Here is a 57,671-nt window from a genome sequence, read left to right as displayed (position 1 = left end):
CTACTCAGATAATCCTCTAATGTAGAGCAAGTCTCTAAGTTGGCCAAATAACCGATTGATGAGAGTTCTGTTCTTCTATTAAAGCCTTCAAAGTTTAGAGTATCGATAAACTTGGGAGAACTCAGGCCTATCTTAATGTCATCTACTGTGTCACTTTTTACCAGTTCTTGACAAATTTCGTTGGTCAATTGTTGTTCATAGTTTTTGTGGAGCAAAAATGAATTATGTTCGATCCAAGTTTGGTCTTCCTTGATATTGCCGCTTTTATGTAAAAAATACTGATTGAAGCGTAACCCCAGAAATATTTTTTTGGTTTTTGTACCAAATAGCGCTAAACCGAGAGTTTCCTGGCCTTGAGAAACTTCAATGCATAAACAGTTTTTAGTGGTTAAATTTTTTTGAGCTAGCCACTGTTTTATCCAAAACCAAGCAACAAAAGCTGAAGTATTCGTCTTGTTCTGCAAAGCTAACCATTTGTGGGTTAGTTCCTCCACGTGACTATCGTTCACATAATATGAGCGAGTCTGAAAATGTAAAGAAGGCATGGGATCCGTTTCCATTTGCGACAAGTTAATCCAAGGTAGATACAAAGTTTTAATCTAATAAGGCTAACCGAATACCACTTTAAATCACATAGTAAAATCTCTAATTTGTAAAAATAGCATGGATATTAGAGAGTTAAAGCCATGTTATTTTGATTTTCTGGGCAAACTCAAGTTACATGATTCAACAAAAAAGTGGTGTTTTTCACGGCCCAACGGGTAGTATATGAACAAGTTAATAATTCAATTTGGATAGAATAATGACAAAACTTCACTTCGCGGTCATTTTTAGCGTATTTTTAATAGTTACAGGTTGTACAAAAAAAACGTCTGAAGAACATATCGCACTAGCAGAAACAAAAATTCAAGAAAACGACATTCCTACAGCCATCATAGAATTGAAAAATGCAATTAGTGCTAACCCACAAGACCCTAAATCACGTTTTATGTTGGGGAGCTTGTATGCTCAACGTGGTAGTAGTGCCGCAGCTGAAAAAGAACTGTTACGGGCTTCTGAATTGGGTTACGAGCCTAACGAAGTGTTACCAATTTTGGCAAATGTTTACAGTTTGCAGTTCAAAAATGCAGAAATTATCCAGTTGGTGGAAGAATCTAGAAACCTTTCACCAGAAGTTACTACTTCGCTATTGTTATACAAAGCTTTAGCACATTTTCAGCTAGATGAGCCCTACAAAGCTAGAAAGGCTGTGGAGGATGCCAACGAAATATCTTCAGACTCTTTATACAGTAAATTAGGTAATGCTTATGTTGATTTCAGTAACCAACAAATCGACACCTCTTTAGAAAAAATAAACGAAATATTAAAAGAGCAGCCTGATTTCGCAGATGCGCATTTGTTGAAAGGGCAATTAACTTCTGTTTCAAAAGATACCAAAACATCAGTGGAAAGTTTTGAGAAATACAAAGAGTTACTTCCTCAAACCTATCAATCTAGAGTGTTTCTAGCTAACGCATATATAAAAAACAAGCAGTTTGAAGAGGCAGAAAAAGAAATTGATGTTTTATTGAAAGTTAATCCAGAACAACCGTTTATTAATCAACTTAAGGGAGTGGTGCGATTTCAGGCACAAGATTTTAATAGTGCTAAGCAGTTTGCTGAAAAGGCTATTCAAAATGGTTCAGATGACTTACCAAACAAAATCATTGCCGGAATTAGTGCATTTAGACTGGGGTCAAACGAACAAGCCTATAAGCATATGAATTCAATCAAGGATAAATTGCCTCCTCGTCATCCAATTTTAAAAATATTGGTCGTGTTGGAATTGAAATTGGGGATAGCGAATGAATTAGGATCCACAATAACTAGTCTAGATGGGTTAACCGAGGATGATGTGATTTTGTTGTCAGCAACTAGCGCCCAGTTAATAGATGATGGACAAAGTACACAACGAAAAGCAATTCTAGAAAAAGTTGATGCAATAAAATTTAGCGACCCCTTAAGGATTGCCCAAAAAGGCATGTTGCGTTTGTCTCTGGATGATATCGATGGATTATCAGACTTAGAGCAGGCACTAGCATTAGACCCTGACCAAGACACTGCAAATACTGCATTAGCCAGAGCCTATATCGATAACGAGCTTTATGATAAAGCTATTGAGTTAAGCAAAAATTGGATCGAAAAAAAACCAGATCAAGTCTTTGGATATATTTTGGCTGCAGTTAGTTACTCAAAGCTCAATAAGACGAATCAAGCGGAAAATATGTATAATGAAGCCCTTATTCTTGATCCTAATAATATTTCTGCAAATACATATTATTCTGACAAAGCAGTGGCTGAAGGCGATAAGAAAAGTGCCGTTGGATTCCTGAATAAGGTTATCCGTTCAAAGCCAGATCATATAGATACATTAAGAAAGTATTTTGTTTTGCAAAGAGATTTGGGTAACTCAGAAGACGGATTAAGACTAATAGAAAGGGCTTATGATAATGATCCAAAAAAATTACAGCTTAGCCTTTTGTTCGCGCAAGCTCTTTTCACCCAGAGTCAATATACCAAGAGTATTTCAATTTTAGAGCAAATAACTACCGGCGAAACAACGCCAGATAAGTATTGGGTGGTTCTTAGTAACGCTTATTATCTAAATGGTCAAATTGATAAAGCCGTTAATGTTGCGGAAAACTGGGTTTTGAAACAACCTAATAATATGAATGCATATTTCCGTTTAATTACTTTACAAGAGGTAAGTAAAAACTACTCTCAGGCTTTGACTGTGGCGAAGACGGCGCAAAGCAAATTCCCAACTCAAGAACAATTTGGCATGTTTGTTACATACTTTAATCTGGTTACAGGAAGCGTAGAAGCCGCATCTTTAAGTTTCAATAACTTGTCTGAAGAAACCAAGAGAAGCGTTTATGGCCAGGGATTATTGGGACAAATATTGATAGAAAAAGGCGACGCAGTTTCTGCTTTGCCTAAATTAAAAGCGTTTTACGAGCAAAGTTCGACTCAAACTAATGCGTCATTGGTTGCCAAAGCATTTAAGGAGTTAAATCAATTTTCAGAGGCAATTACATTTTTGAAAGGACATCAGTTAAAAGTGGGTAAGTCAGTTGTAAGTGACATTCAATTAGCCGAATTAGCTATTAGTTCAAATAATTATGCACTGGCTAGCAAATACTATGAGTCGGTACTCCAAATTGAGCCTGACAATACCAGAGCCCTCAATAATTTGGCTTACATTCTAATTGAAGAAGGTAATCATGAAGCGGCTTTAGAGTATGCTAGACGTGCAGCTGAGTTGAGTCCTGAGTATCCTGCAATTCTAGATACATATGCGACTACGTTGCAAAAAACAGGGAAGTTTAATGAGTCAGTTAAAGTTTTTGAAAAAGTTTACAAATTAGATAAATCAAATATAGATGTAGCGCTTCGTTATGCAGAGGCTTTGATTGCAATAAAAGAAATGAGTTCAGCACAAAAGGTTTTAGAACAGGTCGAAGAAAAACAAGACATGTCTTTCTCAAATAAGGCAGAAATTAGACGTTTGAAAGGCAAAATATAATGTAGGTATCCGTTCACTACGGCCTTTTAATGTGCATTCTATAATAAAGTTGTGCTGTCAAATTGAATCGCTAAAACTGTAAATTTCAGATTAGTCATTTAAAGTGTCGGATTACTTTACATGTATAACCTAGGTCTTTCTTTCAACTTAATCTAAGTGGTTGATAAGTTTAGTTGTTTATTTTTTGGTCTGAATGATGCATTACTTCTTGCGATGACATTTTTATCTTGAAGCAGTAGTAGAAATAGTCAATTTTCGTTTAATAATTATTAAAGGATGGATTGTTATGAATAAATTTAAAGTTTTGTTTAGTGCTTTGTCACTATTCGCAGCTTCAAGTGTTAGCGCCGGTACATTAGTTTTAGATAGCTTTAACTATAATCCTGAGCTTAACATCGAAGCCACACCTGATGCAGGTTTTCAGGTAGCTAATGCAGTTGTAACTTCCGCTGAGACTGGGGCGTTAGCAAGCTATGAGCTAACTTGGCTTACTGGAGCTGGTGTCGATACAGCTAAAGGTAATGTATTCGGATCTGGTTCATTGTCATACGCTGAAGAGCCGCTGTCTGATGGAACATTGGAAATTTCTTATACTTTACCCGGTCTTGGTAGTTCATTAGATTTCAGTGGCTACACTGATTTCTATTTTGATGTTGTGAATATCGATGGAAGCGGCGGTTTTGACGTCATGCTTACTCTAGAAGACTCAGATGGCACAACTATTTCCGCTAGTTACACAGTTGTTTCAACAGGTGTCTTCTTAGCCAGCTTTGCTAGTATGTCGCCTGGCCCTGATTTTGACTTTAGCCAAGTTGTTTCAGCCACTGCTTTTATTGATTCAGACGGACTTGGAGATGATTTTACTTTGGATTCAGTAGGTTTAGTTCCAGAGCCATCTGCACTTGCTATCTTAGGTCTTGGTCTTATCGGTCTAGGTCTACGTCGTAGAAAATTAGTTTAATAGCTTAAACTCAAAGTTTTTGAAGCCCGCTTAAAGCGGGCTTTTTTGTGTTTGTATAGAAAGGATTCATGCACTGCGTCACCATTGTTTTCTCTATTCTGTTTTCATCGAGTTAAATATTAGAAACGTTATAAATCGCTATGATTGAAACGTTAAAGTAGCTAACAAGGCCCTAGGCCCCTGGTTTTTACCTTTAATTCCAGTGTCGATATTTTTTACAAAGTTATATTTTTTATTTATTGAAGAATTATTATGTTATTGATTTTCAAGTGAAATTAATTGTTGGCCCGCTTTGTGCTTTATTGTTGGTAAGGACATTAGCGCTGTTATTAGATAGTAGACAAGTTAAGTATGCTGTAGCTGTGTAGTGTTTAAACTCTAAATATGCTGAAAGGAAGAAAATGATGAAAAATTTAAAAGTATTACTTGGTGCTTTATCAATGCTAACACTTGGCTCTGCAAATGCGGGCACTTTAGTATTAGATAGCTTTAACTATAATCCTGAACTTAATATTCAAGCCACGCCTACTGTTGGCTCTCAAGTGGCTAGTGCAACGGTAACTTCTATAGAAACTGGTGCAACAGCAAATTATACACTTACTTGGCTTGAAGGTTTGGCAATTGATACTGCTAAAGGTAATGTGTTTGGTTCTGGTTCATTGTCGTATGCTGAAGAGCCGTTGTCTGATGGAACTTTAGAAATTGTTTATACTTTACCAGTACCTGGTAGTTCATTAGACTTCAGTGGCTACAGTGATTTCTATTTTGATGTTGTGAATATCGATGGAAGCGGCGGTTTTGATGTCATGCTTACTCTAGAAGATTTAGATGGCACAACTATCTCTGCAACTTATACTATCGCCTCAACAGGTGTTTTCTTAGCCAGCTTTGCTAGTATGTCGCCTGGCCCTGATTTTGACTTTAGCCAAGTTGTTTCAGCCAGTGCTTTTATTGACTCAGACGGACTTGGAGATGATTTTACTTTGGATTCAGTAGGTTTAGTTCCAGAGCCATCTGCACTTGCTATCTTAGGTCTTGGTCTTATCGGTCTAGGTCTACGTCGTAGAAAATTAGTTTAATAGTTTAAACTCAAAACTTTTGAAGCCCGCTTAAAGCGGGCTTTTTTGTGCCTGCTATTAAAAGTCATCTTTTTTTAACTATTTAATGCTTAACGCTTGTTAGTCATCTTGAATCGTTACCCATATTAAAATGCCTAAAAATCTAACGAGTCATAAACTAAGCGTTTCTCGATTGACGTAGCGGGAAGCCACGATGTTGCTATTATGTTGATTAAGTTAATGCTGAAAAGTAGAACTAATTTAAAAAGTTGGAGAAGATATTGATGAACGTAAATCGAACAATTATTCAAATTCGAGTAAGGTTTTAGTTGTATGTCTATTAGTCAAAGCTTCGCTAGAAAGTGGCGTGTTGACCCTCCCTATTCTTAATATCCACTGTATTTCTTGAGACGTACCTAAGTAATTTCTTTGTGCTTGTATCTGTTGTTCTAGCTTGTTCTGCTGCATTTTTGCTGCATTAGCGATATTCAAGGTTTTAAGGGGGATATTAAGCAGTTCAGCACTCATAGTTGAAGGTTGGAATACATATCCACTTTGGGAAAGAGTTAGCAAAACATGCATCATTTGTTTACATGCTATGGTTTTTTGTTCTCTGGATAAATTAGAGTGATAAGTAAAGACAAGAAAGCTTTTACTGGATAACCATAATTTTCTCTGAAGGTATGTCATTAGAAACTTTGCACCACAATATTTAAGTACAGTAAAAAGCCAATCATAGCGCTGTATCGCTTTAATAAGCAAAGCGTCGGATTTTTTTACACCTAAGTTACGCCAAGGCAACCCAGTGGGGCTTTGAGGGTCAAAAGCTACGGCATCCATAATGTCCTTGCCAAGTGGCTTAGAAAGCCAAATGGCGCTATCGCAACCAGCAAAGAAATTTAACGTTTCTTTGGGTGTATTGGTAAATAATTTACAGGTGCTGTAAGTAAGTTGTTGATTTAGAGGAGCGATAGAAATGTCTATTGTTTCTGGGCCTAAGTAGGCTCTTCTGTCGGTGAACCTTTGTTTTAAAGCACTGAATAGTGAAGTGTTGCTTGTTTGATTAGGTTGTTTATTAACAGTCGCCGAGCAAATACTACGTTTATCTTCGTAGGGTGAGAAGTTTTCAAAATCAAATGCTAACTCGCAACTGTAGAAGTATTCGTTAAGTGAAACGTCTAAGTATTCTAATAAACTGCCAAGCGTTAGCAGTATTGTATAATCGTCATATACAAACGTATGTTTGGCTTGCTGGGCAATATAGTCAATATGAAAAGTTTGAGTAGCGACATTAAAGCGATATCTAAAAGGCTGACAATTATCACCACTCATATAGAAGCGTGCAGTATCAATTACTTTAGTCGCTAATTGTTTGTCCATTATTTCTCCGCTAGTCAGACAATACGATCTTTTTGGCAATATGAAATTTGAGTTTTTGCCATAAGCCTCTATTCCCGAATGGACACCAAGTTTTTACCATTTTATTTTTATAGGCGTCAAAATGTATTCCGAACGGCGCGGCGATGACCTTGCCACGATTCAAAAGAATTTTTAACACATAAGTGCCAGCCATACCGGCGCAGAAATCGACAGACATGGGGGTAGAGGGGCCTTTTCTTGCTTTGAAGTCAGCTTTGCTTTCGTCCACTAGATAGGAGCGCTGTAACATGCTGGGAGACAATCCTATTAAAAACTGGATGAATTGTTCATCTTCAGATTTTGCATCTTCAAAGCGAAAATACTCCTCGAAATTCATTTGTCCTGGTTGAAAACAAACAAACGCAACCCCCATTCCAAGCGGTGCGGCAATAACGACTGGGATCCCTTTCTCGTTGCATTTTCTTAAAACAGTTTTTCTCGCTTCTAAAGCAAAAAAATCTAGGCTATCAACATAGATATCAACACCTTCAAGAAATGCGTCAATGTTGTGTTCAAATACCCCTTCCGGAAAAGTTGTAATCTTACTTTCTGGGTTGATGTCTTTTGCCATTTTTTCCATTACAGCGCATTTTTCTTTACCTAAGGTAGACATGAAAGCGCCAGCTTGGCGGTTGAAGTTATGCACTTCAAACTCATCGAAATCAGATATGTTGAAATTAGAAATGCCAAGTCTTGTTAGTGTAAGAAGGTGCACCCCTCCAACACCACCACACCCTGCTATAGCAACTTTTTTATTTCTGAGTAATTGTTGTTCCGCATCTGTTATCCAGCCAATATTTCTAGAGAACGCGTTTTCATAATTGAAATTTGACACTTCTGGTACCTCCTTGCTAAAGCGGGTTAACTATCAAAAAAAGACTGCCTTATTTTTTTGAAGAGTGGTTTAGGGACTTTCTAATGTCTTTTAACATTACTTGAAAACCTGGGGTTAAATTTTCCATCAACAACGAGGGGTTTATATAATAAGGGGCTCTTTTCCCATGATAATCAACGGCAGGGCCAATTTGTTCAAATTGAATACCTATAAAGCTCATACTTCTGGCTAATCTAGGTTCCATCATTACAAAAGTATGTTTAATGTTGTTTTCAATCACTATGGACGCAGCAGATAGATATAAACCAACGGCAATAAATGGGAAGCAACGTAATTCATTTTCTGAATAAACCTGCTGATTAATGACACCAGTTGCAGCACCTTTAAAATTATCTGTTTGTCGTTTTCTAAAATCTCTTGGGACGGCTAATCGGGAAATTTCACAAATTTCATGCGGAGCAAAGTCCTGAGGGTTGATTTTCTCTTTTGAAATCGATTCAGAGCAATATTTCTGAAGTGGAATTGAGTGTTGGTTCGTTTCAGGTCTAACTACTCTAACCGTACCAGAAAAGCGAGATGTTGGAATATGTTGAATTAAACAATGAGTAGAATAGTCGTCAAAGTCGTCTATTTCTAACCCATCTCGGCCAGTGTCTAAAAAATGTAGTTCGTCACAGTACACATCATTTCTTATTCGATACGATTCGTTAGATAGTTCTGGTGTGTCTGCTATTATAGGATGCAAATACGTGGAAAAATGACGAGCAACTGTTTTGACTTCGCGATTTACTGCAAAATCCATCACTTTTTTTACTAGTGGACCAATAATGGGTTTATTCGCATATTTTTTTAATTTTTTCACGTTTTTTGACTCGTAATCATGTTTTCCTCAACCGCTATCACCTGGGAAGTACTTTTTAGCCTCTTAGGGATAAACTCTAGTGCAGTTTTATATCCTATTTCATACAAAGCTTCTTTCTCTTGAAGTGTCATATTAAAATCAACAGGTGAAAGCTTTCCGGTATTCACGATTATAGTATTTTTCCAATATTTATCATGTACATACTCTCTAGACATAGCCGTCATAAAGGTTCTGATAAGCATCATCACATATTGCACTATAGGTAACCAACTTTTTTTAAACGGTTTATCTGTAACTTGGTCGCTTTTTAATCTAAAGCAAATGACAGGGGTTCCGTTACCTGCCCAATCGTTAAATATAGCGTCTTCTGAAAGGATCGCCCCATCTACTAATATATGATCCTTATAAGGTTTGAAGCTAAAAAAAATGGGAATTGACATAGAGAATCGTACTGCTTTGGAAATCTTTAAATCTGGGGAGTTTTCCTTGTTAAATACTATTGGCCCGCCACCGTTTACGTCAGTAGCTAAAATATGCAAATTTTTAGATATATCTTTGAACGTTTTACCTTCTAATTTTTTGTCCATCCACTGTTCGAATATGTCTCCCGAACTAAGCCCTCCTTGCAGTAGAAGAGTGAGCAAACTGAATCCGCGAAATTGTTTGAAATTGGTTTCTATCGCTAGAGTTTTTATGTCACTAAGCGGCATCCCAGTGCAATACAATGCTGAAATTATTGAGCCACCCGAAACTCCAACTATGTGTTGAAAGTCGATATTAAGCGTATTTATTGCGTCCAATATTCCAATATGGGCAGATAATTTGGTACCACCGCCAGAAAAGATTGGAACTATTTCACTCACTGAATACTTCCCCTTATGTAAACCCTTCACCATAAATAGAGTTGGGTAACTGTTTTTATTTATTGCTCTTTATCGGATATATCTTTGATAAATCAAGCCTAAATATTCATGAATTGCTCTTTCACTTCTGTATAGACTAGCAGCATTAGGCAAACCAACAACTGGCATTACATTTATCCTACTAAAATGCTCGACTGGAATAGGCAGTACTTGAATATGCTTTTCCTCGAAGTAAAAAACAGCTCTGGGCAAATGACTAGCCGAAGTGACAAGGGAAATATGCCTTCCATTGAGTATGCTTGCTAATGCATCCACTTCAGTTTCTGTATTGACCCCTTTGGGAATAATATGAATGTCTGTGCTGTCTACCCCCATTTGCTCAAAAAAATATTTGTTATGGCTGGCCTGTGAATTTTTGTCATTACTGCCCAATATATCTCCAGCTAGAAAAATAGGCATTGGGTGTTCACGATACATCAGAGCCGCTTGTAAATTCCGTTGCATTGAACAGTTAGGCCAACGTGATACAAAGGGGAGCTGGTCATCTTCAAAATAGTTACATGCTAAAACTACAATTGCCTGGGTTTGGCGCCATTGCTGAGATTCAATAGGAACAACAGGGTACTTTTCTTCAAGATTTTTTATTAACAATACGCTTGGATACGTCATGGAACATATCACTAGCCACAGAAGTGATAAGACAGAAAGGAAGCTGAAAAATGTGGGGGTGAATCTGGTACGGCTTAGTATTTTGAAAATAACAAAAAGTGTTAAAGAATGAACTAAAGGAGAGCTGAAAGTAGAAGCAATCGACGCCAACATCAATGTCAGTACCTATGTTAGAAAATCGTATTTAAGTGCTGTAAGTCACATGCACCAGAATTTATAGTAGCCTATTTGCTATAAAATGAGTGATACCAAGTAACAAATTGACGAATTCCAGTAGCCAATTCGGTTTTAGGAGCGTATCCCGTATCCTTAGTTAACGCTGATACATCTGCGTAAGTATCCGGTACATCTCCTGGTTGCATGGGTAACATTTGTTTGATTGCCTTTTTTCCTAGCGCATCCTCTAGGGTTTCAATAAATTTAAGCAGATTAACTGGGTTATGCGCGCCTATATTATAAATTTTCCACGGCGCTTTGCTGGTACTCGGATCAGGATTTTTTCCATCCCAATCTTTATTGCCTGCAGCTATGTTATCTAGTGAAAGAATTACGCCACTGACAATATCATCAATATAAGTAAAATCTCTATGATGGTTTCCATAGTTGAACACTTCGATGGGTTTGCCATTTAGGATCGATTCTGTAAATTTAAATAACGCCATGTCTGGACGCCCCCAAGGGCCATAAACAGTAAAAAACCTAAGGCCGGTTGTGGGTAGTTGATAAAGGTGGCTATAGGTATGAGCCATTAATTCATTAGCTTTCTTACTCGCAGCATAAAGCGATACCGGGTGATCAACGTTGTCGGTGACAGTAAAGGGGGTGGTTTCATTTGACCCGTAAACAGAGCTCGACGAGGCATAAACGAGGTGTTTTATTTTATTGTGTCGGCAGCCTTCGAGTATGTTCATAAAGCCCACTAAGTTACTATCAACGTAGGCATGTGGATTTTCTATGGAATAACGCACCCCCGCCTGTGCCGCTAGGTGCACTACTTTGTCAAAAGCAGATTCTGTAAACAGTTTTTCAGTTAATTGCCTATCAGCCACATCCATTTTAATAAATGTAAAGTTATCTGACAGTGCATGCTCAGCAATGGCATTTAAACGCCCCTCTTTCAGTTTTACGTCGTAATAGTCATTGATATTGTCTATGCCGATTACGGTATCACCACGTTCTAGTAATTTTTTTGTTACATGAAAACCAATAAAGCCTGCTGCACCAGTTACTAATACCTTCATAATACAAACCTTATATGATCATTATTCAAATTTAATTGGAAGAGGAGTTCGATATTTGTGATTATAACCGGATACGTAATAATAAAAATATTTAATATCTATGTTTATCAATAAGTTTTACTCGTTATGTACGCTGTTTGTAGGGATATTCACTTATATTTCCGAAGCAAATTGTCACTCAATTGTAGACGTAGTTGCCAAAGTAAAACCTTCAGTAGTGGGAGTTGGGCTTTATGATGCAATGGGAGCACAAACTCATCAACTTCGCGGCAGTGGTTTCGTTTTTGGTGACGGCAGTTTAGTCGCCACCAATTATCATGTTATTTCTAAAGCACTGGATCCTCAAAAAGTGCAGTACCATATCGTTTTTTCGGGCACAGGGCGAAAGCCCCAAATACATAAGGCTCAGATTATTGCTAAAGATCGCGAACATGATTTGGCCATCCTTAAACTTCAGACAACGTTAACTCCAGTCGAATTAGCGGCGCCAAACTATGTAAACGACGGTACAGAAGTTCTTTTAACCGGCTTTCCAATTGGAGCGGTACTTGGTCTTTATCCCGCGACACACAGGGGCATTGTAGCCGCCACTACTCCGGATGTGATACCTACTGCACATTCGAGCCGGTTATCTATAAAAATGTTAGATAGGCTTGATAAAAAGTTCATGATTTACCAGCTAGATATCACTGCTTATCCAGGTAATAGTGGTAGTCCTTTATATGCAGCCGAAAGTGGAGAGGTTGTTGGTATTTTGAACAAGGTTTTTGTGAAAGAATCAAAAGAAAGTGTGCTAGAGAAACCATCAGGAATTAGTTATGCGATACCGGTTAAATATCTATTAGAACTTGCTAAACTCAAAGGCATCACTGTAAAATAGTATTATATAAAATTTAGTGTCACTATTTTTTACAAAATCTGTTTTATTTATATTATTTATTGTTAAATTTCAGTTAGTTAGATTCTGGCTTGAAATTTGCTTTCGTTATTTTATTCTTGAGTCCCGTGAATTCGACGGGGACTTTAAAATTTAGGGCTTTTTAGGGGATACAGATGGACAATAACGAAGAGATGCAATCCGAACACGGAAGTCATGAAAAATCAAATTCTCGCAGAACGATTTTAAAGCGCGCATCTGCAGGGGTCGTTTTAACGTCATTGCCTGCTCAATCTGTGTGGGGAGCTGTATGTACTTTGTCAGGTGCGCAATCAGGAAACATGTCAGGTATTGAGCGCCACAAAGACTGTGATAAACCTATATTATCTGGGGGACGTTCTCCAGGAAGTTGGAAAGTTTTGGCAGCAGGTCAGCTTGAAAATCCAGATAAATTGCGTTCGATATTTATTAATTCTCCTCAATCCAAGGAACAGGGTGACTACAGTAGTCATGATAAATTAATTCGTAATTGTTATATAAACAAGATTAAGGAAGTCGCTGAGTTTAATAGCATGGTTCGCCCAGAAAACGTTAATGATCTCATAACAAGTGATTTTAAAAATGATTTGTATAGCGCACTAGGTTTAGGGGTGGGATACAAGCCTGGAGGTCTTGACTATAATATGGCTGCGGTATGGCTAAACGTTTATTTTGGATTGTACAACAATTCCGCATATCAACGTGGAGATGCCGATTCTGCTTCTGCGGTTGTTGAACAGTTTCTTTCATATCTTATGATTCAGCATAATGCCGGTTTAGGTGGCACAATAACCGACGATGATTATGGCTTTACCGACGGTAGTACAGATTTTACGATCTCTGAATGTGATTATTTACCAGAACCGGATCCGACAGTGCCAGTAGAGGAACCTGATTGTAAAAAATACAAGAATGGTCCGAAGAAAGGGCAATGTAAGAATTGATTGACTCTCTTCAGAAGCTCGCAAAAAGTCAGTGAACAAGTATCGCTTACATCCCAAGGCCTCAAATGCGGTCATGGATGATGAAAGCGGTATCGCTTTATATAGCGAATGCAGTGGTCGTTCAGCTTTCTTAAAAAATCAACATCAAAAACTAGCCATTGAGATGGTATCAAATAAATTACCCGACACCTTTTCAAGCATTGATATGCAAAGCTGGTTAAATATTGACAATGAGGAACTACTTAAATTAGAAAATTGGTTAGTTGAAAATAGATTCATAGTCAAACACTCATAATAGGAAATGCCATTGGTTGTTAATACTGGATTATATGCCTTCAACGTGACCTGTGCGCATCGACAAATCACCCCAACAGTTAACTCTATATACGGAGATGCAACACCTCCTAATACTCCGGCGGATTTTGAAATCAAAGTCGCTTCGCCTTCTTTTACAAGACGTTTTTTCCGGCCTCAAGTCTCTTTTTATTGTGATCAGCACAGCCCTTTTAAACCATTACCTTTAGCACAAGCTTATGCATTACTAGAATGGGGAATGAATTGGTGTATTGCCACACATGACCATACGCGATTGTTGGTTCATGCTGCGGTGTTGGTCAAGAATAATCAAGCTATAATCTTTCCTGCGGCACCTGGCTCTGGTAAAAGTACACTTACGGCGTATCTGGCTATGTCTGGCTGGAATTTGTATTCTGATGAAATGGCCATTATCGATTTGGAATCTGGTTTTGTCTCTCCTTTATATCGCCCAGTTTGTTTAAAAAACAACTCCATTGATTTGGTAAAACAATGGTTTCCTGAATCCGTTTTCACATCTACTTGGAAAGATACCCACAAAGGAGATGTTGCCCACTTAAAAGCTTCAAGTTGGAAACAGTACATCCAATGTAAACCAACAGAGATCGTGGCAGTGATATTTCCTAAATTTGTAGCGAATAGTGACCTCAAAATTTATTCGTTGGATCAACTGCAAGCGTTTGAAACTCTGAGTAAAAATGCATTTAATTATGGTGTTCTTGGTAATTTAGGGTTCAAAATGGTGGATAAAATTATCAAACGGGCAGCATTATTTGAGATTGAATTTGGTGAGCTGTGTGATGTACAAGCCTTTTTGTCAGAAGACATTATTAGATGAGTATATTTAGCAACCAACAACTTGCCAGTTTCTTGATAGCGCCAGAGGGTGCAGTTGACCTTCCCCTTGAGCTCTGGGCCAAGTTAATATTAATTTTCCGTGAAAGTAAGTTGCTTGCGAGCTTTTACCATGTCTCAATAGCCAAGGAGTGCTTTGAACTTTATCCTGAATATGCTCAAAAGCATTTATTTGCTGCTTCTATACATGCTTCAAGACAGAAAGCTCAAGTTCTGTTTGAAAGTGAAAGTTTGCGGGTTTTACTTGCTAAAATAGATGTAAACCCCATTTTTCTAAAAGGTGCCAATTATATTTTGCGCAATAGTTTGAATAGCGAAGGACGAATTGTGTCAGATATTGATATATTGGTTAAAAAGGATGAAATAGAAAATGTAGAGTCGGCTCTCAAATCTGCACTTTGGCAGTCCGAAAAACTTTCAGATTATGATGAAAAATACTACCGGAATTGGGCTCACGAAATCCCACCTTTATTTCATGTGCTACGTGAAACTGTACTTGACGTACACCACAATTTTTATTTGCCGATTAGTGGCCGTTCACCCAATGTAATCCTTTTTTCTTCGACTGTTGAAACTGTTGCAGGAGGCTGCCTCGTGTTAGGGAAGGCAGAAACCGTATTACACAGTATTATTCATCTATTTATGAACGAAGACTTCACAAATGCTTTTAGAGATCTATTTGATATTCATTTACTTGTTAACGAATACGAAAGTAGTGAATTTTGGCGAAGCCTTGAAATTTTGGCAAGCAAAACGCAATTTGAGAAAGAATTGTATTATTGTTTAGTTTTACTTATGAATATATTTGGAACACAAGAGCCATCAATTTTCCCTAAATTAAGATCCCGATATAAGTCGTTGTATAGCGATTTTTTCATAAATAAGATTTTGTTTAATGGAATAATGCCACGGCACAGCTTACTTAATAATTACAAAAATAGTACTTCTCGATTTCTTATTTTTATTCGCGGTCACTGGCTTAAGATGCCCATCCATATTTTAATTAGCCACTTAGCCATCAAATCTTATAAGGGCACTTTGGAGTTTCTCTTCGGAAAGTACTTTTTAGATGAGAAGTAAATAACCTTAGTTTGGAACTTAATGTGTTGCTTCATTTACCTTACCTATAATAAAAACAATAGGTTAGTTTGTTCTTGTTTATTTCGCCGCTCATTGATTGTAACCTGTGATGACAGTATCGTGTTTATGAAGATGGGCATGTTGCCCCTTGGTCATGACAAACTGCCGCGCAATAAAAGTGGAGCTTGGTTGTATGGTTTATATTTCATTTGGGGCAAGTTGATAGCTTTAATGCTGTAGCCTCTCAACGTGGTAACGTGATTGTTTCGAGGCTGCATTAACAGTGTATATTAGAGCATATCTTTTAGCTTTGCTCGCATAGCATGCAACAAGGGTTCAGTATAACCACTAGGTTGCTCTTTTCCTTGAAATATCAGTTCATACGCTGCCTGGTAGGCGATTGAGTTTTCTGCATCAGGCGTCATAGCTACATATTCACTATCGCCGGCATTTTGTTTGTCGACTAATTTGGCCATGGTTTGCATTGATTTCTCTACTTGCTCTTTTGATATCACTTCATGCATTAACCAGTTAGCGATATGTTGACTCGATATTCTTAACGTGGCTCTGTCTTCCATTAAACCGACGTTATTAATGTCGGGTACTTTCGAACAGCCAATTCCCTGATTTATCCACCTTACAACGTAACCTAGAATGCCCTGTACGTTATTGTCTAACTCTCGTTGTATTTGCTCAGGTGATAATGCTTCATCGTTGAGTAGCGGGATATCTAACATTTTCTCAAGTAAATTATCCTCATGGATAGCCATCTTTGATCTGATGTCGAAGACACTTTCTTGGTGGTAGTGCAGGGCGTGTAAAGTCGCTGCTGTAGGTGAGGGCACCCATGCGGTATTTGCGCCAGAACGTACGTGGGCTATTTTCGTCTGCATCATGTCAGCCATATTGTCTGGTATGGGCCACATGCCTTTACCTATTTGTGCCTTACCCGACAAACCAGCGTTGATTCCAGTCACCACATTGGATTGTTCATAAGCGTTCAACCACGGTCTGGTTTTGATTGTAGCTTTGGTGGCGAATGCCCCGAGGTGCATTGATGTATGTATTTCGTCTCCGGTGCGGTCTAGGAAACCTGTATTGATGAATACCACTCTATCTTTTGCTGCTTTTATACAGGCTTTTAGGTTCAAACTAGTGCGTCGTTCTTCATCCATTAAACCTATTTTAAGGCTACGTTCGGGTAAATCTAGAACCGCTTCCATTTTGGTAAATAGTAAACTGGCATAGGCAACTTCTTCAGGGCCATGCATTTTAGGCTTAACAATATAAATACTACCAGCTTGGCTATTTTTGAAAGCGCCGTTATCAAGCAAGTCATGTTTAGCGATTAAGCTGGTGATCAGGGCATCCATAATGCCTTCGTAAATAGGTTTGTCATCAAACAGAATGGCATCGGTTGTCATTAAGTGCCCAACGTTGCGGATAAACATCAAACTTCTTCCTGATAGGCTAAAGGATTCTCCGGTTGATGATTGATAGTGTCTGTCTTGATTTAAGGTTCGTGTGATTGCTTTGTTGCCATTGCTGATGATGGCAGCTAAATCACCTTTTATTAAACCTAACCAGTTTTTATAGACTAAGGTTTTGTCGTCTGCGTCGACTGCAGCAACAGAGTCTTCACAATCCATAATAGTAGTCAGCGCTGACTCTAAAAATATATCTTTGATGTTCGCGGTGTCTTGTTGGCCAATCACACTGTGCTGGTCAAATTGAATTTCAACGTGGATATTATTATGCTTAATGAGAATGCAAATAGGCTGTTCGAGAGAGCCCTGAAATCCAACAAATTGCTGCGGGGTTTTTAAGCCAACTTTTGTATTGTTAGCTAAAGTGACGGTCAGTGCTCCTTCATTAATAGCGTAGTCTTTACTGTTGCTATGACTGCCCATTTCTAGTGGCGCAATGATGTCTAACCATTTTCGAGCGTAGTCTATGACTTTTTGGCCTCTAGTCGCATCATAGCCTTTTCCAGTAGCGCGGTGTGATTGCTCAATAATATCAGAGCCATAAACAGCGTCGTATAGACTGCCCCATCTAGCATTGGCTGCATTTAAGGCGAATCTCGCATTGTTTATAGGCACAACTAACTGTGGGCCTGCCATGGCGGCAATCTCAGGATCTACATTTTGAGTGTTGATTTCAAAGTCTTGTGGCGTTGCTTGCAAATAGCCAATTTCAGTCAAAAAGGTTTGGTATTCGTTAACATCGAGAGCATGTCTTGAACGGCAATATTCATCTATTTGTTGTTGTAGATGTTCTCTCTTTTGCAACAAACCTTGATTAATTGACAGCAGCTCTGGCAGCGCGTCTGCAAATTTATCCCAAAGCTCTTCTGCTGACACCTGTACCCCAGGTAAAACATCTTGGGTAATAAACTGTTCGAGTTGTTTGGCAACCTTTAATCTGCCCTTTTGGATGTACTGAACTTGCATAAATCGCTCTCTGGTAATTCTTAATGAACCGATTTTACTCTTTCAGTATTATATCTATTAATTTATGTTGATTATTTCTTTCATTCATTAAAAAAATGAGGGGTTAGGTGGTCAATTCTGTTCCGACTTCTGTAATTAGTCGTCTTAACCAAATATGACCAGCATCATGTTGAAGTAGGGCGCTCCACGCCATTTTTAGGGCAATAGGTGGAATATCAAAGGGAGGTACTACTATTTCGAGCCCAGGATCGTCACTATACATATACGCTGCTTTGGTGGGTAAGGTCGCAATTAAATTTTGTGCCTTAGCCAATTGTAAAGCTACATGGTAGTGACGAGTAAACACCCTAATATCTCGCTTTTTACCAATTTTGGTTAACTCTGCATCTACCCAACCTAGTTTTTGAACTTCATTGGGGTCGATACCAACGCCTACACCAAAACCGGTTTTACTGACCCAAATATGCTTGTGGTCCAGATACTGCTCTAAATTAAAGTTTTTTACTATTGGATTGCTACTATTCACAACGCAAGAAAATGTGTCGTACCACACGACCTTTTGATGAAACGACAAAGGTAATTCTTCAAAACGGTTGATGGCCATATCGACTTTACCTTGTTCAACATCGTGGAAGGTCACGTCACTAGGGGTAATCAAATCAAGAGTAATATTTGGTGCCTGCTTATTTAATCTTCCTATTACTTCTAATAATAAGGTTGATTCTGCGTAATCACTGGCCATGATCCTAAAGGTACGTTCACTTTCAAGGGGATTAAAATCTATATCGGGTTGAATAGTTGTTTCAAGTTTTGATAGTACATCTCGAATAATAGGTTTTAACTCTAAAGCCCTTTTAGTAGGCGTCATTCCGTCACTGGTGCGCACTAACAGTGGGTCTTTAAACAAGTCTCGCAATCTTCTTAGACCATTACTCATAGCAGGTTGCGTAATACTCAATTGGTTTGCGGCTTTTGTTACGCTGCCTTCTCTTAGCAATACATCTAAATAAACCAACAGGTTTAAATCCACTTTGGCAATATTCATGTTTATTATCTCGAACTAAAACTCAATATATATTTAGAATGTTATCAGTATTTTAAATCTTTTCCATAACTTAAATAATACATATAAAACAGTTGGTTATTGAAAATTCTGGGAGGGAAGTTAATTGAGTTTTATTGATTGGTTAAAATTATCATTAGTTTCTTGAATGATGACGATAGCTCACAGCGCATTGCTGAAAGCTATCGATTTAAGTTTACTTACTTGCTATTAGGCAGCATCAAACTGATTCATAGTATTGTCTTCACCTGACGCTTTAAGTGCTTGATCCCCTGAGAAGTATTCTTTATGGTCATCTCCCATATTAGATCCCGCCATAGCTTGATGTTTAACACAGGCAAGGCCTTCTCTGATTTCTTTACGTTGTACACCCTTAACGTAAGCCAACATTCCTTCATCACCAAAATAGCCTTTAGCAAGGTTATCTGTTGATAAAGCCGCTGTATGGTAGGTTGGTAAAGTAATAAGGTGATGGAAAATTCCAGCTTCTCGGGCAGCATCGGCTTGGAAAGTCTTGATTTTTTCATCTGCTTCAAGGGCTAATTCAGAGTCATCATATTTTACTGACATTAGGTCATCTCTAACATAATTGCTGGTGTCTTTACCGGCTTCTGACCACGCATCAAATATTTGCTGACGGAAGTTTAGGGTCCAGTTGAAAGAAGGCGAATTGTTGTACACCAATTTAGCATTAGGGATCTCATTTCTAATTGCTCGCACCATGTCACCGATTTGCCCAACATGGGGTTTTTCTGTTTCTATCCACAAGAGATCCGCACCGTTTTGTAAAGAGGTGACACAGTCAAGTACCACGCGGTCGAAACCAGTGTTTTCTTTAAATTTATACAAACCGTTAGGTAAACGCACAGGTTTAACTAACTTACCATTTTGTTTAAGCACAGAATCGCCGTCTGCGAGCTCTTCAATTGAGGTTACATCGCTAGTATCAAGAAAGGCATTGTATTGCGCGGCTAAATCACCAGCGTTTTGTGAGACAGGAATTTTTTGAGTCAGACCGGCACCAAGAGAGTCGGTACGAGCGACTATCACTCCGTCATCCACACCTAATTCTAAAAAGGCGTAACGCACAGCGTTAATTTTGGCTAAAAAGTCTTCATGTGGCACTGTCACTTTACCATCTTGGTGTCCGCACTGTTTCGCATCAGATACTTGGTTTTCTATTTGAATACAGCAAGCTCCTGCTTCAATCAATTTTTTTGCTAGCAAATAAGTAGCTTCTTCGTTCCCAAATCCAGCATCAATGTCAGCAATAATAGGCACTACATGAGTTTCATAATTATCAATTGAAGCTTGGATTTCTTTAGTATCTCGTCCTTGCTGTTTGGCTTCATCTAATTCTCTAAATAGATCACCAAGCTCACGAGCGTCTGCTTGACGTAAGAAGGTGTAAAGCTCTTCTATCAATGCTGCAACTGTCGTTTTTTCATGCATAGATTGGTCAGGAAGCGGGCCAAACTCAGAACGTAGAGCTGCTACCATCCACCCAGATAAGTACAAGTAACTTTTATCTGTTGTGCCTTGATGTTTTTTAACTGACAACATTTTTTGTTGACCAATGAATCCATGCCAACAACCTAATGATTGGGTATATTGGCTTGCGTCTGCATCATATTCTTGCATGTCTTTACGCATGATTGCTGCGGTGTATTTTGCAATATCTAATCCCGTTTTAAAGCGATTTTGTGCTTTCATGCGGGCAGCATAATCTGGATCGATTGCATTCCAAGTACCAGATTTAGTAGATTTTAGTTCTGCAATCTGTTTAACATCGTTTTGATATTGTGACATTTGAATATTCCTATAACAGTAAGGGAAAAAATAAAACAACCGATAACATGTAGTGGGTTGCTGTTGTTAATCATCCTATATAGGAATTTTTCATATTAATAATCTATATAAAGTATTTTCATCATCACTATGGTGAATGTAGGTCTTAGTAACTAAAGTCTTTATTAGGTAATACTTTTTTCAAGTGTCTACTATTGATATTGTGAGTAGGTGTACTATTAACTGTTTTTTATATTGAATAATTCATTCAGAGAGCTTGCATGTCAGAGTTAATGTCTTCAGTTGATCAGCGTACTAAATTAGTCGGTGAAAATAGACTTGAGTTACTAATGTTCAAAATGGGTACTAGGCACACATTTGCTTTGAATGTATTCAAGATAAAAGAAGTCATAACGATACCTTTCATGAATCAAATTCCTGGTTCTCACCCCAACCTTAAAGGAGTGACTAACTATAGGGGGGCATCCATACCCGTAATTGATCTCCGAGCTGCGATTAAAATGCGCGCTAAAGAGGGGGAGTATGAAGCGGTCAATGTGATCATCACAGAATACAATAGAAGTGTGCAAGGATTCTTAATTGGAGAAGTGATACGTATAATCAACACTTCATGGAGTGATATTCAACCTCCTCCTTCTTCTGCTGGTAAAAATAACTATTTAACTGCTATTACACAAATTGACATTAACGGTGCTATCGAACTTGTTGAAATCATCGATGTAGAAAAAGTGCTGTCGGAAATTGTTGAATACGACACTAGCATTTCTGAAGAAGTGTTAGACAAAGAAGTCGCGGTGCATCTTAAAGGCAAAAAGGTATTAATAGTCGACGATTCGTCAACAGCTCGTTGGCAAATACGAGAAACCCTCAGTCAGTTAGGTCTAGAGATCATAGAACAAAATGATGGGTTAAAGGCCCTCAACCTTCTACGTGGTTGGGCTGATGAAGGCAAAATAGTAACCGATGAAATCTTGATGATGTTTACCGATGCAGAGATGCCGGAAATGGATGGATATCGCTTAACCTCGGAAGTTAGACAAGACCCTCGCATGAGTGATTTATTTATTGCACTAAATACTTCGTTAAGTGGTAGCTTTAACGATGCTATGGTTGAAAAAGTAGGTTGTAATCGGTTTATTTCTAAGTTCCAACCAGACTTGTTAGTCGATGTTGTACAACAGAGAATGCGAGAGTTATTAGACTCTGAAAGTTGATTTTACCCTAATAAAATGGGTTACCTTCACTTTTTGGTAATATATATAATCTACACTTCATTTCCTCTTAATATCTAATATTTAATTCCGCAGAATTATATTTTACTTTTTCATCAATGGAGACCAGATGAAGCAAATAACGATCCTCCTATTAGCCGTGTTATCACACTCTGTAGTCGCTGCTAATACTCCTAAGAATATTATCATGATTGTTGGTGATGGCATGGGCCCAGCGTACACTACCGCCTATCGTATGTATGCTGACGATCCTAGCACTCCTGAAGTAGAACAAACTGTTTTTGACAGGTTGTTGGTTGGTATGTCGAGTACTCATCCTCACAAGGATTCTGGTTTTGTAACAGACTCTGCGGCAGGCGCAACAGCGTTGTCAGCGGGAGTGAAAACTTATAACGGAGCGATTGGTGTTGATGTGAATAAAAAGCCCGTTCAAACGGTTTTAGAATTTGCCAAAATGAAAGGGCTCAAAACCGGTATTGCGGTGACTTCACAGATTAATCACGCCACCCCCGCTAGTTTTGGTGCACACAATGCAAGCCGTCAAAATTATGATCAAATAGCCGACAGTTATTTTGATGAAAGAGCCAACGGGCAATTTGTGTTTGACGTGATGTTAGGAGGTGGTTGGAAGTATTTTATTCGCGAAGATCGCAACTTGGTTGAACAATTTAAGTCAGCTGGATATCAATATATCGATAAAATATCGCAACTAAATTCGTTATCAACAGGTAAGCCTTTGTTAGGATTGTTTGCGGATTCAGGTATGACTTGGGCATTAGACAGTGTGAACAAAATGCGACTACCAGTTCTAACCAAGGCTGCTATCCAACAGCTAGAAAATGATCAAGGGTACTTTTTACTTATAGAAGCAAGTCAAATCGACTGGGCAGGTCACAGTAATGATATAGGCTCAGCTATGGCTGAAATGCATGATCTTGCGGTGACATTGGAATGGTTGGAATATTACATTGCCGGTAACCCTGACACACTGATGGTACTTACAGCCGATCACAGTACCGGAGGGCTCACTATTGGAGCCAACGGTAATTATAGTTGGAAACCTGAGTGGATAAAAAATCTAAAGGCATCACCTACTGAAATAGCTAAACAGTTAGTGTCAGAAAAAAATAAAGGTTTAGTCGCTTCTGATTTATTAGGATTTGCTCTCACACAAGAAGAAGTAAACAGCTTAAACCTTATTGAGTCAAATGAGCCAAAACCTTTTTACAAGACCATTTGTAAAATTTTAGACGAGCGTTCAGACACTGGTTGGACTACTTCTGGTCACACTGGAGTGGATGTACAGATATTTGCTAAGGGAAAGGCCAGCGAACGTTTTAACGGTCATTTGGACAATACTCAAATCGGACAAATTCTGTTTGAGTTGCTGGGCAAGAAATAAAGGTTATTTTAGTCAGGTAAGTTTAGTTAACAATATTAGCTGGTATCTATAAGTGCCAGCTAATATCCTGTTACTTTAGTCAACCTAATTCTCAGCGTGTGAACCTAAAATCATCGTTCCTGCTTCGAGATACAAGCTCGTAACAAGTCGTCTAAATGTCTGCTAAAAAGTGTTCCAAATCTTCGCCAGTTAACTTTTTGATTTGCGAAAAAATGTACCACAAAGCCGTAATTAACATCAGCATACTCGGGATCACGATCACTGGATAACTCAATGCTGTCATCCTGCCCAACTCTTCGGTGTATTCTGTGGTACCTGGTGGGCTCACCAATATCACCTTCGCTAAAATGTAATTTAATGCTGCTGACAAGAAAAATGACGCGGCGACAATATACGAACTAATCGCCATTTTTTTCTCAAATTCGTTACTCTTTCCAGAGTTTTCTAGTGATTGATTGAGATTGTCCCAATTAATTATCTGTTCACTTAAAACAAATACTTTCAACAAAGGTTTACTGGTTTTCTGAGTAAACAACACCGCAACACCAATAATGGCTGGGATAGTGGCTTCTTTAATTGCAATGTATTCGGCGGGTAATTCTAATAAGCTGATGCCGCCAGTTAAGAAAACACTGACAATTCCCAATACTGAAAAAGGATTAATTTTAGAAGTTTGTTTAAGATCCCAAATACCAAAACCTATAGGGAAAATTAGTGCTGCAACAATACTCCATGCAGGTCCTAAATATTCTTCACCGCTGAGGTTTGTTAAAATTAGAACAGGAATTATGATGTTGAACGCTAGGTTGCCTAACAGGCCCGATTGTTTTTGTGGTTTTGAATCTGACATTGATTACCCGTTACCGTTGCTGCAAAATTGCTTAAGCGTATTATATTCGTATTAATCTTCTAGGGCGAAGGTTTTGCCCATAATTTTGCACCAGCTAAGCCTACAATAAAACCAAAAAGGTGGGATTCCCAAGAAACAAAAGGAGTTGAGGGGAAAACACCTAGAATCAAACCGCCGTAGAAAAACGCGACTAAAATAGAAATAATCATGAGTTTAAATTTACCGCTTAAAAACCCCGCCAAGACTAGGTAACCAAAATAGCCGTAAATAACACCGCTTGCACCAATATGTGTTGCTGGCCGACCAAATAGCCACACCAACAATCCAGTTATCACAACTATCCACAAGGTTATTTGCATGAAGCGTTTCAATCCATACTGCAGCAATAGAAAACTGAATATGCATAACGGAATAATATTCGAAAAATAGTGCTGTAAACTACCGTGTAAAAACGGGCCTAAAATGATGCCCCTAAGTCCAGGGACATAACGTGGAATATTTCCTAGATGATTAAGCACTCTTCCCGAAAGAAAATTCACTACTTCTATGGCAGTGAACACCAAAATTATCACTAATACTAAGCGAACTTGTTGTTTGGTATTTGAAGCTTTGTTTATTGATTGAATCATCTAAATTAAACTGCGTTTAAAACATTGGAGAATAGTGTGGCCGATATATTCTGCAAAAGTCATGTCAAATTGTCACAAAATAATATGCGGTAAATAACGTGACATATCTTGGGTGATAGGGGATGAATCTTCTCGTAACGAAATTCCAGCGGCTTGATCATCCACTAGCCATGAACCAATTAATGTATGATTATTTCCAAATTGTGGCAGGGGATAATAAGCTTGGTAAATAAAGCCTTCTTCACCATATGGGCCGTCGGCGTGTAATACCGTTTTACCTTTATCAATTACGCTAATATTGGCACCTTCTCGAGAAAAGATAGGTTTTTTCACTAGTTTGGTTTCTTTAGCTTGGTTTAATTCATCTTCAAAATAAGCCGCCAATAAATTCGGATGATTGGGAAATAGTCTCCACAGCATAGGCATTAAGGCTTTATTAGATAAAATCGACTTCCAGATAGGCTCAAGCCAATTCACACAAGCTTTTTCTATCGATTCTCCAAACTCTTCCCTTTGCATAAATTCCCACGGATAAAGCTTAAACAAAGTTTCAATTTTATGGTTTTGCAAATCACTAAAACTGCCACATTCAGCCAGGCCAATATCTTCTATAAATACAAAGTCACTTTGTAACCCTGATTCCTTGGCGCAGTCTTGTAAATACTGCACAGTGCCGCGGTCTTCATCAGTATCTTGGCAACAGGCAAAATGCATCTGGTCAATATCGTAGTGTTTGGCAATAGTGGCTAACCTGTGTACGAGTTTTTCTTGTAGCGAGTTAAACTGATCTGCTTGTTTAGCTATTTTTCCTCCATTGACTTGTTCTTCTAACCATAACCATTGCCAGAATCCTGATTCATACAATGATGTGGGAGTATCAGCATTATTTTCGTATAATTTGGCCGGGCCTTTACCATGATAAGCAAAGTCTAAGCGGGAATAGAGACTGGGGTCTCGCTTATGCCAAGAATCAGCTATTTGTTGCCAAAAAAGTTCTGGAATTTGAAATTTTTCTAGTAATTCCTGAGAGTTCACAACTTTATCTACTACCTCTAAACACATCTGCTGAATTTCTTCAGTGGGTGCTTCTAGGTCGTCTTCAATTTGTTGTAGAGAAAATTGATAATAAGCCGACTCATCCCAATAAGCTTCACCATACATAGTATGAAATTTAAAGCCGAATTCCTCGGCTTTTCTTTTCCAATTGGCACGTTCGGGTATAGAGACTCTTAACATAGATGGCGTGCTATAAAACGTCTAAAACAGGGGTTAACCACCCCAACCACCTTTTTTAGAGCTACTGCCCCAACTTGATTTAGCTCTTACACTACTACCAAAACCGCCTCGACTCATAGTTTTAGTCACTGTAGGTTTAGGTTTTAGGGCTTTTTCATTCACTCGCATATTTCGGGTACGTTGGTCACCAAAATCGTAACCATCAGCGCCTATCCATCTGTTTCGATAGGGTGAGTACCGAGAATACGAAGTGAACATTGGTTGCGAGTAATACCCTCGAGGCGACATAATATTGCTTAGCATGTAGCCCGCCATAAATGGCATGAAAAAAGAGCCTGAATCCCGTTGTACCACTCTACATTGGTTGTTACCGAACTCGGATTCACAATCACTTTGAGTGTTGTATTTGGGGCCAGTTCGCTCAGCTTCTAGTAAAGCTTCTTCGTAGGCGGTTTTGCATTGTTCTGCAAACTCTGGGTTAGCATTAGTACACTCATCTACGTTTGTAAATACAGTGGCTTCTTGTTCGTCTCCACAAGCTGAAAGAAAGATTGCGGCAACGCCTAGTGCTAATGGTTTAACACTAAAACTTTTTCGCATATTGCTCAGATTGATCGACTTTGAACGCTTAATTTTGTGGGATTGCATAGGGCTCTCCTAATAACTCATACAAGCAGCGTTAAGCAGCCCAACAGAAATAGAAACGGCCGCTAAAATTGTCCCTGCAGAGATTTCATTTTTGTCAATTCTATCGGCAATTTTGGGCATAAAGGTAAAACGCAATAATGCAAAAGCTAGGGACTGAGCTATGATTGCCACTACCCCCCAAACAACAAAATCAATCAAAAACTCTGAATTAGCAACAGCTCCGGCTAAGGCAATACTAAAACCTATCATGGCGCCACCAAATCCTATAGCGGCGGCTTGATTTTTGTGGACCTTAACCAATGCCCACTCATCGTGGGGAGTGACAAAGGCGTACACCACTTTAAACACAAATAACAACAAGATTGAAACTACAAAATACAGCGCAAAGTTTCCCAAGCCTGATATTGAATTTAATATTGCGTCCATTATTTTTCCTTTTTTATTAGGTTGTATTTATTTGAGTCAATAATATCAATTAATTGTTAGCCATTAATCGTTATATCTGCTTGTCCAATATTAAAGCCAGTACTGATCACTAAGCACCGGTCAAAATTGTTATTCACTAATTTTTCTTCCGCCGTCACTAATAACGTTTCCGTTTCGTCTCCGTCAAGTTGACGTTCATATAACATCACAAATTGATCGGTTTCGCTGGTATCACCATCTTGTTCGTAGGTCTTTTCTGTCATTGCCACTGGAGGGGATACGTCACCTACTGCATCCCATACTCGCTGGTATTGCGCATCTTCAAGTTGATAGCTGGGTTTGGATATACCCGATGCGATGGTTTGTTTCCATTGCGCCTCTGTACCTATGGTTTTAGTTTCGTAAAAGTACCATAGCTTGACATCTGTAATGTGATTTTCGGTTTCTCCACCATCTAATATTACCTGTAAAAATGCATCGTCATCTGTGTAAAAGCGCAATATTTTGCCGCCGGTATCTAAATTTACTTCACCTACAGCTTGGATCAGGTGTTGGCTCGCGGCTTCTTCAATCATTAACTCAGGTTCAATTAAACGCAGTTTAAGTGGATCGAGTTCAAATGAACCTCCTAAGTACAAACCCATAATTTCGGGTGCTTTAGGTTTTGTGTGGGTTTCTTTCTTACCAAATAATTTACTAAACATTTGCGCGCCTATTTAATTATCTACAAAATCATCCCATTGAAATTTGATTATTCGCTCATCCGCAATATAAAAAATCTTATCACCGGGGGAGAGCATTAAATCTAAATCTGGATTAACTTGAATATTTAACTTGTCGTCTGCTTTGACCATACCTATCAAAGTAGCGCGATATTTACGTTTAAGTGTTTCAAAAATATGTTCAATTTTTAATGGTGGAATATGCGCAGGAATGCTAACCGAGTATTGTGCCTGTCCATGGTTAATATCTAAAAGATCATGATGTAACAAACTTGAACCAGGATCAAACGCCGATTTAGCTAACATCTCTACGGCAACACTTGGAGTACATTCAACATTAGGACAGTGTTTCTGTAATAGTCCTACTAAACTTTCATCGTTGAAATAGGCTACCATTTGTGCACTTGGATTACGCTGGCTGCAGTATAAAGCCGTAGTCATAGTAAGATCATCTTCTGGATTATCCATTAAAACAACACTTGCTTTGTCTACACAAGCCCTATCCATATCTGAGTCGTTACTAAAAGTAGAAACTTTGACAAATTCAATTTGGCCGGGTAATGGATTAATGATATCTGCCCTTACACATAGCACTATTGCTGGATCGTTTTCAAAGGAAGTGCGTTCTCGAATTAACAACTCTAATAATCGTATAGTGCGATGACCATTCCAACCCAGCACAAGAATATGATCTTCAATATTTAAACTTTTCAAACCTCTTGCTCCTTTTTGCCACTGATTCGATACCCAATTCGCAATACGCCCTAAAACAAGGGCAAAAATACTTAGACCTAATGGAATAATGTAAAAGGAAACTAAGTATTTACCGGCAGTTGTGCTAGGAGATAAGTCACCATAGCCAACGGTTGAGCCTGTAACGACTAACCAATAAATAAAATCTACGGAATTTGTTAAGGAATCTTCACCTACCAGACTCAACAAGATCCAACTTGTTAATCCGTAAAAAAGAAGCGCCAGTACAATACTGTACCAGCGCATCTCGGCAAACACTCGACTCAACATCTTGCGTATTCTAATAAACATCAATTGCCTTATTTAACTTAAAAAGCCAATAATCTATTTGCCTAATATTCGGCTTAATTCATCATCTGCAGATGCACTTCCACTTCCACCTGCTATACCAGCTTCTGCTAAACGTTTACTTAAATCGTCACTCGACTCTTCAGTAGCAAGTTCTTCAGCCGCTTGCAATTCAGCATTACGTAAGTTTTGTTTATCTTGGATTCTGGATAATGATTCAGTTGCGGTTTTCATTTTACTGTTAGCACCTAAATGTCTAGATGACACAGCTACCTGAGCTTTTTGAACTGATTCAGTGGCCTTTACCATATCAACTTGTTGCTCTAAACGCTTCAAGTTTGATTTAGCTTGGCTGATATTCGCAGCAAGTTGTTTTTCTGACTGCTTAAACTGATCAAGGTACTTTTGTTCGCCTTCTTGTTCAGCACGTAAATCACCGACTTTTTGCGCACAATCTAGGGCTAACTGACGATCGGTATCCACGGCCTTACGTGCATGAGCTTCGTATTGTTCAATAGAAGCTTGTAAACTATCTACTTTTTGCTGAGCAAGTTTACACTTAGCTAAAATTTGAGTTCTGGCGTGATCAGACTTACGTAACTCGTCTTTAGCTTCACGAATTTCTTGCTCAAGAATACGAATTGCCTGACTATCGGCAACAGATTGTGCTGCTTCAGTTGCGCCGCCTTTTACTGCGGTGATTAATTTTCTCCAAACTGACATATTAACTCTCCTCGGTTACTGCAAGTGATCTTGATAAGCGTCTAAAAATGCTTCTACATTTTGAAACAGAGTAGCTAGTTCAATCATAACGCTCTCAGCTTTTGACTGTGAACTCAACGAACCAAACGCCGTGTAATACTCTTCACCCGCGACTTGCGAAATTCCTACCGTTGTCAATGGGAATAGCATGTGGGTTTTTAAAATTTCTTCGTTCAGTAGCGCGCAATCTTTGACTTCGTTCTTGGCAAACAATAGTGTTTCAACCAAAATCTGTTCACCACTAATGGCTAACCAAGCGTCGATTCCATCGCTATTTGCTACTAATAAACAATTTTCTTCTTTAGTCACAACCAAATCTTGGTTGTTTGATAAAAGGGTCTCAAGTTGGTTAAGATCCCAAGTCATGGCTACTCTCCTGTAAGGCTAATGACTAATGTGTAATTCAAAGATGATAGCCATCAGTGATATTACGTGTCACAGTTTAGTCAGTTTAAAGTTAATATGTCAAATTATATTTTCAACATTTGATATTTATATGTTTTAAATGTAAATTATAATTCACGTTTGGTTATTTGGTAAAAGCTAATATTATGTCCAAAAATAATGATAGAACAACTGACAACACAGTACCATCACTAGCTGCTGATTGGCGACAACTGGTTCAGCGTCTGCTTAAGGCTGAAATGTCGAAACGAGGTACTAAGTATCAAGACCTCAGCGACAGACTATCTAATATAGGCATACATCAAAGCGCAGACAACCTAAGAAATAAAGTCAACAAGGGGATAATGGGGGCAGATTTGTTGTTACAAATCATGTACGTGCTGAATATGCGTAAGATTGAGCGTGATGAAATTATTGAAATATTTACCGATTTAGGTAGCCCTTTGGAATAAATAGATACTCAAAATATCTTTTGAATTTGAAATTAGTTTCATATGACTAGGAATTGAACTGCCAACATAAAGAAGAAAACTATTAACTCTCCTCCAGTTACAGGTGTAAATCGCACCAGCTCGGTCGCTAATTTTAAGTTTTAAGCAAAAAAAAGCCCAGTGCATCTAGTCAATGCACTGGGCGAAGAACAGTTTGGGAGAAAACGTCAATAATCTAACTGTGGGGTAATGATAATTCAGTGGAATTTATGTGCAATATAATTAGGGTATACATACTTGATTGCAGGTATTAAAAAAGATACGTAAAATGCGCTGCAAATAATGTTGAGACTACTATGAAACTATCCGATTTCCATTTCGATCTGCCAGAAAACCTAATCGCCCGTTATCCTACTGAGAAGCGTAGTAGCAGCCGTTTGATGCATCTTAACGGTAACAATGGCGTGGTTTCACATAAAAAATTTGCTGAAATAGTCGACCTAATTGAACAAGGTGATTTGCTTATTTTCAATAATACCCGAGTCATTCCAGCAAGGCTACTAGGCCAAAAAGAGTCTGGTGGAAAAGTCGAAGTGTTAATTGAAAGGGTATTAGATGAACATCGAGTTTTAGCGCATGTGCGAGCTAGCAAATCTCCGAAAGTAGACAGTAAGCTGATTTTAGAAGGCTCCGTAGAAGTAGAAATGGTGGCCCGACAAGGAGCCTTATTTGAGTTGAGATTTTTGAGTGAAGAGCCGGTTTTAAGTTTGCTAGAGCAATATGGTCATATGCCTTTGCCACCTTACATTGATAGACCTGACGAAGACTCAGATAAAGAGCGGTATCAAACTGTTTATAACCGCGTCCCAGGTGCTGTTGCTGCTCCTACCGCTGGATTGCATTTTGATGATGACATTTTGCAGAAACTTAAAGACAAAGGTGTGCAATCGGAATTTGTTACACTGCATGTTGGCGCAGGTACATTTCAACCGGTTCGTGTAGATAATATTCTTGAACACCAAATGCATTCAGAGTACGCAGAAGTTTCACCACAAGTTGTAGAGGCTATTTTGGCCACAAAAGCAGCGGGAAAGCGAGTCATCGCAGTGGGTACTACATCGGTCCGTTCAATCGAATCTGCAGCCCAAGCGTCGTTAAAGGCTTGCACACAATTAAGCCCTTTCTTCTCGGATACGGATATTTTTATTTACCCCGGCTACGAATTCCAATTAGTTGACGCCATGTTAACCAACTTCCATTTATCGGAATCTACTTTGTTAATGTTAGTCAGCGCGTTTTGTGGCAAAGCAAATATCGAAAATGCATATCAACAAGCTATAGAACAACAATATCGATTTTTTAGCTACGGTGATGCAATGTTTTTGGAGAAGCAAAATAGTTAATGTATTTATTCGATTTGGTCGCAACATTTGACGTAAGTTTCAATAAGAATACGTCTGAGGATTAGGTCGAATATAAAAGTATTACGTATTGATAGAATCATAAAACATCGATAACAAAGTTGTGCACTAGTAGATAGGTTCGAGCTCCTCTTAAGCTCCGATATTTTCGGAATGTTAAGGTGTTTTGTGTCAGTTATTTTTACACCTTATCTAGTTTTTCAATTTTGAACTCCAGCCAACTACCTCTAACATTTTGATCATTAAATAGATTTATTTACCGGAATAGAATTTGCGTAATTTTCTTCGCCATTCACAAACGCCAGTGAGAATGGTGTTCGAGTACAGTAATATCAAATTTAACCTTCAGAAAATGCTTTTACTTAGTGTTGTTTTAACTGAGGACTACAAAACCGGAGAACTATGATGTTCAGAAAAAAAGTAGTTTTATCTTTATACAGCAGTTTGTTTTTATTTTTTAGTTATACGCACTCGGCCAGTGGGAACTTGTTAACTGATCCCGACGGACTAAACGTTAGTTTATATAGTGATGGCTTCCTTAGCGATAATGAATTCGGCCCAATAAGTGTCACTATGGGCTATGAACCAGTATCCGATGGCAATATTTTACCTGCTGGAATGAATGATGGTTCTGAAATGGAAGTCAGCTTTTTCGCCAATTCAATTTCGTTTGTGCAGGAAGTGACAACTGGTTTACCTGATCCAATTATCACCTTGGGTTGGACCATGACTATAGATGATATAGATTGGCCAGCCGGGCACGAAATTGTATCGGTAGGCATTATTTCTAGTACCTATTTGACTAATTTCTCGGTAGATTTTACCGCAAATACTTTGATTGTTCGTTACGATGGCGGTGACGCTATTGACACCGGTGATCTATGGCAAGGCGCTATTACTTTTGCTACTGAACAAACAGATGTTGCAGTTCCTCCAATATTGAGTCTAATATTGTTGGGCTGTTTAGGAGTGTGTTCTAGACGAGCTGTTAACTAAGCTTTGCTAGGCCTCTAAACTTGGCGGACTGGCAAGTGTTACCAGTCCGATATTTCTGGAAAATAGTGGGTATGATTTAAAGCTTATAAATCAAACTCGTTAATTGAAGCTTCAAGTTTCAATTGCAAGGACACTAGTCATCGTTCTACAACCATAATTCTTTTTTCTTAAATATGTTATCTAGAACTTTATTTCTTGTGCAGGGAGAGCGAGTCTATTCAAGCTCTCAAATTGTTATTGTTGTCGGGCATTATTCACTAGATGGTGATTGTTTAGCATCAAAATAGTTTCCTACACAAGGGCCCACACTAAAGGCGTACCCTAAAACAGAGTCATCTTTGGTGACCAGTAAAATCAAATTTTCATCTATGGGTAAACTGCGCTGTTCGGGGCGTTTTACACAGGCTGATTTTGGATAGGTTTCAAAATGATAAATAAATCCTGCAATGACATTGTCTAGCCATTTTATCTTGCCGCTTTCATCGACAGGTAGAATAAATTGGTTTCTATTTAATGTGAGTTTGATATTTTTCGATTCAGACTCACTCAATACTATTTTATCGTCAATTTTATGACCCGTTTCGTCTAGTGAATTAGCATCCTCTGATGACTCTTCTTTGATCAGTGCCATAGGCTGATCAAATAATTCGATTTGTTCAGCGTATGGAACTGCAATATAGAAAATCGACATAATGACATAAGGTATCAATACCAGTCGCAATATCATGGTCACAATAACAAATACTCTGTCTTCCCAATGTACCCTAACTTTGATTTTTACCAGACGTAATAACACACCGACGATTAGCCAAAGGTTTCCTGCTACCAAAGCGACAGAAAAAAACATAATGGAGCTCATTAGCAACCAAAACGGCAGCATAATTAAAGTGGCAAAGCCTAAGGTGAAAACAAAAGGGCCAGGTTCGATACCAGTGATAATATTGATTTTAAGTGCTGAAATAGCGAAAGCAAAATTGGCAGTCGCAGCGTACAAAACTAAAACAAGGCCTTTACCTAACATGTGCTCCCAGGTACGAATAAATACGTGCCAAAGCTCTCTAACAAGTCCTATACCGGCTATCGTTCCAACCCACAACAATCCAGTATCTTTTTGGATATCTTCATCTGCATGGATCATTAACATTAAAAATGCGAAAAAGTACATCCATTGCGAAAGTGTTAATTGTGAAAACCTAGAACGCAGAGTAGGGATAATTTGTTTAGGCGAACGCAGCCAAAATTTCTTCGAAAAAAACTGATTGCTCTTCGTTTGTGGTGTTTCTTCAGTGTTGTCGAAGTGCTGTAACTTATTGTTTGACAAATAACTATACCGAATTTGAGAGTGAGTGATGCACCGAATGGCGTTAATATAATCGATTTTTAATCAGTATGTTAGTAGCGAATCAAAACGTACTCATTGCACACAATTCTAAAGGGGGAGGTTGAGCGCTAGGGCTTTCAAAGGGTACTAATTAACGATTAATCAGTAGTGGTTCATTTCAGTTATCAAATCATGCTCAAATTATCGTTGATATGTTTTTAAACCTTAAGCCGATTCGTATATAATCTCGCATCGTTTTTAAGCAGGGCTTGTAAATTTGAGTATAGCGTTTAGTCGCTTTGCATTCTTTTTTGCAATCTAATTTCGCCATCGGACTGTTTTCCGGTAAGCAGAGATAAATAAATGAAATTTGAATTAGATAATACAGATGGCAAGGCGCGCCGAGGCCGTTTGATTTTTGACCGCGGAGTAGTAGAAACTCCAGCGTTTATGCCAGTAGGTACCTACGGTACGGTTAAAGGAATGACACCCGAAGAATTAGATGAAACAGGTGCTCACATCTGTTTAGGCAATACCTTCCATTTAATGTTGCGTCCAGGTACCGAAATCATCAAACAACATGGTGATTTGCATGATTTTATGCATTGGGATAAACCTATTCTGACTGATTCTGGTGGTTTCCAAGTATTCAGTTTGGGTGATTTACGTAAGATAACTGAAGAAGGTGTGACCTTCCGCTCGCCAATAAATGGCGAAAAAATTCTTCTTACACCAGAAAAGTCTATGCAAGTGCAACGTGATTTAGGTTCTGATATCGTGATGATCTTTGACGAATGTACACCTTATCCGGCTACTGAGAGCGAAGCACGGGTTTCTATGGAATTATCACTTCGTTGGGCTAAGCGCAGCAAAGCGGAGCACGGCGACAACCCTTCTGCATTGTTTGGCATTATTCAAGGTGGTATGTACGAAGGATTGCGCGACGTATCTTTGGCAGGACTAGAGGATATTGGATTTGATGGTTATGCCATTGGTGGCTTGTCTGTAGGTGAGCCAAAAGAGGAAATGATCAAAGTACTGGATCATACCACTGACCAGATTCCAGCAGATAAACCTCGTTATCTAATGGGGGTAGGAAAACCAGAAGATATAGTGGAAGCTGTGCGACGTGGCATTGATATGTTTGATTGTGTTATGCCTACTCGAAATGCCCGTAATGGTCACATGTTTGTTACCAATGGGGTGGTTAAAATTCGCAATGCCGTGCATAAAACCGATACCGGTCCATTAGATGAAAAATGTGATTGTTACACTTGTAAAAACTATTCTCGGTCATACTTACATCACTTGGATAAATGTAATGAGATACTAGGTGCACGTTTAAATACTATCCATAACCTGCGTTATTACCAGCGTGTTATGCAAGGTTTGCGGGATGCTATTGCTGCAAATGAACTTGATAAGTTTGTTACTGAATTTTACACACAAAAAGACTTACCAGTGCCTCAGTTACAAGACTAACTGGCACTAATACAATTAAAATTTACAAAAATTAGGGGAAATTATGAGTTTATTTATATCCAATGCGTATGCACAAGATGCAGGCGGAGCTGCTGGTGGTGGGTTTGAAATGTTAATCATGCTGGGCGTGTTTGGTTTGATTTTTTATTTTATGCTTTATCGTCCGCAAGCTAAACGTGTTAAAGATCACAAAAACTTGGTTTCATCGCTAGGCAAAGGTGATGAAGTGTTAACACAAGGCGGCATGGTTGGGAAAATTGTTAAAGTGACCGAAGAAAAAGATTTTATTGAAATTGCTTTAAACGACAGCACTAACATAGTCATTCAAAAATCTGCCGTGTCTGCAGTTTTGCCTAAAGGCACTATGAAGGCCATCTAAACATAGATAGCGATAGGGGCTCAGCGGCCCCTTTTTATTGTAAGATTGGAAGGAAATTCTTGTGTTAAATCAAACTCCGCTATGGAAGTACCTATTGGTGATCGTAGTGATCGGCCTTTGTGCTTTATATGCTTCGCCGAATTTGTATGGTGAAGATCATGCCGTGCAAATATCAGCGGGTAAAAATGCTGTTATCAATGCTGAAGTTGTCGATAAAGTCACAGCTGAATTGGCAACTGCAAATATATCGAGTAAAAGTATAGTCATCGAAAACGACCAAATTCTTGTGCGTTTGAATGATTCTGATAGCCAACTTATGGCTCGCGAAAAAATTGAAAAATCCTTAGGTGATGATTATTTTGTAGCGATGAACTTAGCCCCTGACACACCTGCTTGGTTAGAAGGTTTAGGTGGTACTCCGATGAAGCTTGGTCTTGACTTGCGTGGTGGTGTGCACTTTCTAATGGAAGTGGATATGAAATCGGCTTTATCTAAAAATCTGCAAGATATGGTAGGCGATTTTCGTACTGCATTGCGCCAAGAAGGTATTCGTTATCGCACTGTGAAGCAAGTAGATGACGGGGTAGAAATTTATTTTCGCGACCAAGAAACCCTAGATTCAGCCGAGTTCTTCCTTAAAAATAGAAACCGTGATTTAGTCTTTGTTGAAAGAAACGATTTAGTTATTTTTGCGAGTATGTCGGACCAAAAACTAGCTGAAACTCGTGATTATGCTGTAAAACAAAATATCACCATTATTCGTAACCGTGTGAACCAACTAGGGGTCGCCGAGCCGACAGTACAAAAGCAAGGCCCAGACCGTATTGTGGTGCAATTGCCGGGTATTCAAGATACCGCAAAAGCAAAAGAAATTTTGAACGCAACAGCAACCCTTGAATATCGTGAAGTCGATTTAGATCATGACGTGCGTGACGCGGTAAATGGCCGTGTGCCTGCAGGTTCCGAATTGTTGCCTTATGAAAAAGGTGGTCCGCAACTACTTAAAAAGAAAGTGATAGTAGCGGGTAGCTCCATAATCGATGCCAACAGTGGTGTTGATCAGTATGGCATGCCAAAAGTCTCTATTTCCCTTGATTCTAAAGGTGGAGCTAAGATGCTTAACTTCACTAAACGCGCCGTGGGTAAACCAATGGCAGTGGTGTTTATTGAATTTAAAGCCACTGGTGAACGCGACAAAGATGACAAACTAATTTTTGAAGAAGAAAGACGTGTCATTAGTGTGGCAACTATTAACGGTGTATTTGGTAATCAATTTGAAACCACTGGGTTAGATTCACCTCAAGAAGCATACGATTTAGCATTGTTATTACGAGCTGGGGCGTTAATCGCACCTATTCAAATCATCGAAGAACGTACAGTGGGACCCAGTCTAGGGCAAGAAAATATCGACCTAGGCACCAAAGCTATTGTTTATGGTTTCATTGCCGTTCTCATATTTATGCTGGTCTATTACAAAAAGTTTGGTTTGGTGGCCAATGTGGCGCTGACTCTAAACTTAGTGATGATCATTGGTATTATGTCAATGATTCCAGGAGCAACGCTAACTTTGCCTGGTATGGCAGGTATAGTACTAACTGTTGGTATGGCAGTAGATGCTAACGTCTTGATATTCGAGCGAATACGAGAAGAACTTAACGATGGGCGTAGTCCGCAACAAGCCATTCATCATGGTTACGACAGTGCATTTTCAACTATTTTAGATGCTAACATCACTACTTTCTTAGTAGGTTTAATTTTGTTTGCGGTCGGTACCGGACCAATTAAGGGGTTTTCTATTACCCTAATGATTGGGATCATCACTTCAATGTTCACGGCTATCATTGTGACTCGTGTCATCGTTAATGCATGGTGGGGCGGTAAACGTCTGACCAAGTTGTCAATTTAGGAGCGCCAACATGCAAATATTAAAAATGAAAGAAACCGTCGCCTTCATGACGCTGAGAAAACCAGCGGCCATTTTGTCGATTTTGTTACTAATAGGCTCTCTGACATCCTTAGCAATTAACCAATTGAACTGGGGCCTTGATTTTACTGGTGGGACTCAAATTGAAGTGGGGTATGCAAATACCGCTGATTTAGAACAGATCCGCAAACAACTTGAAGCGTCGGATTTTAAGGATGCCGTAGTTCAAAATTTTGGTAGCAGCCAAGATGTGTTGATCCGCTTAGCTTCTCGTGAAGGAGTGAAACCTTCTGAGTTAGGAGACGCGGCTATCAAAGTATTGCAAGAGGCTGACAGCAGTGCAGAAATGCGCGGCAGTTCTTTTGTAAGCTCCAGTGTCGGTGATGAACTCACTGAACAAGGCGGATTGGCGATGTTGGTGGCGTTAATTTGTATCCTTATCTATGTCGCTCTGCGTTTTGAATGGCGCTTTGCGTTAGGTTCGGTAGCGGCCCTAACTCATGATGTAATCATCACTTTGGGATTGTTTTCAATCTTGCAGTTAGAATTTGATTTGACTGTACTGGCAGCGGTGTTAGCAGTGATTGGTTATTCATTGAACGATACAATAGTGGTGTGTGACCGTATTCGTGAAAACTTCCGCAAAATACGTAAAGGTGATTCAGAAGAGATTATTAATATTTCTCTGACCCAGACACTTAACCGAACCATCATTACCTCTTTGACCACTATTTTAGTTTTGCTTGCTTTGTTTTTTGTTGGCGGTGCAACTATTCATGGTTTTGCGACAGCTTTGCTGTTTGGGGTAGTAATAGGCACCTATTCTTCAATTTATGTGGCTAGCTTAGTGGCTTTGACGTTAGGTATCAGTAAAGAAGATTTGATGCCTACTGAAATTGAAAAAGAAGGGGCGGACCAAGACGCGGTAATTTAGGTTACTTTGGTTCAAACTATTTAACCACACAAAAACCATATGCGCTAAGGCGCAGAACAAAAGCACTACATCATTGGTGTTTTTTGTTCTGCGCTTTGTTGTATTGGGTGGTCGATAATATTCCCTTTTAAAACACACTTTCTAACAGTCTTTATCACCACTGGTGGTCATTAATAGGGTATATTTTGATGCATCAGATTTTTAAAATTATAACATCAGGAATTTTTATGACTTCAACGACCCGACGCCAGTTTGCATGGGCTTTTTGGATCAGCGCAAGTATATTATTGAATGCTTGTGGTTCAACTGACACTGCTAAGTCTTTGGTCATGTCGGCACAACCTGACCCACAAAGTGAAATTGTAAAAAGTCCCATCGATAATCGAGAATATGCCGCAATTGTATTGGATAACCAACTTGAGGTGATGTTGGTATCAGATCCTAGTATTGAAAAGTCAGCGGCCGCGTTAAGTGTGGCTGTAGGGTCATTACAAGAACCTAAAGAGTTTGGTGGCTTAGCACATTATTTAGAGCATATGTTGTTCTTAGGCACCAAAAGTTACCCTACAGTGGGCGATTATAGTGAATTTATAAGTCGTAATGGCGGTAGTCAAAACGCCTATACAGAGCTTGATCATACCAATTATATGGTGGCAGTAAATAACGACGCTTATGATGAAGCGTTATCGCGTTTTAGCGGCTTTTTCTATGAAGCCATTTTAGACGAAAGTTATGCGGATAAAGAGCGAAACGCTGTGCATTCCGAGTGGACCATGAAAAGCCCTAACGATTGGGTGATTTTACAACAACTTAATGGCACTACTTTAAATCCCGAACACCCCATTTCGCAGTTTAATTGGGGCAATTTAGACTCCCTAGTTGATAAAGAAAACAACAAATTACAAACTGCCTTAGTTGCTATGTACAACAAATATTATTCTGCCAACCTAATGAAAGCAGCAATGGTCAGTCATTTGCCAATCGAAGAAATGAAAAAATTGGCTCAAGCACATTTTAGCAAGATCCCAAATAAAAACACTCCTAGACCTCAAATGACAGTTTCGGTAGCTAAACCTGAACATTTAAAGAAAGTTGTGCATTACATTCCGCAAACTGACATGAAACAGTTACGTATAAATTTTGTAATTAAAAACAATGCTCAGCAATTTGCGGTTAAACCCAATGGCTATGTGAATTATTTGCTTGCCAATGAAATGCCCGGCACTTTAGCATCAGTTTTAAGGGATGCAGGGTTAAGTGAAGCAGTATATTCAAATTTTGATGCCAACGAATATGGTAATGCTGGTAGTTTTACTTTGTACATCGATTTAACTGAAACCGGCGTACAAAATCGCGACAAGGTAATGGGCGCCGTTGTTAAATACTTAGCATTGTTACGACAAGATGGCGTAAACCCTCGCTACTTCAAAGAAATCAAACAGTCACTTAGTAATAGTTTTCGTTTCAAAGAAAAAACCAATGACTACAGTTACGCCATGAAAATTGCCGCCAATCTGCAACACATTCCGGCGGAGTATGTATTGAGCAGTGCTTATGAGTACCAGCGTTTTAATCCAGTAGTTATCCAAGACGTACTCGATCAGCTCACTTTAGACAATGCGCGAATCTTCTATATAGATAAGCAGCAGCAAGGCGAGCGAGAAATGGAGTACTTTGCTGGTAAATTCAGTGTGCATGATATCAATTCTGAACTAGAGCAAAAGTGGCAAAAACTGTCTCAACAATTTGCGCTAACGCTGCCACGAGCTAACAGTCTAATGCCCGAAAGTTTTGATTTAGTGGATGCTAAATATACTGATAAGCCTCAGCAACTTGTGGCAGAAAAAGGTCACTCTGTTCACTTAGGTCATTCAGCTTTATTTCAACAGCCAAAGGGGAGGATGACCCTTGACCTAAATACGGGATTAACCAAAACAACGGCGAAGAATCATGTTTTAGCTAGTTTATTAGGCAGAGGATTAGGGCAAAAACTAACAGAACTGCAATCCGAAGCGGGGGCTGCAGGTATGGGATTAAACACCAGCTTATCGAACGGCTTGTCGATAACCACCAGTGGTTTTACGGATAAACAAGGCCTACTTATAACGCGAGCATTTAATGAAATATTAAACTTAGATATTAGCGAGAGTGAATTAGCTAACCTAAAAGCGAGTTTTAAGTCAGATATTGAAAGCAGTAAACGGCAGATTCTTCTTAATCAGTTATTTCCTAAATTTAGCCGAGTATCGAAGTTAGATGCATTTAGTGATGAAGCATTGCTCGCTGAAGTCGATTCAATCGTACCCGCTGATATTAAGTTATTCAGAGACCAACTACTTAAGCAAGCAAACTTGAGAGTCTTTGCTTTTGGAAATTATTCTGAGCAGCAAGTACTAGCATTCTCTAACTTGGTTTTGAAGCATCTTCCTGAAGGTCGAGAAATAGCCGATGTGTATCAAACTCCTTTATTGGAAGTCGCTCCCGGAACAATCTATAACTGGCAAGAAGACGTAGCAATGACCGATATAGGTTTGATTGATGCCCACTTGGCTCCCCGAAATGATGCGGATCTGGCTGCAGCTAGAGTGTTATCACAAATTATTCGACCCGCTTTATTTAAGCAAATAAGAACAGAGGAACAACTGGCATACGCAGTAGGTTTTTTTGGTCAAACCTTTAGAGATCAGATGTTAGTGGCCTACTACATTCAGTCTCCAGCTAAAGGTTTAGCAGAAGTGCATGAGCGAATCACTTTATTCCTACAACAGTTTACTCAGCAGCTAGCTGCTGTAACTCCAGAAGAGTTTGCGACAACCAAAAATAGCATCCTAATTACGCTGAATCAGCCAGCCAAAAACTTGTCTGAAGAAATGGGCGAATTCACAGGGGATTGGCGTGATGAACGTTGGAGTTTTGATAGCCAAGAAAAGCTCATCGGTGCAATAGAAAAAGTAACTTTAATGGATGTGCAAAATCTGTATCAACGAATACTAGGTGGTAAAGACTTTGGTCGTATCTTAATTCAAATGCGAGGTACTAAATTTGCCGATAAAGATTTTATTGAACCCAAGGGGGCCATTAAAGTCGAAGATATCGATAGCTTCCATCAACAAAGTAGACAATAACTCAGGATTGACTTGTTAATATTGCTAGCGCGTCTACCTTACTCAAATAAGAGACATATATGAAATTGCTTGAAATTACCCTGTTATGTAGTTTGGTTTTAACAGCAAATGGTTGCACCGTTTTGGGATTTGCCACTGACCTCGCGCTGTCTTCTGCTAGAGCTGATAACAATGATAATTCAAGTCAGAACGAACTTATCTTTACTACTGAAGGCATGAAACATGATGCTAAGTTCATTAAACAACTAGTGACTGAAGCAATCAAATCTCGCGACACTCAATCGGACAATGAGTCGCTCGTTGCAGAAAACGCTAATAGTAAAACGTTGATGTGTGAAAATGTGCAGGGGGGGCAACAGCAGTGTTACCCGCCTGAATATTACGAAGACATGTACATTAAAGTCGATACCAAAAACAAGCAAGACACGACCTCAACAGAAAATTAATCTCCAAGACGTCGCCTATTTAAGTCAATTTGATTTCAATGCCTCGCTAATACTTAAGTTTAGATGCCTGTGTTACGGTGGATTTGCCGCAACCAAAGGCAAGCCCTCATCAATCCAGCCAGTAATACCGCCAATCATTTTTTTTACAGGGCGACCCAGTTCAGCCAACTTAATTGCTCCTTTTTCAGTACCGTTGCAATGAGGACCCGCGCAATACACTACAAATAATGTATCGGTCGGGTAAGCTTTCAAATTGTCTTCGGTGAGCTTTTTATGCGGAATATTGATGGCTTGTTCAATATGACTTTGCCCAAACAATAATTCGCTTCTTACATCAACCAACACAAAGTCTTGACGATTATTGCTAATAGCAAAATGTACGTCCCAACAATCGGTTTCAAATTGCAGTAGTGTTCGAAAATGAGCTAAGGCTTGTGAGCTTGGAGCGGCGGTAACTCGTGATACAACTGAAGTCATAAAATTTCCTTACTTGGTAGCTATTGCTGAGTAAATTATAGACTCTAGTGTGCGTTAATCAGGAGTATTTGGCTGGTGGTGTATTCGTCAATTATCGATAATAACAAGACAGGATGGTTAATCTGCCCAGAGCAAAAAATTTTAGGCACAAAAAAGGCGAGCAAGTGCTCGCCTTTTGACACTATTTAATAAGTTACTTTAGTTGTTTAACTAATATCTGTACGACTTTAGGGCTACCGGCAACAATATCACCTCGTTGCATAGGGTCGTTACCACCTGCAAAGTCTGTCACTAAACCACCAGACTCACGTACCAATAATTCGCCAGCAGCAATATCCCAAGGTTTAAGACCACTCTCCCAATAGCCATCGTATCGGCCAGCTGCAACGTAAGCTAAATCCAAAGCCGCGGAGCCGCTTCGACGTATATCGCCTGCCTGCATAAAGATCTTATTAAAACCTTCTTGGTACTTAGGTAAACTGGTTTTGTTCTTAAACGGAAAAGAGGTGGCTAAGATGGTTTGACTCAATTCTTTGGCTTTACTGGTACGAATGCGGAAACCATTTAACTGCGCACCGGCTCCTCTACTTGCAGTGAATAGTTCGCCACGTATCGGATCAAATACCACACCTTGGTCTAGTCGCCCCTTGTGCATCAAAGCGATAGAGACGGCAAAATGAGGAATGCCTTTAATAAAATTAGTGGTGCCGTCTAAAGGATCTATTATCCATTTAAAATCGTTGTCACCTTCAACTACGCCGCCTTCTTCTCCCACAAAACTATGTTCTGGATAAGATTGTTTAATTTTGTGAATAATTGCCTGTTCGGCTTCTTTATCGACACGTGTTACGTAGTCGTTGTCGCCTTTTGCTTCAATTTGCAATTCAGCCTGATTTTCAAACCCTTTAGCAATAATGTTGCCCGCAGTCCGTGCAGCACGGATCGCTATATTCAGCATAGGATGCATAGTTAACCACCAATTTTAAAAGAACATTAAATATAGTTCAGTTAATAATAAATACCCTGTTTCAGAGCAATACATTTACTGAACAAAAAATCGCCGCGCAGTGTACCAAAATAGATGAATTAAGCAATCGGAATATTAATGATGGCAGCAAATTTGATAGCGACAACTCATAACCTTTTTAAAGGCTATATTCTGCAATGTGCATTTTGAGGTGTTATAGGGATATGTTATTATCCGCGCCCTTAAATTGGCTAACGAAATAAAGATACGGTTCAGCATGTTAGATAATATTCGCGTAGTGTTAGTTAATACGTCTCACACAGGCAACATTGGTTCTGCGGCCCGGGCCATGAAAACTATGGGCTTGAGTAAGTTAGTCTTAGTTGATCCCGTTGCACCACCAGATGGTAAATCCAGTGCTTTAGCTGCCGGGGCGGGTGATGTGTTAGCGAATGCCAAAACAGTGGATACTTTGGCTGAAGCAGTGGCAGATTGTGGGCTAGTGATTGGCACGAGTGCCCGTTCTCGGACGTTATCCTGGCCAATGTTAGAGCCACGTGGATGTGGCGAAAAGTTAATAAGTGAAGTCTCTAAGTATCCGGTTGCCTTAGTTTTTGGACGTGAAAACAATGGCTTAAGTAATGATGAATTGCAGCAATGCCATTTTCATGTATGTATTCCTGCTAATCCTGACTATAGCTCGCTAAATTTGGCGGCAGCTGTGCAAACCTTGTGCTACGAAGTGCGTATGGCTTACTTGAATGCCACTCGAAATTCATTTCCTGATAATAATCCTGAAGATGCAGAGTACCCTTTGTCTCAAGATCTAGAAGGTTTTTATAGTCATTTGGAACAAACCCTTATTAAAACGAATTTCATCATTGCTAATCATCCGGGTATGGTTATGACTAAGTTACGCCGCTTGTACAATCGCGCTCGCCCTGAAACTGCAGAATTGAACATATTACGTGGCATTTTGTCATCGGTCGATAAAGCCTTTAAAAATCGAGAAAAGTAGACCAGTAGCCTTAGTTTGGGATAAAAAATGTTCAGCAGAATCAGAGAAGATATAAAAAGTGTGTTTCATCGTGACCCCGCGGCGCGTAATACCTTTGAAATACTCACTAATTATCCCGGTTTACACGCCATTTGGATCCATCGCCTTAGTCATAAACTGTGGAAAGCGAATTGGAAATGGTTAGCGCGTTCTATTTCAACTTTTTCCCGTTGGTTAACTGGAGTCGAAATTCATCCCGGAGCCACACTTGGACGACGCTTTTTTATCGATCATGGTATGGGAGTGGTGATTGGCGAAACCGCTGAAATTGGTGATGATGTGACCCTGTATCATGGTGTAACCCTTGGGGGAACCAGATGGAATGCAGGTAAGCGGCATCCTACTTTAGAAGACAATGTAGTAGTGGGCGCTGGCGCAAAGGTGCTTGGGCCGATCACTATGCACAAAGGTGCAAAAGTGGGATCCAATTCAGTAGTAGTGCGTGATGTACCAGCAAATGCCACCGTTATAGGTATTCCCGGTCGGGTCGTTGTACAACAAACCAAACCTGAAGCACCTACTAATGGTGATAGAGAAAGAATTGCTAAAAAATATGGTTTTGATGCCTATGCGGTAGCAACCGATAATCCTGATCCCATAGCCCATGCTATAGGAGTGATGGTAGATCACGTGCATTTGGTGGACACAAAAGTAGAAGAAATGTGTAAAGCCATCAATAAGATGGGAGGGGATGTCTGTGGTAAATCACTCCCAACTTTAGAGCTCGATGATTTCGCGGACAATGAATTAGCCAGCGATATAAAAAAGGCCTGTGACGCCTTCGACCCTCAGATATAATACCCGACTAAAACACTAGGTTAAATACTTGACTAAAATAGTCGGGTATGTGAAAATTCGACTCAAGTTTGGTAGGGGATAGATTACTATGAAATTGACATCTAAAGGTCGTTACGCGGTAACAGCAATGTTAGATGTGTCGTTACATTCGCAACGTGGACCTGTGTCTTTAGCTGATATATCCGAGCGCCAAGAAATTTCTTTGTCATATCTTGAGCAATTGTTTTCGCGTTTACGTAGAGAACAATTAGTCGATAGTGTACGTGGTCCTGGTGGTGGATATAAGTTAGGTCGTGAAGCGTCTGAAATATCTATCGGTGAGGTGATTCGAGCCGTGAATGAGTCTGTTGACGCGACTAAGTGTCAGGGGCAGGGTGGTTGCCAAGGCGGTGAACGTTGTTTAACCCATAATTTGTGGGAAGGCCTAAGCGACAGAATTAGCGTATTTCTAGACGGCATCACCTTAGGTGAATTAATGCTTCAACATGACGTGAAGCAAGTAGCAGAAAGACAAGACAAACATAAACATCATAATCAAATAGCTGCAAACGACATCAGTATTAGCTTGCAGCTTTAGTGGAGTAAAAAATGAGCGAATTAAAGCTTCCGATCTATCTGGATTATTCTTCAACAACACCCGTTGATCCTCGTGTCGCTGCCAAAATGGCCGACTGTTTAACTACTGAAGGTGTATTCGGTAACCCCGCTTCTCGTTCTCACAAATTTGGATGGGTTGCAGAAGAAGCAGTAGATATTGCTCGTAATCAAATTGCTGATTTGGTGAATGCGGATCCAAGAGAAATTGTTTTTACGTCTGGCGCAACTGAGTCAAATAACCTAGCTATTAAAGGCGCGGCGAATTTTTACGGTAAGAAAAATAAGCACCTCATTACTATCAAAACTGAGCATAAAGCAGTATTAGATACTATGCGTCAGCTAGAGCGTGAAGGATTTGAAGTTACCTACCTTGATCCTGAACCAAATGGTTTGGTTGACCTAGATAAATTAAGCGCGGCTATTCGTCCAGATACTATCTTGATCAGTGTTATGCACGTCAACAATGAAATTGGTGTGATCCAAGATATCGCTGCTATCGGTGAAATGTGCCGTGAACACAAGATTTTATTCCACGTAGATGCGGCTCAAAGCACCGGCAAAGTGCCAATCGATTTACAAACTATGAAGGTCGATTTGATGTCGTTTTCTGCTCATAAAACTTATGGGCCAAAAGGCATTGGTGCGTTGTATGTACGTCGTAAACCGCGGATCCGTCTTGAAGCACAAATGCACGGTGGCGGTCATGAGCGTGGCATGCGTTCGGGTACTATGGCGACTCACCAAATTGTGGGTATGGGCGAAGCATTTAGGATCGCCAAAGAAGAAATGGCTGCTGAAAACGAACGTTTGATGATGCTACGTAATAAATTATGGAATGGCATCAAAGATATGGAAGCTGTATACCTAAACGGTGATATGGATAGTCGTATCGCAGGTAACCTAAATGTAAGTTTTGCTTATGTTGAAGGTGAGTCTTTGATTATGGCACTAAAAGATATGGCGGTATCTTCTGGCTCGGCTTGTACTTCTGCCAGTCTAGAGCCCTCCTATGTATTGCGTGCATTAGGCTTGAATGACGAACTAGCTCACAGTTCAATTCGTTTCACTATGGGGCGTTTTACCACTGAAGCAGAAATTGATTATGTAATTGATGTAATCCGTAACGCAATTGAAAAGTTACGTGACATGTCGCCACTTTGGGATATGTACAAAGAAGGTATAGATTTAAGCACAGTAGAATGGGCTCATCACTGAGTTCTTAAGCAATAAATTGCTGAATTAATATTAATGTGCTGTGGAAACAAACTGAGCAGTGCATAACAAAAGGTAAAAGATCATGGCTTACAGCGAGAAAGTAATCGACCACTACGAAAACCCACGTAACGTAGGTGGTTTTGATAAAAACGATCCTAGCGTAGCAACAGGAATGGTTGGCGCACCGGCATGTGGCGACGTAATGAAATTGCAACTTAAAATCGATGCAGATGGCATTATTGAAGATGCGAAATTTAAAACCTACGGTTGTGGGTCGGCGATTGCCTCTAGCTCATTGGTAACTGAATGGGTTAAAGGTAAGTCTATCGATGAAGCAACAGCTATTAGTAATATGGATATAGCGGAAGAGTTAGCATTACCACCAGTAAAAATTCACTGCTCTATTTTGGCTGAAGATGCCATTAAAGCAGCTGTGGAAGATTATAAAAGTCGTCAAACAAAGTAAAAACTAAAGTAGGAGTAGCCAGTGGCAATTACCGTATCCGACACCGCAGCACAACGAGCCAAAACTTTTCTTGAAAATAGAGGGTCAGGTTTAGGGTTGCGTTTAGGTGTTAAAACCACAGGCTGCTCTGGATTAGCTTATGTACTTGAATTTGTTGATGAGGTGAATGCCGACGATAAATTATTTGAAGATAACGGTGTAAAAATTATTGTTGACGGTAAAAGCTTAGTGTACCTAGATGGCACCCATTTAGACTTTGCGAAAGAAGGTTTAAATGAAGGTTTTCAGTTTACTAACCCAAACGCCAATGGCGAGTGTGGTTGTGGCGAAAGCTTCAACGTTTAGTGCTATTTTTGTTATTCAGCGCTTCAGTTAAAATGCAGCAAACCTAAATTAAATCAGATGAATTATTTCGAACTTTTTAAAATTCCTGTGTCATTCGACGTAGACTTATCTGTGTTGCCACAAACTTATCAACAACTGCAGCGCTTAACTCATCCAGATAAATTTGCTAGCGGTAGTGAGCAGCAAAAGTTAGTGGCTCTTCAAAAAAATGCCCAAGTCAATGAGGCATACTCGGTGCTCAAATCCCCTTTATCTAGAGCTGAATATTTGTTGAGTTTGCGTGGTATTGATTTACAACATGAACAACAAACCATCAAAGATACCGCCTTTTTGATGCAACAAATGGAATGGCGAGAAGAGTTGGCAGAAATAGATGAGCAGGCTGACCCTCTAAGTGCGTTGTCCACTTTGGAACTCGAAATTCAACAAAGCGTTAAAAACGACTTAGCTCGGTTGAGAGAATATCTTGAAAGTGAGCAACTTGATGCAAATGAAAAAGCTGCGGATATCATTCGCCAGCTTAAATTTTTATACAAGATGTTAACCGAAATTGAACTTAAAGAAGACTCGTTGAGTGACTTCTAACCTTATTCATTGCAACAAAAAAGAAACGAATTAGACCATGGCATTACTGCAAATATCTGAACCCGGTCAAAGCGCCGCGCCACATCAACGTAAATTAGCTGTAGGTATTGACCTAGGTACGACCAACTCTTTAGTGGCCTCGGTGCGAAGTGGCGAGGCTCTCACCCTACCTGACACTCAAGGTAGGCATTTATTGCCCTCAGTCGTGAGATATTTAGCTGACTCTGAAGTGGTAGGTTATGATGCTAAACAGCAAGCAAGCCTAGACCCTAGTAATACTATTGTTTCAGTTAAACGGTTTTTAGGCCGTTCAGTCGCGGATATTCAAACCGCCTACCCGAATTTACCTTACCAATTTACCCAGTCTCAGTCGCCAGTGATGGCCGTTACTTCAGGTAACGTCAACCCAGTGCAAGTATCAGCAACAATTTTGGCTGAACTTAAAACGCGAGCTGAACAAACTTTAGGTGATGAGTTACAAGGTGCGGTTGTAACTGTTCCTGCCTATTTTGATGATGCACAGCGTCAAGGAACGAAAGATGCCGCTGCATTGGCTGGCTTGAAAGTGTTGCGTTTGTTGAACGAGCCTACAGCAGCCGCTGTTGCTTATGGTTTGGATTCAGGACAAGAAGGCGTTATTGCGGTTTACGATTTGGGTGGAGGTACCTTCGATATATCAGTTTTACGCCTTAGTAAAGGGGTGTTTGAAGTGTTGTCTACCGGAGGTAATTCAGCTCTTGGTGGGGACGACTTTGACGCATTACTGGTTGGGTTTATTCGTGAAAATAGCGAACTCAACGGAGATTTGTCTAAAAGTTTACACCGTACTCTTTTAGACAAAGCCAAAGAAGCCAAAGAAATTCTAAGTCGCGAATCCGCTTATACAGTCGAATTTGAAGACGATAGCGGTCAGCAGCATTCAGTCATTATCTCTGTAGAAAAATTTGAATCCTTAATTGCGCCTTTAGTTAAAAACACCTTGAAAGCGTGTAAGCGAGCCTTAAAAGACGCAGGGCTTGAAAAAGAGCAAGTCATTGAAGTAGTGATGGTGGGTGGGTCGACCCGAGTGCCTTTAGTTTGCCAAGAAGTTGGTGAGTTTTTTGCGCGTACACCATTAACTTCAATTGACCCCGATAAAGTTGTCGCAGTGGGAGCGGCGATTCAAGCTGATATATTAGTGGGTAACAAACCCGAAAGTGACATGTTATTGCTAGACGTATTGCCGTTATCGCTCGGTATTGAAACCATGGGAGGCTTAACAGAAAAAGTTATCCATCGTAATACCACTATTCCCGTGGCTAAAGCCCAAGAATTTACCACTTTCAAAGATGGCCAAACCGCCATGATGGTGCATGTGGTGCAGGGTGAAAGAGAGTTGGTTAACGACTGTCGCTCTTTAGCAAAGTTCGCGCTACAAGGCATACCGCCTATGGCGGCTGGCGCAGCTCATATTCGCGTCACTTTCCAAGTGGATGCTGATGGATTATTAAATGTAAGTGCCATGGAAAAGTCTACCGGAGTGAAAGCGCAAATTCAGGTTAAGCCTTCTTACGGATTGGAAGATAGCGAAATAGCCGAAATGCTCAAAGCGTCAATGGATAACGCCGAAGAAGATATGCAGGCGCGCATGCTTAAGGAGCAGCAAGTTGAAGCCGCCAGAGTACAAGAAAACCTACAAGCAGCCTTAGACGCAGATGGTGCCGCTTTACTTGAACCAACTGAAATTCAAACGATAGAAGTAGGACTAGCTAAGTTAAACGAGTTGGCTAGAGGCACAGACAAAGAAGCGATTAAAGCCGCTATTGAACAAGTAGACAAATTAAGCGAAGCCTTTGCTCAAAAACGTATGGATCAATCCATTAAAAGTGCGTTTTCTGGACAATCGGTTGATCGTATCTAAACCGAATCACTATACTGAATAATAGGAATTGAGCTATGCCACAAGTAATCTTTTTACCCCATGATGAGTTGTGCCCAGACGGCGCTGTTTTAGAAGGTGAAAAAGGCACTTCTGTATTAAATCTAGCGTTAAAAAATGGTATCGGTATTGAACATGCCTGCGAGAAAGTCTGTGCTTGCACTACTTGCCATGTCATTGTCCGTGAAGGTTTTGATTCGCTAGACGAGGGCGACGAGTTGGAAGAAGACATGTTAGATAAAGCATGGGGACTAGAACCTGAGTCGAGACTTAGCTGCCAAGCGATTATTCAAGATGAAGATCTCGTAGTGGAAATTCCTAAGTACACTGTCAATATGGTGAGTGAAGGGCATTAATTTTTTGGGGTTTTACTAGCTTCAAGAAGGGTAATTACAGTGATGTTTTTACCCTTTTTTAGTTTCTGGAAGGCACAAAGAAGTTTCCGTATCAAAGCAACAAGCGTAGCCTTAGTTCATCTTCTCCTCATGTAAGCTTTTATATACTTTAAAAAGAGCTTGTTGCTGTTTAACCTCCGCTTTGTAACGATGAATAATGACACTTGTCCTTAACCATAACTTTATTAATGAGTAGAGAATTTGCTATGAAACTATTATTGGTCGAAGATTCTGAAGCATTGCGCAGGGCGGTTGTTAAGGCCTTGAAGGCTTCAGGGTTTGCGGTCGATGCCACTGGCGATGGCCAAGAGGGGTTATGGATGGCATTGGAGCATGATTACGATGTGATCATTCTCGATATCATGTTGCCTGGGTTAGATGGGACAAAGGTGCTAAAAAAGTTACGGGAAGCTAACAATGAATCACCAGTGTTATTTCTTACTGCGAAGGACTCGATTGAAGATCGGGTAGCAGGGTTACGTTTAGGTGCCGATGATTATTTGGTGAAATCTTTCGCGATTGAAGAGCTCATTGCTAGAGTCGAAGTGTTAGCAAGGCGCAAATACCAAATACGCTCACCTAAGTTAGTAGTTGGGGATCTGGTTTTGGATAGATCCGCAAAAACTGTGAGGCGAGCTGAACAAAATATTGTCTTGTCTTCTCAACTGTTTGCTTTATTAGAATACCTAATGGTAAACGCTGGTTCTGTTATTTCGCGGAGTCAAATAGAGCAGCACATTTATGACGAGCAAGTATCGCCTATGAGTAATGTGGTCGATACCGCTGTATGTGCTTTGCGAAAAGCGATTGTGGTGACTAATGATTGCCCTGCATTGATCCATACTCGCAGGGGGATGGGATATTTGATGAGTGTAGACAAACCATGAAGAGGCTTTTGTGAAGAGTATTCGCAGTCAGCTACTACTTTGGCTTGTGCCCAGCTTTGTCATAATTGCGTTTTTAGCTGGTTCATCTTTATATTTATCCGAAAAACGTAGACTGGAAGCGAATCTCGATAATGAGTTGAATGAGTTTGTGCGCATAATGAAGTTGACCCTTAAACGACCCTCGCCACCTTTTGCTGGTCCATTTAACATGGCACCGGAATTTGTTTCTAGCGTAAAGAAGAAGCTTAACGATGACAGTAGTGGATATTATATGCAATCTTGGGCCGAAGATGGTAGCACATTAAATAAATCCTTAAGTCTTGGCGACCAGCAAATCATTCGTCCTAATCGAATAAATCAGCAGCTACAAGATAGCGGTGAATATGTTGAATATGACTCTAAGTTAATGTCTGGAGACGAAATACGCGTTTATGCATTTAGTTTACAAGGCAATCCTAGAAGAGCAACGTCAGATGTATCTGTAGCCATTAGTAAAAAAGTTATTAATCAACGGTTGGCAAATTTCGCTTTAGAATTGACGGTAGGGGGCATGTTTTTTTGTATCCTTTTATCAGCAATACTTGTACTTGTGATTAGGCGATCCTTGGTACCGATACAAAACTTGACTGAACAAGTCGCTAAAGTAGAAGCGGGATCTCTGCACAACAGATTAATAGAAGAGAATGTGCCTACTGAAATCACCCCATTGGTAGATAGGTTAAATCAATTATTGACGAGATTAGAGCAAAGCTTTCTTCGAGAGAGGCAGTTTAATAGTGATCTTGCCCATGAATTACAAACCCCATTAGCGGCAATTCGCACAACCAGTGAAGTAGCATTGAAATGGCCAGAACAATCTTCATTTGACGATTATCGCTATATTGCTGAGTCAACAATTCAGCTACAACAAACAATTGATAGCCTATTGACGTTAGCTCGAATAGAAAGTTCTGGAAACGAAACTCTGTCAGAAAGTGTCAGTGTTTTCACCATAGTAGAAGAGTGCTTATCATTACATGCAAACTCAATAGAAGCTCGCGGCATAGATATCATACTCGACGTTAATAGAGCGCAAAGTTTACGCAGTGATCCGCGCTTACTACGTATTATCTTATCTAATTTGTTGAGCAATGCTGCTGACTATGCGCCAGAAAATAGTGAAGTCACCATAGCTGGTGACTTGTTATTGAATAATCAAGGCACGTCAAACTATCAATTAAATAGCACAGTGTTAACTGTAGTTAATTCAGCTCCTAACCTTACAAAAGGTGATTTGGTAACTATGTTTGACCGGTTATGGAGAAAAGATAGCTCACGCACCGGATCTAAACATGTTGGGCTAGGGCTTTCTATTGCCCGTACAGCAGCCAAAGCCTTGTCACTTGAAATAACTGCTGACTTAGTAGAACAATCCACTCCAGAGCAAAAGATAAAAATGAGTTTAACTGTTGTAGACAAGAAGTTTTAAAAAACTGGTAGCTCGTGCGTAAATACGCAGTATAAAGTTATCAAGGGAACGTTCGTCGAATACTCCATCTTCAAAACATAATTTTTACCGAAGTAATTTTATTGTCTAAATATCTTGGCGCTCATCTTCCACTCATCTTCATCGCGATACTCTAGGCAAACTTAGTCAGTAAATTTAAATATTTTGGAGCGGCACTGTTATGGTTAACCCAAAAAATAAAATATCGTTTCACTTATTGTGCTTGTCGGCATTTGTTGTTCTTCTCGCTGGTTGCGGAGGCAGCAGTAACACGGATACAGTGGATGATGAAAATCCCACATCTGCAAAACCAACAGTTACGTTATCTGTTAGCCCAGAGAGTATCGAGGTTGGCCTCGGCACCACAATTACCTGGACCAGTGAGCTAGCAACTACATGTGTCGCTTCAAGCGCTTGGAGCGGTGATAAGGCGCTTAATGGAACTGAGGATAGTCAAGTATTTGAAACTAAAGGCTCATATGAATTTGTTCTGAGTTGTGGTGGTGAAGGAGGAACCACTGTAGTCACGCAGCAAATTACAGTGTCAGAAGCGAGTACTGATGATAACAATACATCATCTAGCAAACTCAACTCTGGCATGGCGTATTTGAATGATACTGGTATTGGGTTTGGCTCTAATGCGACAAACAACGGAACAAGTTGTAGTACCACTATCACTGGCTCAAACGGCACGCCACTAGAGCAAGATTGTAGTCAGGGTCGCAGTGTCACGGCTAGTTCAAGTAGTGTTGGCGAGAACGGCTTTGATTTTACCCGTATTAATGCTGATGGCAGTGAATACAGTGGTAATGGAAACTTTTCTTCTGAGCCTTGGGCATGTGTTCGCGATGATCGTACAGGTTTAATGTGGGAAGTAAAAACCACTAATGGCGATATTCATGATAGAAATAATTTTTATCGCTGGGGCGGTTTAACGGCGCAAGATAGAGACAATATTGATCGCGAAGGAGATTATTATGATGATTGGAACAGCCTGATCATCAGCACTAATCAATCCAATTTTTGTGGTTTCAGCGATTGGCGCGTGCCTAACAATAATCAATTCATGTCATTAGTAAATTTCGGCAATAGTTTTGGTCCAACTTCTCACAAGATTGACCAGAATTATTTTCCTAATGCAACTAGCGATTTTTATTGGACGGCAACACCTTATCGCGGCGCACACAGTGAATTTTATGCTTGGGCATTCCAGTTGGCATTTGGAAATAACAAGAATATTCAACGTTATCAGCCTTCAGCATTACGATTGGTAAGGGTAATGGATCCTTACGCAGGCAGTGTAGATCAAACCCCAGATGAGCGTTATGAAGTTCACAATAATGGTACTGTGACAGATCTTGCTACAGGATTAATGTGGGCACAATGTGTAGCTGGTCTTAGCGGCGCAACCTGTGATAGCGGAACCGCTCAAAGCATGGATTGGGGATTAGCACTTGAATATGCTCAAACCAGTGAGTTTGCGGGTTATAGTGACTGGCGCTTACCAAATATTAAGGAGCTCTATTCGCTGGTGGACTTCAACCGAGTCGAGCCTGCAATTAATTTAAATATTTTCCCAGCGACCACGGTGGAGTACACATGGAGTTCATCGCCTATGATCGACTTTTCTCAAGACGCTTGGTTCGTTAACTTCAAAGCAGGCTTGAACTGGTTTAAAGGTCGCAGCGATAACATGTTAGTCAGAATGGTACGTGCTGGTAGTGATGACTTAGCACTAGCAGAGCCGGATGTGCAAGAAGGTACGGCTATTGTTGTCGATGATGGCTTAGGTACGTCAGAGGGTGTGATGCAGCCAGTTGACGTACATGCAAAGGTGCTAATTGATGAACAGGGTTTTACCGGTGATCCAACTACTGGCCGAGATTTACCTAATATCAATGATGACAAAGCGCAGCTAGGAAAAGCTTTGTTCTATTCTAAGCGTTTGAGTGGCGAGTACGATACAGCATGCGCCTCTTGTCATCACCCAGTACTAGGCGGCGGTGACAATCTCTCTTGGCCTGTTGGCTATGACGCTGTAGATGTATTTCACAACTTTTCTTCGAATACGTTAGGTTCTGGTCGTTATTTTAACGGCAGTGATGTTGATGAATTACCAGGCTATCCAGTGATCGGCCGTAATGCGCCTACTTTATTCAACGTGGGTCTGTTAGATCGGAGTTTGTTTTTGGATGGCCGTGTAGAGAGTGTGAGTGGTACACCTGGAGCCCGAGGTACAGATGCAGGTATTATTTCACCTGACTCCCCTAGTTACGGAACTGTGGATAATAACATTCCTGAGGGCGCGTCATTGGTCAATGCACAGTCACGTTTCCCGACTGTTATTGAAAACGAAATGCGCGGTGAGGAGCCTCTGACGGGTAATAATAACCAAGCCTACCGCGATATGTTGGCTGCTCGCTTTGTCGGAAATGACGAATGGAAAGCTCTGTTTAAGGTTGCATATGGCGATAGCGACATAAACTTTGATCGTATCGCAGAAGCTCTGGCCGCCTTCGAAGAGTCCATGGTGTTTACCGATAATCCTTGGCAAGAATATGTGGCTGCCCTTCGAGGAGATACTGGGGCAGATATAGATGTGATGAGCCAAAATGAGAAGATTGGCGCAGTGTTGTTTATGACCGCAGGAGATGAAGGTGGGGCAGCCTGCAGTGAGTGTCACTCAGGTGATGCGTTCACTGATGGCGAATATCATGCCATTGGTTTAGGTCAAGTAGGGCCAGGCAATGGCGATAGTTCGAGTTTTCCGCCGGTGAATAACAGTGATTTTGGACGCGCCAATATCAGTGGTGATGTGGGCGATACGTATCACTTCCGTACCTCACCTTTGCTCAATATAACCGAAACGGGTCCTTACATGCATAACGGTGCGTTATCCACTTTGCGTCAAGTTATGGATGTTTACGGTAACCCTGGGGGAGGTATGAACGAACTTTTCGGGGTGAATAGCATTTTAAATGGCAATGCGATGTTTAATGAAACGGGTCGTGCTGATTACTGTAACCTGACATCTGTTATTAATATAATGGAAAAAACAGGGGAAACCTGTGAGCAGGTTTATAACAATATGAATCCTGACGCATTTGATAATACACGAATTCTATTTCGTCAAACTTTTGATGAAACAGTATCGAATTCGCCTGCACCTGAGATTGATATAAACACCGACCAATCTACTACTGTGATTGACTTTATGGGCACATTAACTGACCCCTGCGTAACAAGTCGAGAATGCTTACAACCTTGGATATACGATGCTAGCAATTGGACGGAGCACCCTGATTACAATGATGATCCAAACTTGATATTAATTGGGGAGGATAAAGATGGCAATAAACTGTAATGCAATGATCTATGAGGTAATGTTAGATTAAATTTGTGTTTGCATTTGCTGCTATCTTATTTGTTCTAAGATGAAGGTATCCTCAATAACGTAAACAAAGCGTAGTAACTATTGAGTCTTAAAAATTTTGAAACCATTGAAAACCAGCTGTTAGCTGGTTTTTTGTTAACAGGCGTTTATACTTTTCGGAAGAAATTTGTATTTTAACTGTTTTTATATACAGTATTTGATATAGTCTATTTTGACCGAATTAATCTAAAGAGAGCAAATTATGGCAGTCATTACACGTTATGTTGTTGAACACAAAGGGGTGGAGAAGTTTGTGAGCGCAGATAAAAAAGAAGCGGATCAGTACGACAAGATGTTAGATGTAGCTGATAACCTCAGTGAGTAC

The 57,671-nt window shown here is 39.7% G+C and carries 54 protein-coding genes (2 of these 54 only partly in view); 32 read left to right on the top strand and 22 right to left on the bottom strand.

The features are described from left to right. Window positions 1-545 carry the beginning of a GNAT family N-acetyltransferase gene (locus tag KO534_RS20330; protein WP_252732291.1) on the bottom strand. The gene continues 604 nt to the left of window position 1, outside the view, so the window shows 545 of its 1,149 coding nt (coding positions 1-545); the start codon lies at window positions 543-545; its stop codon lies beyond the left edge, outside the window. Between the two features lie 257 nt (window positions 546-802). Between KO534_RS20330 and prsT the strand changes: the two genes are divergently transcribed. The 3 genes from prsT to KO534_RS20315 all read left to right on the top strand — a co-directional run bounded on the left by prsT (window position 803) and on the right by KO534_RS20315 (window position 5,605). Beyond that, window positions 803-3,565 carry an XrtA/PEP-CTERM system TPR-repeat protein PrsT gene (gene prsT / locus KO534_RS20325; protein ID WP_215932697.1) on the top strand — a complete coding sequence of 921 codons (2,763 nt, stop codon included), beginning with the start codon at window positions 803-805 and terminating at the stop codon, window positions 3,563-3,565. A 286-nt stretch (window positions 3,566-3,851) separates the two neighbouring features. Next, window positions 3,852-4,526 carry a PEP-CTERM sorting domain-containing protein gene (locus KO534_RS20320; protein WP_215932695.1) on the top strand — a complete coding sequence of 225 codons (675 nt, stop codon included), beginning with the start codon at window positions 3,852-3,854 and terminating at the stop codon, window positions 4,524-4,526. Window positions 4,527-4,927: 401 nt separating this feature from the next. Then, entirely contained in the window at window positions 4,928-5,605 is a 678-nt protein-coding gene (locus KO534_RS20315) for a PEP-CTERM sorting domain-containing protein (protein ID WP_215932693.1), read from the top strand. Window positions 5,606-5,887: 282 nt separating this feature from the next. Here KO534_RS20315 and KO534_RS20310 read toward each other — a convergent pair whose 3' ends face one another. The 6 genes from KO534_RS20310 to KO534_RS20285 all read right to left on the bottom strand — a co-directional run bounded on the left by KO534_RS20310 (window position 5,888) and on the right by KO534_RS20285 (window position 11,473). Further along, window positions 5,888-6,964: a hypothetical protein gene (locus KO534_RS20310; RefSeq protein WP_215932691.1), complete on the bottom strand. Its 1,077-nt coding sequence runs from the start codon at window positions 6,962-6,964 to the stop codon at window positions 5,888-5,890. A 10-nt stretch (window positions 6,965-6,974) separates the two neighbouring features. After that, entirely contained in the window at window positions 6,975-7,838 is an 864-nt protein-coding gene (locus tag KO534_RS20305) for a ThiF family adenylyltransferase (protein ID WP_215932689.1), read from the bottom strand. A gap of 49 nt (window positions 7,839-7,887) precedes the next feature. Then, complete coding sequence (locus KO534_RS20300; RefSeq protein WP_215932687.1) at window positions 7,888-8,700, bottom strand: PEP-CTERM/exosortase system-associated acyltransferase; 813 nt, start codon at window positions 8,698-8,700, stop codon at window positions 7,888-7,890. After that, window positions 8,697-9,563, bottom strand: a complete 867-nt coding sequence (locus KO534_RS20295; protein ID WP_215932685.1) for a patatin-like phospholipase family protein — start codon at window positions 9,561-9,563, stop codon at window positions 8,697-8,699. Before KO534_RS20295 ends, KO534_RS20300 begins: the two co-directional genes overlap by 4 nt. 69 nt (window positions 9,564-9,632) lie before the next feature. Further along, window positions 9,633-10,232 carry a YdcF family protein gene (locus KO534_RS20290; RefSeq protein ID WP_252732289.1) on the bottom strand — a complete coding sequence of 200 codons (600 nt, stop codon included), beginning with the start codon at window positions 10,230-10,232 and terminating at the stop codon, window positions 9,633-9,635. Window positions 10,233-10,456: 224 nt separating this feature from the next. Then, complete coding sequence (locus KO534_RS20285) at window positions 10,457-11,473, bottom strand: NAD-dependent epimerase (protein WP_215932681.1); 1,017 nt, start codon at window positions 11,471-11,473, stop codon at window positions 10,457-10,459. 100 nt (window positions 11,474-11,573) lie between these two features. Here KO534_RS20285 and KO534_RS20280 point away from each other — a divergent pair, with 100 nt between their 5' ends. The 5 genes from KO534_RS20280 (at window position 11,574) to KO534_RS20260 (ending at window position 15,583) form a co-directional block, all read left to right on the top strand. Beyond that, a complete protein-coding gene (locus tag KO534_RS20280; protein WP_215932679.1) occupies window positions 11,574-12,353 on the top strand; it encodes a S1 family peptidase in 780 nt (259 codons plus the stop codon). Between the two features lie 191 nt (window positions 12,354-12,544). Continuing rightward, the gene (locus tag KO534_RS20275; protein ID WP_215932677.1) at window positions 12,545-13,333 is read left to right on the top strand and encodes a hypothetical protein; all 789 of its coding nucleotides are present in this window, start codon (window positions 12,545-12,547) and stop codon (window positions 13,331-13,333) included. A gap of 31 nt (window positions 13,334-13,364) precedes the next feature. After that, window positions 13,365-13,628, top strand: a complete 264-nt coding sequence (locus KO534_RS20270; RefSeq protein WP_215932675.1) for a hypothetical protein — start codon at window positions 13,365-13,367, stop codon at window positions 13,626-13,628. Window positions 13,629-13,640: 12 nt separating this feature from the next. After that, window positions 13,641-14,486 carry an HprK-related kinase A gene (locus KO534_RS20265; RefSeq protein ID WP_252732288.1) on the top strand — a complete coding sequence of 282 codons (846 nt, stop codon included), beginning with the start codon at window positions 13,641-13,643 and terminating at the stop codon, window positions 14,484-14,486. Next, the gene (locus KO534_RS20260; RefSeq protein ID WP_215932670.1) at window positions 14,483-15,583 is read left to right on the top strand and encodes a nucleotidyltransferase family protein; all 1,101 of its coding nucleotides are present in this window, start codon (window positions 14,483-14,485) and stop codon (window positions 15,581-15,583) included. The genes KO534_RS20265 and KO534_RS20260 overlap by 4 nt, the downstream gene beginning before the upstream one ends. Before the next feature lie 290 nt (window positions 15,584-15,873). Here the strand turns inward: KO534_RS20260 and KO534_RS20255 are convergent, their stop codons facing one another. From KO534_RS20255 to KO534_RS20245, 3 genes are all read right to left on the bottom strand, one after another. Further along, window positions 15,874-18,036: a malate synthase G gene (locus tag KO534_RS20255; RefSeq protein WP_215932668.1), complete on the bottom strand. Its 2,163-nt coding sequence runs from the start codon at window positions 18,034-18,036 to the stop codon at window positions 15,874-15,876. A 103-nt stretch (window positions 18,037-18,139) separates the two neighbouring features. Continuing rightward, complete coding sequence (locus KO534_RS20250) at window positions 18,140-19,081, bottom strand: LysR family transcriptional regulator (RefSeq protein WP_215932666.1); 942 nt, start codon at window positions 19,079-19,081, stop codon at window positions 18,140-18,142. Between the two features lie 228 nt (window positions 19,082-19,309). Then, window positions 19,310-20,908 carry an isocitrate lyase gene (locus tag KO534_RS20245; RefSeq protein WP_215932664.1) on the bottom strand — a complete coding sequence of 533 codons (1,599 nt, stop codon included), beginning with the start codon at window positions 20,906-20,908 and terminating at the stop codon, window positions 19,310-19,312. 260 nt (window positions 20,909-21,168) lie between these two features. Between KO534_RS20245 and KO534_RS20240 the strand changes: the two genes are divergently transcribed. Beyond that, window positions 21,169-22,122 carry a chemotaxis protein CheV gene (locus tag KO534_RS20240; RefSeq protein ID WP_215932662.1) on the top strand — a complete coding sequence of 318 codons (954 nt, stop codon included), beginning with the start codon at window positions 21,169-21,171 and terminating at the stop codon, window positions 22,120-22,122. A 127-nt stretch (window positions 22,123-22,249) separates the two neighbouring features. After that, the gene (locus KO534_RS20235; protein WP_215932660.1) at window positions 22,250-23,542 is read left to right on the top strand and encodes an alkaline phosphatase; all 1,293 of its coding nucleotides are present in this window, start codon (window positions 22,250-22,252) and stop codon (window positions 23,540-23,542) included. A gap of 151 nt (window positions 23,543-23,693) precedes the next feature. Here KO534_RS20235 and KO534_RS20230 read toward each other — a convergent pair whose 3' ends face one another. The 9 genes from KO534_RS20230 to KO534_RS20190 all read right to left on the bottom strand — a co-directional run bounded on the left by KO534_RS20230 (window position 23,694) and on the right by KO534_RS20190 (window position 30,222). Continuing rightward, window positions 23,694-24,392, bottom strand: a complete 699-nt coding sequence (locus KO534_RS20230; protein WP_215932658.1) for a VC0807 family protein — start codon at window positions 24,390-24,392, stop codon at window positions 23,694-23,696. Window positions 24,393-24,451: 59 nt separating this feature from the next. After that, a complete protein-coding gene (locus KO534_RS20225) occupies window positions 24,452-25,021 on the bottom strand; it encodes a rhomboid family intramembrane serine protease (RefSeq protein ID WP_215932656.1) in 570 nt (189 codons plus the stop codon). Between the two features lie 72 nt (window positions 25,022-25,093). Then, window positions 25,094-26,257, bottom strand: a complete 1,164-nt coding sequence (locus KO534_RS20220; RefSeq protein ID WP_215932654.1) for a glutathionylspermidine synthase family protein — start codon at window positions 26,255-26,257, stop codon at window positions 25,094-25,096. Between the two features lie 33 nt (window positions 26,258-26,290). Then, window positions 26,291-26,905, bottom strand: coding sequence for a DUF1190 family protein (locus tag KO534_RS20215; RefSeq protein WP_215932652.1), 615 nt, complete (start codon window positions 26,903-26,905; stop codon window positions 26,291-26,293). Window positions 26,906-26,914: 9 nt separating this feature from the next. Then, window positions 26,915-27,331 (bottom strand): DUF350 domain-containing protein, encoded by a 417-nt coding sequence (locus KO534_RS20210; RefSeq protein ID WP_215932650.1) that lies wholly within the window; start codon window positions 27,329-27,331, stop codon window positions 26,915-26,917. Between the two features lie 56 nt (window positions 27,332-27,387). Beyond that, window positions 27,388-28,035: a YjfK family protein gene (locus KO534_RS20205; RefSeq protein ID WP_215932647.1), complete on the bottom strand. Its 648-nt coding sequence runs from the start codon at window positions 28,033-28,035 to the stop codon at window positions 27,388-27,390. Window positions 28,036-28,047: 12 nt separating this feature from the next. Beyond that, window positions 28,048-29,097 carry a potassium channel family protein gene (locus KO534_RS20200; RefSeq protein WP_215932644.1) on the bottom strand — a complete coding sequence of 350 codons (1,050 nt, stop codon included), beginning with the start codon at window positions 29,095-29,097 and terminating at the stop codon, window positions 28,048-28,050. A gap of 33 nt (window positions 29,098-29,130) precedes the next feature. Beyond that, window positions 29,131-29,817 carry a PspA/IM30 family protein gene (locus KO534_RS20195; RefSeq protein WP_215932642.1) on the bottom strand — a complete coding sequence of 229 codons (687 nt, stop codon included), beginning with the start codon at window positions 29,815-29,817 and terminating at the stop codon, window positions 29,131-29,133. A 15-nt stretch (window positions 29,818-29,832) separates the two neighbouring features. Then, window positions 29,833-30,222, bottom strand: a complete 390-nt coding sequence (locus KO534_RS20190; RefSeq protein WP_215932640.1) for a YjfI family protein — start codon at window positions 30,220-30,222, stop codon at window positions 29,833-29,835. A gap of 185 nt (window positions 30,223-30,407) precedes the next feature. Here KO534_RS20190 and KO534_RS20185 point away from each other — a divergent pair, with 185 nt between their 5' ends. The 3 genes from KO534_RS20185 (at window position 30,408) to KO534_RS20175 (ending at window position 33,109) form a co-directional block, all read left to right on the top strand. Then, window positions 30,408-30,713, top strand: coding sequence for a DUF6471 domain-containing protein (locus KO534_RS20185; protein ID WP_215932638.1), 306 nt, complete (start codon window positions 30,408-30,410; stop codon window positions 30,711-30,713). Window positions 30,714-31,048: 335 nt separating this feature from the next. Beyond that, on the top strand, window positions 31,049-32,095 hold the full coding sequence (queA, locus tag KO534_RS20180; RefSeq protein WP_215932636.1) for a tRNA preQ1(34) S-adenosylmethionine ribosyltransferase-isomerase QueA: 1,047 nt from the start codon (window positions 31,049-31,051) through the stop codon (window positions 32,093-32,095). 420 nt (window positions 32,096-32,515) lie between these two features. Continuing rightward, window positions 32,516-33,109 carry a hypothetical protein gene (locus KO534_RS20175; protein ID WP_215932634.1) on the top strand — a complete coding sequence of 198 codons (594 nt, stop codon included), beginning with the start codon at window positions 32,516-32,518 and terminating at the stop codon, window positions 33,107-33,109. A 250-nt stretch (window positions 33,110-33,359) separates the two neighbouring features. Here KO534_RS20175 and KO534_RS20170 read toward each other — a convergent pair whose 3' ends face one another. Further along, on the bottom strand, window positions 33,360-34,430 hold the full coding sequence (locus KO534_RS20170) for a hypothetical protein (RefSeq protein ID WP_252732287.1): 1,071 nt from the start codon (window positions 34,428-34,430) through the stop codon (window positions 33,360-33,362). A gap of 363 nt (window positions 34,431-34,793) precedes the next feature. Here KO534_RS20170 and tgt point away from each other — a divergent pair, with 363 nt between their 5' ends. The 6 genes from tgt to KO534_RS20140 all read left to right on the top strand — a co-directional run bounded on the left by tgt (window position 34,794) and on the right by KO534_RS20140 (window position 42,720). Continuing rightward, complete coding sequence (gene tgt, locus KO534_RS20165; RefSeq protein ID WP_215932632.1) at window positions 34,794-35,912, top strand: tRNA guanosine(34) transglycosylase Tgt; 1,119 nt, start codon at window positions 34,794-34,796, stop codon at window positions 35,910-35,912. A gap of 43 nt (window positions 35,913-35,955) precedes the next feature. After that, entirely contained in the window at window positions 35,956-36,291 is a 336-nt protein-coding gene (yajC, locus tag KO534_RS20160; protein WP_215932630.1) for a preprotein translocase subunit YajC, read from the top strand. A gap of 61 nt (window positions 36,292-36,352) precedes the next feature. Beyond that, window positions 36,353-38,197: a protein translocase subunit SecD gene (gene secD, locus KO534_RS20155; protein WP_215932628.1), complete on the top strand. Its 1,845-nt coding sequence runs from the start codon at window positions 36,353-36,355 to the stop codon at window positions 38,195-38,197. 10 nt (window positions 38,198-38,207) lie between these two features. Then, window positions 38,208-39,149, top strand: a complete 942-nt coding sequence (secF, locus tag KO534_RS20150) for a protein translocase subunit SecF (RefSeq protein ID WP_215932626.1) — start codon at window positions 38,208-38,210, stop codon at window positions 39,147-39,149. A 227-nt stretch (window positions 39,150-39,376) separates the two neighbouring features. After that, on the top strand, window positions 39,377-42,274 hold the full coding sequence (locus KO534_RS20145; protein ID WP_215932624.1) for an insulinase family protein: 2,898 nt from the start codon (window positions 39,377-39,379) through the stop codon (window positions 42,272-42,274). 59 nt (window positions 42,275-42,333) lie between these two features. Then, entirely contained in the window at window positions 42,334-42,720 is a 387-nt protein-coding gene (locus KO534_RS20140) for a hypothetical protein (protein ID WP_215932622.1), read from the top strand. Window positions 42,721-42,792: 72 nt separating this feature from the next. On the opposite strand, the gene KO534_RS20135 is transcribed toward KO534_RS20140, so the two are convergent. Together KO534_RS20135 and suhB are read right to left on the bottom strand one after the other, a co-directional pair. Next, on the bottom strand, window positions 42,793-43,197 hold the full coding sequence (locus tag KO534_RS20135) for a rhodanese-like domain-containing protein (RefSeq protein ID WP_215932619.1): 405 nt from the start codon (window positions 43,195-43,197) through the stop codon (window positions 42,793-42,795). A 193-nt stretch (window positions 43,198-43,390) separates the two neighbouring features. After that, window positions 43,391-44,164 carry an inositol-1-monophosphatase gene (gene suhB, locus KO534_RS20130; protein ID WP_215932617.1) on the bottom strand — a complete coding sequence of 258 codons (774 nt, stop codon included), beginning with the start codon at window positions 44,162-44,164 and terminating at the stop codon, window positions 43,391-43,393. A gap of 277 nt (window positions 44,165-44,441) precedes the next feature. Here suhB and trmJ point away from each other — a divergent pair, with 277 nt between their 5' ends. From trmJ to KO534_RS20065, 13 genes are all read left to right on the top strand, one after another. After that, window positions 44,442-45,182, top strand: a complete 741-nt coding sequence (trmJ, locus tag KO534_RS20125; RefSeq protein WP_215932614.1) for a tRNA (cytosine(32)/uridine(32)-2'-O)-methyltransferase TrmJ — start codon at window positions 44,442-44,444, stop codon at window positions 45,180-45,182. Between the two features lie 27 nt (window positions 45,183-45,209). Beyond that, entirely contained in the window at window positions 45,210-46,019 is an 810-nt protein-coding gene (gene cysE / locus KO534_RS20120) for a serine O-acetyltransferase (RefSeq protein ID WP_215932611.1), read from the top strand. Window positions 46,020-46,107: 88 nt separating this feature from the next. After that, window positions 46,108-46,596, top strand: coding sequence for a Fe-S cluster assembly transcriptional regulator IscR (gene iscR, locus KO534_RS20115; RefSeq protein ID WP_215932609.1), 489 nt, complete (start codon window positions 46,108-46,110; stop codon window positions 46,594-46,596). An 11-nt stretch (window positions 46,597-46,607) separates the two neighbouring features. Continuing rightward, window positions 46,608-47,831 (top strand): IscS subfamily cysteine desulfurase, encoded by a 1,224-nt coding sequence (locus KO534_RS20110; RefSeq protein ID WP_215932607.1) that lies wholly within the window; start codon window positions 46,608-46,610, stop codon window positions 47,829-47,831. Between the two features lie 82 nt (window positions 47,832-47,913). Beyond that, entirely contained in the window at window positions 47,914-48,297 is a 384-nt protein-coding gene (iscU, locus tag KO534_RS20105; RefSeq protein WP_215932605.1) for a Fe-S cluster assembly scaffold IscU, read from the top strand. Between the two features lie 21 nt (window positions 48,298-48,318). Then, window positions 48,319-48,642: an iron-sulfur cluster assembly protein IscA gene (iscA, locus tag KO534_RS20100; RefSeq protein ID WP_215932603.1), complete on the top strand. Its 324-nt coding sequence runs from the start codon at window positions 48,319-48,321 to the stop codon at window positions 48,640-48,642. 57 nt (window positions 48,643-48,699) lie between these two features. Further along, entirely contained in the window at window positions 48,700-49,227 is a 528-nt protein-coding gene (gene hscB, locus KO534_RS20095; RefSeq protein WP_215932601.1) for a co-chaperone HscB, read from the top strand. Window positions 49,228-49,264: 37 nt separating this feature from the next. Beyond that, complete coding sequence (gene hscA, locus KO534_RS20090) at window positions 49,265-51,127, top strand: Fe-S protein assembly chaperone HscA (protein WP_215932599.1); 1,863 nt, start codon at window positions 49,265-49,267, stop codon at window positions 51,125-51,127. A 35-nt stretch (window positions 51,128-51,162) separates the two neighbouring features. Then, window positions 51,163-51,501, top strand: a complete 339-nt coding sequence (gene fdx / locus KO534_RS20085) for an ISC system 2Fe-2S type ferredoxin (RefSeq protein ID WP_215932596.1) — start codon at window positions 51,163-51,165, stop codon at window positions 51,499-51,501. Between the two features lie 245 nt (window positions 51,502-51,746). Then, window positions 51,747-52,427 (top strand): response regulator transcription factor, encoded by a 681-nt coding sequence (locus tag KO534_RS20080; protein WP_215932594.1) that lies wholly within the window; start codon window positions 51,747-51,749, stop codon window positions 52,425-52,427. A 10-nt stretch (window positions 52,428-52,437) separates the two neighbouring features. Next, window positions 52,438-53,895 (top strand): sensor histidine kinase, encoded by a 1,458-nt coding sequence (locus KO534_RS23800; protein ID WP_215932591.1) that lies wholly within the window; start codon window positions 52,438-52,440, stop codon window positions 53,893-53,895. Between the two features lie 199 nt (window positions 53,896-54,094). Continuing rightward, window positions 54,095-57,277 (top strand): Lcl domain-containing protein, encoded by a 3,183-nt coding sequence (locus KO534_RS20070; protein ID WP_215932588.1) that lies wholly within the window; start codon window positions 54,095-54,097, stop codon window positions 57,275-57,277. A gap of 271 nt (window positions 57,278-57,548) precedes the next feature. Continuing rightward, window positions 57,549-57,671 carry the beginning of a YebG family protein gene (locus tag KO534_RS20065; RefSeq protein WP_215932586.1) on the top strand. The gene runs 168 nt beyond the window's last position, so 123 of the gene's 291 nt are visible here — the first part of the coding sequence; the start codon lies at window positions 57,549-57,551; its stop codon lies beyond the right edge, outside the window.

Origin of the sequence: Paraglaciecola arctica, assembly GCF_018861065.1 — a bacterium.
GTDB lineage: Bacteria > Pseudomonadota > Gammaproteobacteria > Enterobacterales > Alteromonadaceae > Paraglaciecola > Paraglaciecola arctica_B.
Note: the sequence above shows the minus strand (reverse complement) of the source record. Positions and strands in the feature narration are given on the sequence as shown.

Bases quoted from the DNA above. Each gene is read 5' to 3' on its own strand.
- prsT (WP_215932697.1), top strand. From the start codon at position 803: ATGACAAAACTTCACTTCGCGGTCATTTTTAGCGTATTTTTAATAGTT.
- KO534_RS20320 (WP_215932695.1), top strand. From the start codon at position 3,852: ATGAATAAATTTAAAGTTTTGTTTAGTGCTTTGTCACTATTCGCAGCT.
- KO534_RS20315 (WP_215932693.1), top strand. From the start codon at position 4,928: ATGATGAAAAATTTAAAAGTATTACTTGGTGCTTTATCAATGCTAACA.
- KO534_RS20310 (WP_215932691.1), bottom strand. From the start codon at position 6,964: ATGGACAAACAATTAGCGACTAAAGTAATTGATACTGCACGCTTCTAT.
- KO534_RS20290 (WP_252732289.1), bottom strand. From the start codon at position 10,232: ATGACGTATCCAAGCGTATTGTTAATAAAAAATCTTGAAGAAAAGTAC.
- KO534_RS20285 (WP_215932681.1), bottom strand. From the start codon at position 11,473: ATGAAGGTATTAGTAACTGGTGCAGCAGGCTTTATTGGTTTTCATGTA.
- KO534_RS20280 (WP_215932679.1), top strand. From the start codon at position 11,574: ATGTTTATCAATAAGTTTTACTCGTTATGTACGCTGTTTGTAGGGATA.
- KO534_RS20275 (WP_215932677.1), top strand. From the start codon at position 12,545: ATGCAATCCGAACACGGAAGTCATGAAAAATCAAATTCTCGCAGAACG.
- KO534_RS20260 (WP_215932670.1), top strand. From the start codon at position 14,483: ATGAGTATATTTAGCAACCAACAACTTGCCAGTTTCTTGATAGCGCCA.
- KO534_RS20255 (WP_215932668.1), bottom strand. From the start codon at position 18,036: ATGCAAGTTCAGTACATCCAAAAGGGCAGATTAAAGGTTGCCAAACAA.
- KO534_RS20250 (WP_215932666.1), bottom strand. From the start codon at position 19,081: ATGAATATTGCCAAAGTGGATTTAAACCTGTTGGTTTATTTAGATGTA.
- KO534_RS20245 (WP_215932664.1), bottom strand. From the start codon at position 20,908: ATGTCACAATATCAAAACGATGTTAAACAGATTGCAGAACTAAAATCT.
- KO534_RS20240 (WP_215932662.1), top strand. From the start codon at position 21,169: ATGTCAGAGTTAATGTCTTCAGTTGATCAGCGTACTAAATTAGTCGGT.
- KO534_RS20235 (WP_215932660.1), top strand. From the start codon at position 22,250: ATGAAGCAAATAACGATCCTCCTATTAGCCGTGTTATCACACTCTGTA.
- KO534_RS20230 (WP_215932658.1), bottom strand. From the start codon at position 24,392: ATGTCAGATTCAAAACCACAAAAACAATCGGGCCTGTTAGGCAACCTA.
- KO534_RS20225 (WP_215932656.1), bottom strand. From the start codon at position 25,021: ATGATTCAATCAATAAACAAAGCTTCAAATACCAAACAACAAGTTCGC.
- KO534_RS20220 (WP_215932654.1), bottom strand. From the start codon at position 26,257: ATGTTAAGAGTCTCTATACCCGAACGTGCCAATTGGAAAAGAAAAGCC.
- KO534_RS20215 (WP_215932652.1), bottom strand. From the start codon at position 26,905: ATGCAATCCCACAAAATTAAGCGTTCAAAGTCGATCAATCTGAGCAAT.
- KO534_RS20210 (WP_215932650.1), bottom strand. From the start codon at position 27,331: ATGGACGCAATATTAAATTCAATATCAGGCTTGGGAAACTTTGCGCTG.
- KO534_RS20205 (WP_215932647.1), bottom strand. From the start codon at position 28,035: ATGTTTAGTAAATTATTTGGTAAGAAAGAAACCCACACAAAACCTAAA.
- KO534_RS20200 (WP_215932644.1), bottom strand. From the start codon at position 29,097: ATGTTTATTAGAATACGCAAGATGTTGAGTCGAGTGTTTGCCGAGATG.
- KO534_RS20195 (WP_215932642.1), bottom strand. From the start codon at position 29,817: ATGTCAGTTTGGAGAAAATTAATCACCGCAGTAAAAGGCGGCGCAACT.
- KO534_RS20190 (WP_215932640.1), bottom strand. From the start codon at position 30,222: ATGACTTGGGATCTTAACCAACTTGAGACCCTTTTATCAAACAACCAA.
- KO534_RS20185 (WP_215932638.1), top strand. From the start codon at position 30,408: ATGTCCAAAAATAATGATAGAACAACTGACAACACAGTACCATCACTA.
- queA (WP_215932636.1), top strand. From the start codon at position 31,049: ATGAAACTATCCGATTTCCATTTCGATCTGCCAGAAAACCTAATCGCC.
- KO534_RS20175 (WP_215932634.1), top strand. From the start codon at position 32,516: ATGATGTTCAGAAAAAAAGTAGTTTTATCTTTATACAGCAGTTTGTTT.
- tgt (WP_215932632.1), top strand. From the start codon at position 34,794: ATGAAATTTGAATTAGATAATACAGATGGCAAGGCGCGCCGAGGCCGT.
- yajC (WP_215932630.1), top strand. From the start codon at position 35,956: ATGAGTTTATTTATATCCAATGCGTATGCACAAGATGCAGGCGGAGCT.
- secF (WP_215932626.1), top strand. From the start codon at position 38,208: ATGCAAATATTAAAAATGAAAGAAACCGTCGCCTTCATGACGCTGAGA.
- KO534_RS20145 (WP_215932624.1), top strand. From the start codon at position 39,377: ATGACTTCAACGACCCGACGCCAGTTTGCATGGGCTTTTTGGATCAGC.
- KO534_RS20140 (WP_215932622.1), top strand. From the start codon at position 42,334: ATGAAATTGCTTGAAATTACCCTGTTATGTAGTTTGGTTTTAACAGCA.
- KO534_RS20135 (WP_215932619.1), bottom strand. From the start codon at position 43,197: ATGACTTCAGTTGTATCACGAGTTACCGCCGCTCCAAGCTCACAAGCC.
- suhB (WP_215932617.1), bottom strand. From the start codon at position 44,164: ATGCATCCTATGCTGAATATAGCGATCCGTGCTGCACGGACTGCGGGC.
- trmJ (WP_215932614.1), top strand. From the start codon at position 44,442: ATGTTAGATAATATTCGCGTAGTGTTAGTTAATACGTCTCACACAGGC.
- cysE (WP_215932611.1), top strand. From the start codon at position 45,210: ATGTTCAGCAGAATCAGAGAAGATATAAAAAGTGTGTTTCATCGTGAC.
- iscR (WP_215932609.1), top strand. From the start codon at position 46,108: ATGAAATTGACATCTAAAGGTCGTTACGCGGTAACAGCAATGTTAGAT.
- KO534_RS20110 (WP_215932607.1), top strand. From the start codon at position 46,608: ATGAGCGAATTAAAGCTTCCGATCTATCTGGATTATTCTTCAACAACA.
- iscU (WP_215932605.1), top strand. From the start codon at position 47,914: ATGGCTTACAGCGAGAAAGTAATCGACCACTACGAAAACCCACGTAAC.
- hscB (WP_215932601.1), top strand. From the start codon at position 48,700: ATGAATTATTTCGAACTTTTTAAAATTCCTGTGTCATTCGACGTAGAC.
- hscA (WP_215932599.1), top strand. From the start codon at position 49,265: ATGGCATTACTGCAAATATCTGAACCCGGTCAAAGCGCCGCGCCACAT.
- fdx (WP_215932596.1), top strand. From the start codon at position 51,163: ATGCCACAAGTAATCTTTTTACCCCATGATGAGTTGTGCCCAGACGGC.
- KO534_RS20080 (WP_215932594.1), top strand. From the start codon at position 51,747: ATGAAACTATTATTGGTCGAAGATTCTGAAGCATTGCGCAGGGCGGTT.
- KO534_RS20070 (WP_215932588.1), top strand. From the start codon at position 54,095: ATGGTTAACCCAAAAAATAAAATATCGTTTCACTTATTGTGCTTGTCG.